Source organism: Pseudomonas sp. IT-P260 (genome assembly GCF_949768395.1).
GTDB classification, from domain to species: Bacteria; Pseudomonadota; Gammaproteobacteria; order Pseudomonadales; family Pseudomonadaceae; genus Aquipseudomonas; species Aquipseudomonas parakoreensis.
This window is the reverse complement of record NZ_CATKPO010000040.1, coordinates 171,319-226,914: the sequence shown is the minus strand read 5'-3', so window position 1 is coordinate 226,914 and position 55,596 is coordinate 171,319. Positions and strand designations below refer to the sequence as shown.

General features: G+C 59.5%; 53 protein-coding genes, 2 tRNA genes and 3 pseudogenes (2 of these 58 cut by a window edge). 25 read left to right on the top strand and 33 right to left on the bottom strand.

The window, feature by feature from the left end; translation table 11 throughout:
* The 8 genes and pseudogenes from ACM6HV_RS20045 to ACM6HV_RS20010 all read left to right on the top strand — a co-directional run.
* On the top strand, window positions 1-1,080 hold the 3' portion of the coding sequence (locus ACM6HV_RS20045; RefSeq protein WP_414905109.1) for a glycosyltransferase. The gene continues 57 nt to the left of window position 1, outside the view; 1,080 of the gene's 1,137 nt are visible here — the last part of the coding sequence; its start codon lies beyond the left edge, outside the window; it ends in the stop codon at window positions 1,078-1,080.
* A 13-nt stretch (window positions 1,081-1,093) separates the two neighbouring features.
* Window positions 1,094-2,095, top strand: coding sequence for a polysaccharide deacetylase family protein (locus ACM6HV_RS20040; protein WP_108183141.1), 1,002 nt, complete (start codon window positions 1,094-1,096; stop codon window positions 2,093-2,095).
* Window positions 2,092-3,396 (top strand): lipopolysaccharide biosynthesis protein, encoded by a 1,305-nt coding sequence (locus ACM6HV_RS20035; RefSeq protein ID WP_041066252.1) that lies wholly within the window; start codon window positions 2,092-2,094, stop codon window positions 3,394-3,396. The genes ACM6HV_RS20040 and ACM6HV_RS20035 overlap by 4 nt, the downstream gene beginning before the upstream one ends.
* Window positions 3,393-5,312 carry a hypothetical protein gene (locus tag ACM6HV_RS20030; protein ID WP_414905108.1) on the top strand — a complete coding sequence of 640 codons (1,920 nt, stop codon included), beginning with the start codon at window positions 3,393-3,395 and terminating at the stop codon, window positions 5,310-5,312. The genes ACM6HV_RS20035 and ACM6HV_RS20030 overlap by 4 nt, the downstream gene beginning before the upstream one ends.
* 67 nt (window positions 5,313-5,379) lie before the next feature.
* Complete coding sequence (locus tag ACM6HV_RS20025; RefSeq protein ID WP_047293345.1) at window positions 5,380-6,069, top strand: GNAT family N-acetyltransferase; 690 nt, start codon at window positions 5,380-5,382, stop codon at window positions 6,067-6,069.
* 4 nt (window positions 6,070-6,073) lie between these two features.
* On the top strand, window positions 6,074-7,258 hold the full coding sequence (locus ACM6HV_RS20020; protein WP_414905107.1) for a GNAT family N-acetyltransferase: 1,185 nt from the start codon (window positions 6,074-6,076) through the stop codon (window positions 7,256-7,258).
* The gene (locus tag ACM6HV_RS20015) at window positions 7,230-8,021 is read left to right on the top strand and encodes a ChbG/HpnK family deacetylase (protein WP_414905106.1); all 792 of its coding nucleotides are present in this window, start codon (window positions 7,230-7,232) and stop codon (window positions 8,019-8,021) included. Before ACM6HV_RS20020 ends, ACM6HV_RS20015 begins: the two co-directional genes overlap by 29 nt.
* A pseudogene (locus ACM6HV_RS20010) lies at window positions 8,021-8,278 on the top strand (GNAT family N-acetyltransferase); the annotation flags it as partial. The gene ACM6HV_RS20015 and the pseudogene ACM6HV_RS20010, both read left to right, overlap by 1 nt.
* A 307-nt stretch (window positions 8,279-8,585) precedes the next feature.
* On the opposite strand, the gene ACM6HV_RS20005 reads toward ACM6HV_RS20010, so the two are convergent.
* Window positions 8,586-9,392 carry a class I SAM-dependent methyltransferase gene (locus ACM6HV_RS20005; RefSeq protein ID WP_414905105.1) on the bottom strand — a complete coding sequence of 269 codons (807 nt, stop codon included), beginning with the start codon at window positions 9,390-9,392 and terminating at the stop codon, window positions 8,586-8,588.
* A gap of 200 nt (window positions 9,393-9,592) precedes the next feature.
* On the bottom strand, window positions 9,593-10,480 hold the full coding sequence (locus tag ACM6HV_RS20000) for a LysR family transcriptional regulator (RefSeq protein ID WP_007961294.1): 888 nt from the start codon (window positions 10,478-10,480) through the stop codon (window positions 9,593-9,595).
* 199 nt (window positions 10,481-10,679) lie between these two features.
* Here ACM6HV_RS20000 and ACM6HV_RS19995 point away from each other — a divergent pair, with 199 nt between their 5' ends.
* Window positions 10,680-11,696 carry an alpha/beta hydrolase gene (locus ACM6HV_RS19995; RefSeq protein WP_414905104.1) on the top strand — a complete coding sequence of 339 codons (1,017 nt, stop codon included), beginning with the start codon at window positions 10,680-10,682 and terminating at the stop codon, window positions 11,694-11,696.
* Between the two features lie 177 nt (window positions 11,697-11,873).
* Window positions 11,874-13,301, top strand: a complete 1,428-nt coding sequence (locus ACM6HV_RS19990) for a mechanosensitive ion channel domain-containing protein (protein WP_414905103.1) — start codon at window positions 11,874-11,876, stop codon at window positions 13,299-13,301.
* 87 nt (window positions 13,302-13,388) lie between these two features.
* Here ACM6HV_RS19990 and ycaC read toward each other — a convergent pair whose 3' ends face one another.
* The 6 genes from ycaC to ACM6HV_RS19960 all read right to left on the bottom strand — a co-directional run bounded on the left by ycaC (window position 13,389) and on the right by ACM6HV_RS19960 (window position 18,732).
* Window positions 13,389-14,012 carry an isochorismate family cysteine hydrolase YcaC gene (gene ycaC / locus ACM6HV_RS19985; RefSeq protein WP_041066222.1) on the bottom strand — a complete coding sequence of 208 codons (624 nt, stop codon included), beginning with the start codon at window positions 14,010-14,012 and terminating at the stop codon, window positions 13,389-13,391.
* Window positions 14,013-14,080: 68 nt separating this feature from the next.
* Window positions 14,081-15,919, bottom strand: a complete 1,839-nt coding sequence (locus ACM6HV_RS19980; protein ID WP_047293332.1) for an amidohydrolase — start codon at window positions 15,917-15,919, stop codon at window positions 14,081-14,083.
* Between the two features lie 45 nt (window positions 15,920-15,964).
* A complete protein-coding gene (locus ACM6HV_RS19975; RefSeq protein ID WP_145595157.1) occupies window positions 15,965-16,591 on the bottom strand; it encodes an antibiotic biosynthesis monooxygenase in 627 nt (208 codons plus the stop codon).
* Window positions 16,584-17,000: a DoxX family protein gene (locus ACM6HV_RS19970; RefSeq protein WP_414905102.1), complete on the bottom strand. Its 417-nt coding sequence runs from the start codon at window positions 16,998-17,000 to the stop codon at window positions 16,584-16,586. Before ACM6HV_RS19970 ends, ACM6HV_RS19975 begins: the two co-directional genes overlap by 8 nt.
* Window positions 17,001-17,186: 186 nt before the next feature.
* A complete protein-coding gene (locus ACM6HV_RS19965; protein ID WP_414905101.1) occupies window positions 17,187-17,675 on the bottom strand; it encodes a hypothetical protein in 489 nt (162 codons plus the stop codon).
* Between the two features lie 133 nt (window positions 17,676-17,808).
* The gene (locus ACM6HV_RS19960) at window positions 17,809-18,732 is read right to left on the bottom strand and encodes a LysR substrate-binding domain-containing protein (protein ID WP_414905100.1); all 924 of its coding nucleotides are present in this window, start codon (window positions 18,730-18,732) and stop codon (window positions 17,809-17,811) included.
* A gap of 182 nt (window positions 18,733-18,914) precedes the next feature.
* Between ACM6HV_RS19960 and ACM6HV_RS19955 the strand changes: the two genes are divergently transcribed.
* The gene (locus tag ACM6HV_RS19955) at window positions 18,915-19,346 is read left to right on the top strand and encodes a helix-turn-helix domain-containing protein (protein ID WP_041066207.1); all 432 of its coding nucleotides are present in this window, start codon (window positions 18,915-18,917) and stop codon (window positions 19,344-19,346) included.
* Window positions 19,347-19,480: 134 nt separating this feature from the next.
* Window positions 19,481-22,297: an ATP-binding protein gene (locus ACM6HV_RS19950; protein ID WP_414905099.1), complete on the top strand. Its 2,817-nt coding sequence runs from the start codon at window positions 19,481-19,483 to the stop codon at window positions 22,295-22,297.
* Here the strand turns inward: ACM6HV_RS19950 and ACM6HV_RS19945 are convergent.
* Window positions 22,253-23,710: an ATP-binding protein gene (locus tag ACM6HV_RS19945; protein WP_414905098.1), complete on the bottom strand. Its 1,458-nt coding sequence runs from the start codon at window positions 23,708-23,710 to the stop codon at window positions 22,253-22,255. The two genes, ACM6HV_RS19950 and ACM6HV_RS19945, sit on opposite strands and share 45 nt — an antisense overlap.
* A gap of 160 nt (window positions 23,711-23,870) precedes the next feature.
* Window positions 23,871-24,821, bottom strand: coding sequence for a GlxA family transcriptional regulator (locus ACM6HV_RS19940; RefSeq protein WP_041066198.1), 951 nt, complete (start codon window positions 24,819-24,821; stop codon window positions 23,871-23,873).
* A gap of 209 nt (window positions 24,822-25,030) precedes the next feature.
* On the opposite strand from ACM6HV_RS19940, the gene ACM6HV_RS19935 reads away from it, so the two are divergent.
* Window positions 25,031-25,753: a pirin family protein gene (locus ACM6HV_RS19935; protein ID WP_145595145.1), complete on the top strand. Its 723-nt coding sequence runs from the start codon at window positions 25,031-25,033 to the stop codon at window positions 25,751-25,753.
* Between the two features lie 50 nt (window positions 25,754-25,803).
* Here the strand turns inward: ACM6HV_RS19935 and ACM6HV_RS19930 are convergent, their stop codons facing one another.
* The gene (locus tag ACM6HV_RS19930) at window positions 25,804-26,292 is read right to left on the bottom strand and encodes a hypothetical protein (protein ID WP_414905097.1); all 489 of its coding nucleotides are present in this window, start codon (window positions 26,290-26,292) and stop codon (window positions 25,804-25,806) included.
* Window positions 26,293-26,471: 179 nt separating this feature from the next.
* On the bottom strand, window positions 26,472-27,347 hold the full coding sequence (locus tag ACM6HV_RS19925) for a LysR family transcriptional regulator (RefSeq protein WP_414905096.1): 876 nt from the start codon (window positions 27,345-27,347) through the stop codon (window positions 26,472-26,474).
* A 110-nt stretch (window positions 27,348-27,457) separates the two neighbouring features.
* Between ACM6HV_RS19925 and ACM6HV_RS19920 the strand changes: the two genes are divergently transcribed.
* From ACM6HV_RS19920 to ACM6HV_RS19910, 3 genes are all read left to right on the top strand, one after another.
* A complete protein-coding gene (locus tag ACM6HV_RS19920) occupies window positions 27,458-28,648 on the top strand; it encodes a YbfB/YjiJ family MFS transporter (RefSeq protein ID WP_414905095.1) in 1,191 nt (396 codons plus the stop codon).
* Window positions 28,649-28,709: 61 nt separating this feature from the next.
* Window positions 28,710-29,708 carry an NAD(P)H-quinone oxidoreductase gene (locus ACM6HV_RS19915; RefSeq protein ID WP_414905094.1) on the top strand — a complete coding sequence of 333 codons (999 nt, stop codon included), beginning with the start codon at window positions 28,710-28,712 and terminating at the stop codon, window positions 29,706-29,708.
* A gap of 109 nt (window positions 29,709-29,817) precedes the next feature.
* Complete coding sequence (locus tag ACM6HV_RS19910; RefSeq protein ID WP_414905093.1) at window positions 29,818-30,762, top strand: alpha/beta hydrolase; 945 nt, start codon at window positions 29,818-29,820, stop codon at window positions 30,760-30,762.
* Here the strand turns inward: ACM6HV_RS19910 and ACM6HV_RS19905 are convergent.
* Window positions 30,759-32,570: an ABC transporter ATP-binding protein gene (locus ACM6HV_RS19905; protein ID WP_414905092.1), complete on the bottom strand. Its 1,812-nt coding sequence runs from the start codon at window positions 32,568-32,570 to the stop codon at window positions 30,759-30,761. The genes ACM6HV_RS19910 and ACM6HV_RS19905 overlap by 4 nt on opposite strands.
* A gap of 203 nt (window positions 32,571-32,773) precedes the next feature.
* On the opposite strand from ACM6HV_RS19905, the gene ACM6HV_RS19900 reads away from it, so the two are divergent.
* A complete protein-coding gene (locus tag ACM6HV_RS19900) occupies window positions 32,774-33,187 on the top strand; it encodes a VOC family protein (RefSeq protein ID WP_414905091.1) in 414 nt (137 codons plus the stop codon).
* 57 nt (window positions 33,188-33,244) lie between these two features.
* Here ACM6HV_RS19900 and ACM6HV_RS19895 read toward each other — a convergent pair whose 3' ends face one another.
* The 5 genes from ACM6HV_RS19895 to ACM6HV_RS19875 all read right to left on the bottom strand — a co-directional run bounded on the left by ACM6HV_RS19895 (window position 33,245) and on the right by ACM6HV_RS19875 (window position 38,630).
* On the bottom strand, window positions 33,245-33,574 hold the full coding sequence (locus ACM6HV_RS19895; RefSeq protein WP_041066178.1) for a hypothetical protein: 330 nt from the start codon (window positions 33,572-33,574) through the stop codon (window positions 33,245-33,247).
* 106 nt (window positions 33,575-33,680) lie between these two features.
* A complete protein-coding gene (gene rtcA / locus ACM6HV_RS19890) occupies window positions 33,681-34,709 on the bottom strand; it encodes an RNA 3'-terminal phosphate cyclase (RefSeq protein WP_145595132.1) in 1,029 nt (342 codons plus the stop codon).
* Window positions 34,710-34,717: 8 nt separating this feature from the next.
* A complete protein-coding gene (locus tag ACM6HV_RS19885; RefSeq protein WP_414905090.1) occupies window positions 34,718-35,506 on the bottom strand; it encodes a nucleotidyltransferase domain-containing protein in 789 nt (262 codons plus the stop codon).
* A gap of 14 nt (window positions 35,507-35,520) precedes the next feature.
* Window positions 35,521-36,747: an RtcB family protein gene (locus ACM6HV_RS19880; RefSeq protein ID WP_095136698.1), complete on the bottom strand. Its 1,227-nt coding sequence runs from the start codon at window positions 36,745-36,747 to the stop codon at window positions 35,521-35,523.
* A 335-nt stretch (window positions 36,748-37,082) separates the two neighbouring features.
* On the bottom strand, window positions 37,083-38,630 hold the full coding sequence (locus ACM6HV_RS19875) for an RNA-binding protein (RefSeq protein WP_414905089.1): 1,548 nt from the start codon (window positions 38,628-38,630) through the stop codon (window positions 37,083-37,085).
* A 204-nt stretch (window positions 38,631-38,834) separates the two neighbouring features.
* Between ACM6HV_RS19875 and rtcR the strand changes: the two genes are divergently transcribed.
* Both rtcR and ACM6HV_RS19865 read left to right on the top strand, forming a co-directional pair.
* Window positions 38,835-40,442, top strand: a complete 1,608-nt coding sequence (gene rtcR / locus ACM6HV_RS19870) for an RNA repair transcriptional activator RtcR (RefSeq protein ID WP_414905088.1) — start codon at window positions 38,835-38,837, stop codon at window positions 40,440-40,442.
* Window positions 40,443-40,783: 341 nt separating this feature from the next.
* Window positions 40,784-41,044: a hypothetical protein gene (locus ACM6HV_RS19865; protein ID WP_027611570.1), complete on the top strand. Its 261-nt coding sequence runs from the start codon at window positions 40,784-40,786 to the stop codon at window positions 41,042-41,044.
* A 218-nt stretch (window positions 41,045-41,262) separates the two neighbouring features.
* Here ACM6HV_RS19865 and ACM6HV_RS19860 read toward each other — a convergent pair.
* Window positions 41,263-41,331 (bottom strand) — tRNA-Pro (locus tag ACM6HV_RS19860).
* Between the two features lie 255 nt (window positions 41,332-41,586).
* On the opposite strand from ACM6HV_RS19860, the gene ACM6HV_RS19855 reads away from it, so the two are divergent.
* Window positions 41,587-41,880 (top strand): hypothetical protein, encoded by a 294-nt coding sequence (locus ACM6HV_RS19855; RefSeq protein WP_414905087.1) that lies wholly within the window; start codon window positions 41,587-41,589, stop codon window positions 41,878-41,880.
* Here the strand turns inward: ACM6HV_RS19855 and ACM6HV_RS19850 are convergent.
* Together ACM6HV_RS19850 and ACM6HV_RS19845 are read right to left on the bottom strand one after the other, a co-directional pair.
* Entirely contained in the window at window positions 41,852-42,400 is a 549-nt protein-coding gene (locus ACM6HV_RS19850; RefSeq protein WP_414905086.1) for a lysis protein, read from the bottom strand. The genes ACM6HV_RS19855 and ACM6HV_RS19850 overlap by 29 nt on opposite strands.
* Window positions 42,400-42,821, bottom strand: a pseudogene (locus tag ACM6HV_RS19845) (cell wall hydrolase). The gene ACM6HV_RS19850 and the pseudogene ACM6HV_RS19845 overlap by 1 nt, the downstream one beginning before the upstream one ends.
* Window positions 42,822-42,862: 41 nt before the next feature.
* Here ACM6HV_RS19845 and ACM6HV_RS19840 point away from each other — a divergent pair.
* Both ACM6HV_RS19840 and ACM6HV_RS19835 read left to right on the top strand, forming a co-directional pair.
* Complete coding sequence (locus ACM6HV_RS19840; protein WP_414905085.1) at window positions 42,863-43,996, top strand: acyltransferase family protein; 1,134 nt, start codon at window positions 42,863-42,865, stop codon at window positions 43,994-43,996.
* A 141-nt stretch (window positions 43,997-44,137) separates the two neighbouring features.
* Window positions 44,138-45,247 carry an acyltransferase family protein gene (locus ACM6HV_RS19835; RefSeq protein WP_414905084.1) on the top strand — a complete coding sequence of 370 codons (1,110 nt, stop codon included), beginning with the start codon at window positions 44,138-44,140 and terminating at the stop codon, window positions 45,245-45,247.
* Between the two features lie 5 nt (window positions 45,248-45,252).
* Here ACM6HV_RS19835 and ACM6HV_RS19830 read toward each other — a convergent pair whose 3' ends face one another.
* Complete coding sequence (locus tag ACM6HV_RS19830; RefSeq protein WP_414905083.1) at window positions 45,253-45,603, bottom strand: tail fiber assembly protein; 351 nt, start codon at window positions 45,601-45,603, stop codon at window positions 45,253-45,255.
* Window positions 45,600-45,947, bottom strand: coding sequence for a hypothetical protein (locus ACM6HV_RS19825; RefSeq protein WP_414905082.1), 348 nt, complete (start codon window positions 45,945-45,947; stop codon window positions 45,600-45,602). Before ACM6HV_RS19825 ends, ACM6HV_RS19830 begins: the two co-directional genes overlap by 4 nt.
* A 431-nt stretch (window positions 45,948-46,378) precedes the next feature.
* On the opposite strand from ACM6HV_RS19825, the pseudogene ACM6HV_RS19820 reads away from it, so the two are divergent.
* Window positions 46,379-46,504 (top strand): annotated as a pseudogene (locus ACM6HV_RS19820) (site-specific integrase); the annotation flags it as partial.
* A gap of 81 nt (window positions 46,505-46,585) precedes the next feature.
* Here ACM6HV_RS19820 and ACM6HV_RS19815 read toward each other — a convergent pair.
* The 9 genes from ACM6HV_RS19815 to thrS all read right to left on the bottom strand — a co-directional run bounded on the left by ACM6HV_RS19815 (window position 46,586) and on the right by thrS (window position 54,038).
* Window positions 46,586-46,662: transfer RNA gene (locus ACM6HV_RS19815), tRNA-Pro, on the bottom strand.
* A gap of 88 nt (window positions 46,663-46,750) precedes the next feature.
* Window positions 46,751-47,107: a MerR family transcriptional regulator gene (locus tag ACM6HV_RS19810; protein WP_003179985.1), complete on the bottom strand. Its 357-nt coding sequence runs from the start codon at window positions 47,105-47,107 to the stop codon at window positions 46,751-46,753.
* Window positions 47,088-47,390, bottom strand: coding sequence for an integration host factor subunit alpha (gene ihfA / locus ACM6HV_RS19805; protein WP_002553164.1), 303 nt, complete (start codon window positions 47,388-47,390; stop codon window positions 47,088-47,090). The genes ACM6HV_RS19810 and ihfA overlap by 20 nt, the downstream gene beginning before the upstream one ends.
* 3 nt (window positions 47,391-47,393) lie before the next feature.
* Entirely contained in the window at window positions 47,394-49,772 is a 2,379-nt protein-coding gene (gene pheT / locus ACM6HV_RS19800) for a phenylalanine--tRNA ligase subunit beta (protein WP_414905081.1), read from the bottom strand.
* 26 nt (window positions 49,773-49,798) lie between these two features.
* The gene (gene pheS / locus ACM6HV_RS19795; protein ID WP_003226365.1) at window positions 49,799-50,815 is read right to left on the bottom strand and encodes a phenylalanine--tRNA ligase subunit alpha; all 1,017 of its coding nucleotides are present in this window, start codon (window positions 50,813-50,815) and stop codon (window positions 49,799-49,801) included.
* A 109-nt stretch (window positions 50,816-50,924) separates the two neighbouring features.
* Window positions 50,925-51,281, bottom strand: coding sequence for a 50S ribosomal protein L20 (gene rplT, locus ACM6HV_RS19790; RefSeq protein WP_002553161.1), 357 nt, complete (start codon window positions 51,279-51,281; stop codon window positions 50,925-50,927).
* A gap of 28 nt (window positions 51,282-51,309) precedes the next feature.
* Window positions 51,310-51,504, bottom strand: a complete 195-nt coding sequence (gene rpmI, locus ACM6HV_RS19785; protein WP_002553160.1) for a 50S ribosomal protein L35 — start codon at window positions 51,502-51,504, stop codon at window positions 51,310-51,312.
* Window positions 51,505-51,564: 60 nt separating this feature from the next.
* On the bottom strand, window positions 51,565-52,116 hold the full coding sequence (infC, locus tag ACM6HV_RS19780) for a translation initiation factor IF-3 (RefSeq protein WP_170929410.1): 552 nt from the start codon (window positions 52,114-52,116) through the stop codon (window positions 51,565-51,567).
* A complete protein-coding gene (gene thrS / locus ACM6HV_RS19775) occupies window positions 52,116-54,038 on the bottom strand; it encodes a threonine--tRNA ligase (RefSeq protein WP_414905080.1) in 1,923 nt (640 codons plus the stop codon). Before thrS ends, infC begins: the two co-directional genes overlap by 1 nt.
* 379 nt (window positions 54,039-54,417) lie before the next feature.
* On the opposite strand from thrS, the gene ACM6HV_RS19770 reads away from it, so the two are divergent.
* Both ACM6HV_RS19770 and ACM6HV_RS19765 read left to right on the top strand, forming a co-directional pair.
* Window positions 54,418-54,717 carry a hypothetical protein gene (locus ACM6HV_RS19770; RefSeq protein WP_041066136.1) on the top strand — a complete coding sequence of 100 codons (300 nt, stop codon included), beginning with the start codon at window positions 54,418-54,420 and terminating at the stop codon, window positions 54,715-54,717.
* Window positions 54,718-55,009: 292 nt separating this feature from the next.
* Entirely contained in the window at window positions 55,010-55,222 is a 213-nt protein-coding gene (locus ACM6HV_RS19765) for a cold-shock protein (RefSeq protein WP_003179963.1), read from the top strand.
* A 72-nt stretch (window positions 55,223-55,294) separates the two neighbouring features.
* Here ACM6HV_RS19765 and ACM6HV_RS19760 read toward each other — a convergent pair whose 3' ends face one another.
* Window positions 55,295-55,596, bottom strand: partial view of an I78 family peptidase inhibitor gene (locus ACM6HV_RS19760; RefSeq protein WP_145595109.1) — the 3' portion only. The gene runs 16 nt beyond the window's last position; 302 of the gene's 318 nt are visible here — the last part of the coding sequence; the start codon falls outside the window, past its right edge; the stop codon is at window positions 55,295-55,297.

Sequence of the window (55,596 nt, the reverse complement as noted above, 5' to 3'; positions counted from 1 at the left end):
TACCCGCTGCTGCTGACCGTGCTGGCACCGCTGTTCCCGGCCTGGCGCCACACCCCGGCGCCGCCGCTGAACATCAGCATCGTGATCGCCGCGCACAACGAGGCGCGGCACATCGAGCACAAATTGCGCACGTTGCTGGCGCAGGATTATCAGCCGGCCACGTTGCAGATCATCCTTGCCAGCGACGGCTCGACCGACGACACCGTGGCCTGTGCGCACAAGATCATCGATTCGCGCATCACCGTGCTCGATCTGCCGCGTCAGGGCAAAGCGGCAACGCTGAACGCCGGGGCGGCGCTGGCGACTGGCGATATTCTGGTGTTCACCGATGCCGACAACCAATGGTCGCGGGAAACCCTCGGCTACCTGCTCGCGCCGCTCAGTGATCCGAATGTCGGCGCCTGCGCCGGGCACATGGTGATTCCGGTGACAGGTGGCGGCCTGAGCATCGGCGACAGTCTGTACCGGCATTACGAGGGCTGGCTGCGCCGGGTGGAGAATCGCACCGGTTGCATGGTCTCGGCCGACGGCGCCCTGCTCGCCCTGCGCCGCGAGCTGTTCCAGAGCGTACCGGCGGAGGTCAATGACGACTTCTTTCTCAGCACCTGCGCGCCGGTCGCCTTCAAGCGCATTGTCTATGTGCCCGAGGCGCAGGTGATCGACCACGGTGTCGACGAAGCGGATAAACAATTCCGTCGCCGTCAACGCGTCACCGTCGGTGGCCTGCAAAGCCTCGCCCAGCGCCGTGAACTGCTCAACCCGCTCAAACATGGCTTGTATTCGATTGCGCTGATCAGCCACAAGCTGATCCGCCGCCTGGCACCGATCCTCCTGCTGCCATTGCTGCTGAGCAATTTCTGGCTGTGGGAGGACCACGGATTCTATCGACTGGCCCTGATCGCCCAACTGTTCGGTTACGCCGTGGCGATTGCCGGACTGCTGGATTCACAACACCGGTTACCCAAACCGTTTCGCCTTGCGGCATTTCTGCTGGTCACACTGGCAGGCATGAGCATCGGCCTGTGGCAGTTCTTGCGCGGCCAGCGTTACGCCCAGTGGAATCCTGAACAAAACCGTTGAAAGGAGCGAAGCCATGGCGATCAAACAATTAATAAAACGCACCAGTGGCTGGCTTTACCTCAATTCCCCGGTGGGACGTAATCAGCTGCACGGCGCCGGGGTGATCCTGATGTTGCACCGGGTGCTGGCCAACGACCGCGCCGCCGACCTGCCGCACCGCAATGAGCTGTGTGTCGGACCGAAAGCCTTCGAGCACCTGCTGGTGTGGCTGCGCCGACACTTCGATTGCGTACCGCTGATGGACATCCTTGCGCCCACCTCACTGCGCAGCGACCGTCCACGCGTGGCACTAACGTTCGACGACGGCTGGCGCGACAACGCGGTCAATGCGTTCCCGCTGCTGCAAAAACATCAGGTGCCGGCGAGCATCTTTCTCTCCACCGACTTCATCGGCAGCCGTCAGCGCTTCTGGTGGGAAAGCCTTGGCGAGACCCTGTGGGGCAGCCATGGCGAAAAGGCCCGCATGCACTTGATCGAATACCTGCACATGATCCACCACCCACTGCCGGTACTGGTCGATGACATCGATGTCGACCGCCGCAGCCTGTCGCTGCTGCACTACCTGCAAAGCCTCAAAGACCTTGAACCGGCGATGCTCGAACGCTTGACCGATGAATGCCCGCCCGAAGCGCAGCCGCAAGCGCTGGACTGGCACCAGGTGCGGGCGCTGGAAGCCTCGGGACTGGTGCGTTTCGGCCCGCACGGCGCCAGCCACGCGATCCTCACGGAACTGGACGATGTGCGCCTGAGCGAAGAAATCCGCCGCAGCCGCGACGCCTTGAACAACGGCTGCAACCGGCCGTTGCCGGTGTATTGCTACCCCAACGGCAACAACGACGAGCGAGTAAGAAAACAGATTGCCGCGCACGATTATCCGTTCGCCCTGGGCACCGGCACCGGCATCTATCGCGGCGAAGGCGATCCACTGAACCTGCCACGTTTCGGCGTCAGCCAACGCACCGCGCGCAATCCCGAGCTGCTGTCGTGGCGTATCTTTCGTGGAAACCGGCCATGAGCCGCAGCCATTACCTCAAGCATCTGGCGCTGAGCATGGGCACCAAACTGGCGATGATCGCCCTGCGTTTGCTGCGCAACGTGTTGCTGGCGCGGATCCTCGGCCCCAGTGAGCGCGGGCTGTTTGCGCTGCTCAGCACCTTGCCCGATCTGATCAGCGCTGCCACCAGTGGCGGGTTGAATTCAGCCGTCGGTTATCAGGCCGCCAAGCAACGGCCGATGGGGCTGCTGCTGAGTCAGGTGCTGGTGTTTGGTTGCTTGCTCGCCGGCCTGTTGACCTTGTTGGTGGTGGCGCTGGTGCGTGAGTTCGGCAGTGAACTGGATGTCACCGTGCAGCTCGGTCTGCTGGCCTGGCTGTTGCTGCTGGCGGTACCGCTGACCGTGCTGAAAAGCGGTCTGCTGACCCTGCACAACGCCTCCGGTGGTGTGGTCGCATTCAACGCCTTGCGCCTGACCGAATCGCTGGCGCCGCTGCTGCTGTTTCTCGCGCTGTTCTGGATGTGGAAAAGCGCGGCGCTGGAAGCGGCGCTGATCAGTTGGCTGGCCGGGATCAGCCTGGTGGTGCTGGCCGGTTGGGTCTGGCTCAAACGGGCGCAACCGCTGCACCTGCAATGGGATCGCGCCAGCCAGAACGAATTGCTGCGCTACAGTGCGCGCAGCCATCCGGATCTGCTGTTCCAACAGGTGATTCTGCGCTCGGATTACCTGTTCATCGGCGCCCTGCTCGGCAGCACCGCACTGGGGCATTACGCCATGGCCAGCGCCGCCGCCGAACTGCTGCTGATCGTGCCGGAAGCGGTGACCACGCCGCTGATGAAACGCCTGCTGCAACAGGACGAAGGCATGGACAAGGTCACCCCGCTGGCCCTGCGCCTGACCGCCACGGTGATGCTCGGCGCGTGCCTGAGCATGGCCGTGATCGGCAACTGGCTGATCGTCACCCTGTTCGGCATCGCTTACCAACCGGCGTATCCGGCGCTGCTCGCCTTGCTGCCGGGGCTGCTCGGCCTTTGCTACGCGAGCATCCTGCGGCTGGACCTGCTGGGGAAAAACCGCCCCGGCACGGTGTCGCTGCTGATGGGCCTCGGCGCCCTGCTCAACCTGGCGCTGAACCTGGTGTTGATTCCGGCCTACGGCATCGTTGGCGCGGCAGCGGCGTCGTCGATTGCCTACCTGGCCGTGACCGTGGCGATGCTGGTGTTGTACTGCCGTTTAAGCGGCGTGGCGTTTTGGCAAACCCTGATCATCCTGCCCAGCGACGTCGCGCCGATGTGGCAGATGCTGCACCGGAAGGCCGTATGAAAGGCCTGCTTCTGCTGCTCGGTCTCGGCCTGTCGCTGGACGCCTTTGCCGCGTCGATGCGCTGGGGCGAGATCCGCGACGGCAGCCTGTATCTGCAAGCCGATCGCCCGGACACCGTGACCGTGCGCTGGACCCCGGCGTGGCAGGCCGACGCCAACGAAGAGCATCTGTACCTGCTCGACGGCCAAGGCAAACTGCAGGGCGAACGCTTGATCAAGGCCAGCGAAACCCGCGGCACCCAGAGCTGGCCGTTGCTGCCCGGCGCTGCCAGTTATCGCCTGGAAATCCCTGGCTACAGCTTCCGCAATTATCGGGTCGAACACGATGAGCACACCGTGGCGCTGTTCGAGCCGGCCAAGGTGCATTTCAGCGCGCAGACACAGAACGGCGACGAGCTGTATTTCAAGGTAGCGCCGGGGGAACACGCGGTGCTGGCCGGCAAGTTTCATGGCGGGGTCAACGCGCTGCAGGCGCAACGGGTGGGCGATGATCAGCCACTGACGCTGGCGCTCAAACCCTATCGCGCCTACTGGCAGTTCGATCAACTGGCGTTGCCGGTCAGCGAACGCGAACAGGTCTGGCGCCTGCGTCTGCAAGGCAGCGGCAAAGCGGCGTTCTGGCTCGACGGCACGGCCAATCGGTTTGCGCAGACGCCGCAGCAACTCAAACCTGTGCGCGAAGAGACCGGCCAGATCCACCTGACCCTGCACGACAAAATCCTCGGACGCACGCCGGATCTGGGCATCGCCCTGCCCTACGTGATGCCGCCCGCCAGTAGCCATGCGGTGCTGGATGCGTTGAAAGCGACCGCCGCCAGTTACTACAGCTTTGTCGATGTCACGGCGAAGAATCCGCACTTCGAAGACGCATTCCGCAAGGTTTATCAGGAGCGTTTCGGCATCCGTCAGGACATTACCCTGCTCGCCGGCAGCCAGCGTCAGGCCGATCTGCGCGCCGATGTGCAAAGCAATGGCGGGCTCGACGCGTGGCTGGCCAGCACCCGCGCCTTGGGCGGCAAAGGTACGCACTACATCGGTTTTGCCGATGAGCCGAACCTCAACTATTCAAGCTTCGAGCAATACCGGGCGATTTTCGCCAGCATGGCCAGACAAGTGCGCAGCGATCCGGCGAATGCCAGGGCCGGCGTGCGCATCGCCATGCCGGCCAGTTCGCGGCTGGTCAACGGGCCGTTCGCCGATCACGCGGCAGACAAGCGTGGCATCGACTGGGCGCGGCGCTTGCTCGGTGAGTCTGCCGAGCAGATCGACGCACTGGCCTGGCACGAATGGATGATCCGCGATCTGCTCGCCACCCGGGTCTACCGCGACAGCGTGCGCCGCGCTGCCGAACTGGTTGGCCTCGACGCTCGCGGCCAACCGCGCAAGGCCTTGCTGCTGGATCAGACCAACCTGTCCAGCGGCTCCAGCCTCAGCCCCTACGATCAAGAAACCCGGTACGCCGCGCTGTGGTGGACGTCGGTGGTGATCAACGCTTCGCAGGACGGTTTGCTGAGCATGCTCAACTGGTTTCAGGCCGCCGACGAGCCGCAGTACCCCAAGGGCATGATTCGGCTCATGGGCGCTGAGGGTTTTGAGCTGAAACCGGTGGGGCTGGCCCAGCAATTCATTGCGCAGCACTGGCTGCATCAGGTGCTGTGGCTGGAGAACGACGGCTTTGAAGTCGATGCGCTGGCGATGGCCAGCGACGCCCAGCGCGGCCTGCTCGGCGTAAACAAGGGCACGCGTCTGCAGCAAATCGAATTGAACGGCGCCCGGTGCCCGCTGAATAACGGTGCATTGCATTACTTCGGCGCGGACAACCGCAGCCGCGACGCGCCGTTTCTCTGCCAGGACGGCCGCGTACGTTTCGAGCTGCCGGGGCAGACCTTGTTCGCCCTCAGCTGGACCCCTTCATGAACCGTCGATTCATGTTCTGCCACGCGGGCCGCACGCCACGCGTTGCATATCATCAGGAGCAAAAACCATGAGCATTGCGCAAAAAGTCAGCCAACAGATTAAACAAAAAGGCCTGCGCGTCACCCTCGCCAAGGCGTGGAAGCACTTCGTGTTTTCCCATCAGGAGCTGCTGTGGATGGAACGCGATCTGGTCAGCCCGGTGCCGCCGCACAACCTCAAGCCGTATCCACCGGTGAGGGCAGTGACGATCACTGCCGACAACGCCAGCGCCTTCGCGCGCTACTTCGGCGACCGTGTCGGGACCATGGCCGAGTTGGCCAACGAAGGTCATACCGGGCTCATGTATCTGGACGAACAAGGCGATGCCGTAGGCTTTATCTGGGGCAGCAAGCGGGACTATTTCGACCGGCACTACTACGGTTGCATGTTCCCGGTGAAGCCTGGCGAGTTTTTCGAATTCGGCGGCGAGTTGACCCGCGCCTTCTGGGGCACCGAGCTGTCGGTGGACGTGCAACTGGCACTGTGGAATGCCATGGCCGAGCAAGGCTGCGACAAGGTGGTGGACGTCTGCGAGTTCCACAATATCCCGGCGCTGAAACTGCACCTGCGCATGGGTTATACCGAGCAGGGCCGGATCATGAACATCTACACTCTGTTTGGTCGCTGGCGCTTCTATCGCGAAACCCGCTACAGCGGCTCGCGGCTGGATGCGCTGCGCAAACCGTCCCGTCCACCTGTCACAGCCACGGCGGCCTGAGCCCATGACGGCGCGATTCGAATGGCGCACTTCACTGTGCGCCGCCGACTTTCCGGCAGTCGCCTATGAGGCGCTGCGCTTGCGGGTGACCGATCACACCCCGTTCAACCACCTGGGCTGGTTGTGCGCGGCAGAGCAGGCACTGAGCGCGGGCGAGCGCCTGCACATCCTGCTCGGTTGGGAAGCGGACGAATTGCGCCTGTGCCTGCCGCTGGTGGCGGGCCGCGAGCGCTTTGCCGGCGTGCCGTTTCGCGTGTTGCATCACTTGGGCCATCCACTGGCGGACCGACTGGCGCTGCTGTCGTTGCTCAAGGGCGATGACATGCGCGAAGCCCTGCACCTGATCCGCCGACACCTGCCGCACGCGCTGCTGCAACTCAACGAGTTATCCGAGCCTGCGGGTGAAGAAAGCGCTCTCACCCCATGGATGGCCCACAGTTCGACGGGCGAACGCCGTCTCAGTTGTCGGGTGCCGGTGCATCTGATGAGCGAGGCGGATCATCAGGAGGTCTCCGGTGACCCGCGCTACAAGCTGCGCCGGGCGCGCAAACGGATTGCTGCGTGTGGCGCCCTGGTGCGGCGCATTACCCCCGACGCGCTGAGCATGGGTCCGCTGTTGCGGGCGATCAGCGAAGTCGAAGCGGTGAGCTGGAAAGGTGACGAAGGCGTGGGGATCTTCGCCAGCGAGCGCAGTCGGCAATGGATCGAACGCGCCTTCACCGCCCTCGCCGGCCAGGGCCTGGTGCGTTTGGTGACGCTGGAACTCAACGGGCGCTGCATCAGCTATCGCCTCGGCTTGATGGAACAGGGTCGACTCTACGATTACAACCTCGCGTTCCTGCCGCAATACGCCGATCTGGGCAGCGGTCGGGTGTTGCTGGAGGAATGGATTCGCTGGGGGCTGGATGAGCACTGGCGCTGGATCGATGCCTCGCGGGTCAGTCTGGAAAACTCCAGCCACCAGTTACACGAGCGCATGACCGGCCAACTGGAACACTGGCGCTGGAGTTTCTATTCCTGGCGCCCCAGCGGGATATTGCTGGGGCTGGGGTTGCGCCTCTGGCATCGCTTGAAACCGACGGTGCAGCAATGGCGCGCGCGACGTGCGGCCAGACCGGCACCGGCACCGGCACCTGTCGTCATCACCACGGAGGGCGATCATGCCTCGCCAAGTCATAGTCAACGCTGACGATTTCGGTTTGAGCCCAAACGAAAACGCGACGATCTTCGCCGCGTTTCAGGCCGGGGTCATCAGCTCGGCCACGGCCATGGCCAACATGCCGGCGTTTGAGGCGGCCTGTGCGATGGCCAGGCATGCATCGCTGCAAGGTCGGGTCGGGTTGCACTTCAATCTGACTTACGGTCGGCCGCTGAGTGCTTCGATTCTGCGCAGTCGAACCTTTTGCGATGGCCACGGCGTGTTCGATCTGAGCCTGCCACGGCATAGCCTGTGGCTCGGACGTGAGGATCGCGACGCGGTGCATGAAGAGTTGCAGGCGCAGTGGCAGCGTTGTGTTGAACATGGCGTTCGGCCGAGCCACATCGACTCACATCAGCACGTGCACAACATCTGGCCGATTGGTGAAATCGTCGCCCGTTTTGCTGCCCGGCAAGGCGTGCCGATTCGCCTGGCGCGCAACCTGGGGCAGAACCTCAGTCTGCCGAAACGTGTATTCAAAGGTCTGCTCAATTGGCGCTTGCAGAGTCTGGCCGGAGCGACGGCGGACTACGTGTGCACGCCAGTGGACCTGCGCAACGCCCCCGCACCGAGCGACGGCGTGCTGGAAATCGTCGCCCACCCCAATCAGCTCGACAGCGATTTCGGCGATGCCTATCTCAACCCCGGAGAATCCCTGAACCGCGTGCTGGAACAGCGGCTGACGGGAGTGCCGCGGGTGTCCTATGCCGATTTGAACAAGGATTTTTTACGGGGTGCCGCGGCACTCGATTGATGGACGTACAAGTCGCCCTCTGGGAAGCCATGGCGGCTCAAGGCTGCGTCAAAGTCGTCGACGTCTGCGAAACCCACAACATCCCGGCGCTGAAGCTGCACATCCGCATGGGCTACCAAGAACAGGGCCGCGTCACCCACGTCTACGGCCTGTTCGGCCGCTGGCGCTTCTACCGCGAAAGCCGCTATGGCGGCTCACGTCTGGACCCCCTGCGCAAACCTGGGCGGCCAGTGGTGAGTGCGGCGGCGCAGGCGTGATTCAATCGTAATAGCGCTGGCGGCCACTCGGCCGCCATCGCGAGCAGGCTCGCTCCCACAGTGGATTTGTGTACGACACCATCTTCGAGCCATCGCCTATGTGGCACAGGCTTGCTCGAACATTCAGAAGGGTCAAACGGTCGAAATCGACTTTCATTCTTTCAGCCAGACTTGAAACCTTATCGACGCCTTCGCTGGCAAGCCAGCTCCCACAGGTGTTCAGGTGTCCTCGCTATTTTCGTGCGAACCAAAAAACTGTGGGAGTCTGGCTTGCCAGCGATGAGGCCCGTTGGATCGATGGAAAACTTCAGGCCTTGCTGGCGACCAAGGTGAAGCACAGCGGCATCTGCGCTGGCTGATTCAGGTACTGGTCATACACCTCTTCGCGGTTCGAATGTGCATATTCCCTGAAATGCGCGATGTTCAGGCCGGCGGCGATGGCACCGCTGAAAATGGCGCCGAGGGTGTGCACGAACCAGTAGGACTTGGCAGCCTGCTGCTCGACCTTGCCGACGTAGACAATCGGTTCTTCCTGCACGAATGGCTCGGCGCGGAAGTAGGAGCTGGCGAGGCGGTACGGGTCTTCGCCTTCAGGATCAACCATTTCCAGAAACGGATGGGTTTCATAGATCACCAGTTTGCCGCCCGGTTTCAGGGTCAGCGCGACATGACGGAAGAACTCGCCGATGTCGGGCATCCAGTTCAGCACGCCGATGGTGATCAGCGCCACGTCGAAGCGGCTGTGCAGCGCAGCCGGCAGGTGATGGATATCGCTTTCGATGAATTCAGCGTTGTACGGCGAGCGCTGGTTCAACTCGCGAGCCTGTTCGAGAAACGCCTCCGATTGATCGACGCCGACCACACTGCGCGCGCCGAGGGCAAACAGCGACAGGCTTTCGCGACCGTTGTTGCAACCGAGTTGAATCAACTCTTTACCGTCCACGCCGACCTGTTCCAGCAGACCGCGCAAGGTGTCGTCGAGGCAGGAAAAATCTGCCTGCGAAACGTCGTTCAACAGCGCTTGCCATTCCGCCGATACACGGTGATGGCGAGCGGAATCGTTCCACGCCTGTCGATTGCTGTCGATGGCGGTTTTATTGTTGGGCACTTCCATGGCGCACTCCGGACGATGCTCGTGATTGAGCGGCCCCGAGTCTAGAACAGCCCAATCAATACGGTTGTTGCGACTTTGTAAGCCGCACCGCCGATCCACTGTGGGAGCGAGCTTGCTCGCGAAGGCGTCGGTCCAGCCAACATCTTCATTGCCTGAACCACCGCTTTCGCGAGCAGGCTCGCTCCTACAGTTCGGAACGCTTACATCTGATTCAGGCGTTCACGCAGGAATTCGACCAGTGCCTGCACCGGGCGCGACGCCTGGCGATGCTGCGGGTAGACCGCCGACAGGGTCAGCGGTTCGGGCCTGTAGTCGTCGAGTACCGGCACCAGTCGCCCGTCCTTCAGCGCCGCGCCGACGATGAACGTCGGCAGATAGGTAATCCCCATTCCCTGCACCGCTGCATCCCTCAGCAGCTCGCCGTTGTTCACCCGCATGCGCCCGGTGACGTTGACCAGCAGCGGCTTGCCCTGCCCCGCGTTGAAGCGCCACTGCACCGAACGACCGTGGCCGTAAGGCAGGCAGTCGTGGCTGTGCAGGTCTTCGGGGTTGAGCGGTGTGCCACGTTCGGCCAGATACGCCGGGCTGGCGCAGTACACCCGTTCGATGGCGGCGATACGCCGGGCGATCAGCGTCGAGTCTTCCAGCACACCGATACGCAACGCCAGGTCATAACCTTCGCCGAGCAGGTCCACCGGGCGATCACTCAAATCCACTTCCACGGTGACATCGCGATAGCGCTGCAAAAACAGCGGCAAAAGACAACCCAGATGCGCCACGGCAAACGACAGCGGCGCACTGACGCGAATCGTCCCGCGCGGCTCGGCGGTTTGCCCGGCAATGCCCTGTTCGACCTGTTCCACTTCGCCCAGCAGGCGCAGCGCCGATTCGTAGTAGCTCTGACCCAGTGGCGTGACGTCGAGCCGTCGGGTGGAACGGTTCAACAACCGCACACCGAGGCGCTCTTCGAGCTGCATCAAGCGGCGGCTGACGAACTGCTTGGACAGGCCCAATTGATCGGCGGCGGCGGTGAAGCTGCCGGAGTCCATGACCTGGCAAAAAATACGCATGTCTTCGAACGGGTTCATTGTCACTCTCTGGTGGACAGTTAAACGCTTTATAGCCGCTTTTTCACATTTCGACAGCTCATTAATCTGTGTTCACGGTGTTGAAACCAACCCCAAACCTGTAAGAGCTGCCGAAGGCTGCGATCTTTTAAAGATCAAAAGATCGCAGCCTTCGGCAGCTCCTACAGAGAACACGACCAATCAAAAAATGGAATTGAGCATGAACATCAAAAAAACCCTGACCGCATCCCTCCTCGCCCTCTCCATCGGCAACGCATTCGCCGCCGGCAGCCCGGGCGTCGAACACAACACCCAGGCCTTCCTCGAAGCCCTCGCCGCCGGCGGTGGCAAACCGCTGGAACAGCTGAGCCCGAAGGATGCCCGTGCGGTGCTGACTGGCGCTCAGGCGTCGGTGAAAGTCGACCTCTCCGGGGTTGAAGTCAGCGACAAGGCGATCAAGGTCGACGGCCAGACCATCAACCTGAAAGTGGTGCGCCCGGCCAAGGTCAAAGGCGAATTGCCGGTGTTCATGTTCTTCCACGGTGGCGGCTGGGTACTGGGCGATTTCCCGACCCACCAACGCCTGATTCGCGATCTGGTGGTCGGCTCTGGAGCGGTCGCGGTGTACGTCGATTACACGCCGTCGCCGGAAGCGCAGTACCCGACAGCGATCAACCAGGCCTATGCGGCGACAAAATGGGTCGCGGAAAACGGCAAGCAGATCGGGGTCGATGGCAAGCGTCTGGCGGTGGCCGGCAACAGCGTCGGCGGCAACATGGCAGCGGTCGTGGCGCTGTTGGCCAAGGAAAAGCAAACCCCGGCCCTGCGCTTCCAACTGTTGATGTGGCCGGTCACCAACGCCGGGTTCGATAACGGCTCGTACCAGCAATTCGCCGAGGGCCACTTCCTGACCAAGGGCATGATGCAGTGGTTCTGGGACAACTACACCACCAACCCGGCCGAACGCGCGCAGATCCACGCCTCGCCGCTCAACGCCAGCGCCGAACAGCTCAAGGGCCTGCCCGCCGCGCTGGTACAGACCGCCGAATTCGACGTGCTGCGTGACGAAGGCGAAGGCTACGCACGGCATCTGGATGCGGCCGGTGTGCCGGTGACCTCGGTGCGCTACAACGGGATGATTCATGACTTTGGCTTGCTCAATCCGCTGAGTCAGATTCCCGAAGTGAAAGCGGCCGTGCGCCAGGCCGCGGCTGAGCTGAAGACGCATCTGAACTGAGGCCCCCTCCCTCGCCACACCCAACGGTGTGGCGAGCTTTTTGCCTGACCACATTCTGTGGCGAGGGAGCTTGCTCCCGCTGGGCTGCGCAGCGGCCCCGAAATTGTGTGAGCGCTGCGCGCTCAAGCGGGAGCAAGCTCCCTCGCCACAACAGCGCTCATCATCGTGGAGCACATCATGCCCTTCTTCCTCACCCACCTGCTGTCCTGGAGCGCCGCCCTGCTGCTGCTCGACGCCCTGCTCTGGCACCTCGCCCCGTTCAAGCACCGCGCACCGCGGGTCGGTGTGCGGCTGGTGCTGTTTCTGGCATTCAGCGCGCTGGCCATCAATGCCGGCGTCAGCCCGTTGCAGGCTCCACTGTTTGCCGATGACCCGGTGGCGCAGCTCGGGGCGACGGCGCTGGGCATTCTCTGGTGGCTGTACGCTGCGCGGGTGCTGACCGAAGTGATCGGCCTGATTCTGATGCGACGCATCGGCCACAGCGGTCGGCTGTTGCAGGATGTGATTGGCGCGCTGGTGTTTCTGGCGGCAATCGTCGCGGCCGCCGGGTATGTGCTGGAGCTGCCGGTCAAAGGCTTGCTGGCGACGTCCGGGGTGGTGGCGATCGTCGTCGGTCTGGCGTTGCAAAGCACCTTGAGCGACGTGTTCTCGGGGATCGTGCTCAACACCACCAAGCCGTATCAGGTCGACGATTTCGTGGTGATCGACGGCGTCGAGGGCAAGGTCATCGACATCGACTGGCGCGCCACGCATTTGTTGACCAGCAGCGGCACCCTGGCGGTCGTACCGAACTCGGTGGCGGCCAAGGCGAAAATCGTCAATCTCAGCCGTCCGACCAACCTGCACGGGGTCTCGATCAGTATCAAGGTGCCGAATCACATTCGCCCACGGCGCGTGCTCGAAGCGCTCGACCGCACCCTGCAGGGCAGCAGCAGTCTGCTGCTCAATCCACCGCCCAAAGCCGTGTTGAAAGAGGCCGGTGAGGAGATGTCGGAGTATGTCGCCAGCGGTTTCATCAGTGAACTGGGCAAGAAAGGTGAAGTGCGCAATCAACTGTTCGACCTCGCCCACCGGCATCTCGAAGCTGCAGGTATTTCCCGGCATCCGGACGGTGTGATCGAACCCTCGACCCGCGCCCGGGCGTTGCTCGATGAAGTGAAAGTTTTCCGCTCGCTGAGCCATGAGGAACGTGATCGCCTCGCCGAATCGATGGTCGCGCAACAATACGCGGCCGGTCAGGTGGTGCTGGGTCTGGATGAAGTGCCCGACAGTCTGTTTGTCATCGCCACCGGCGTGGTCAGTGCGACCGTGCCCGACGGCGACGGCCAGACCGAGGCCGGACGCATGGGGCCAAGTGAGGTCATGGGCGAACAGAGCATCCTCGCCGATACGCCGTCGCAAGCGACGTTCACCGCACTGACGTCGAGCATCATCTACCGCCTCGACAAAGCCCTGACCCGTCAGTGCATGGAGCAGCGCAGCGAAGTCGGCCAGGCGTTGACCAAATTGCAGGCCGTGCGACAGCAGAACAGCCGGCTGGCGTTGATGGCCAAACCGGTGGCGGTGCGCAAAGGTGGTTTTTTGGGGTGGCTGCAGAAACGTTAAAAGCAAAAGATCGCAGCCTGCGGCAGCTCCTACATTGGAACGCGTTCCTCTGTAGGAGCTGCCGCAGGCTGCGATCTTTTGATCTTCTTACTTGGCAGTGAACTTGGTGTAGCTGTTGATCAGGTTGCGGTAGTTCGGCAGGCGTTCGGACAGCAGGTGCGCCAGGCCTTCCATGTCGTTGCGCCAGTCGCCTTGCAGCTCGCAGGCCACGGCAAACCAGTTCAGCAGATGTGCACCGGCCGCCGACATGCGCGCCCACGCCGCTTGTTGCACGGTGGTGTTGAAGGTGCCGGAAGAATCGGTCACCACGAACACTTCAAAACCTTCGGCGATGGCCGACAGGGTCGGGAACGCCACGCAGACGTCAGTCACCACACCGGCGATGATCAGTTGCTTGCGGCCGGTGGCTTTGATTGCCTTGACGAAGTCCTCGTTGTCCCAGGCATTGATCTGGCCAGGACGTTGAATGAACGGTGCATCCGGGAACTGCTCGCGCAGCTCAGGCACGATCGGGCCGTTCGGGCCGGCGTCGAAACTGGTGGTGAGGATGGTCGGCAGCTTGAAGAACTTGGCGATGTCGCCCAGTGCCAGCACGTTGTTTTTGAATTCGTTTGGCGAGAAATCCTGTACCAGCGAGATCAGACCGGTCTGGTGGTCGACCAGCAGCACGACCGCATCATCTTTGTTCAGACGCTTGTAGGGAACGCTCATGGGAAACTCCTCGGTGGATGGTTGTTGCATGAGGCGCCGACCGGGTGGCCGGCGCTTTTTTGTAGTAATCAGAACGCGAAGCAGGAACAGCCAAACGCGCCCCAGAAACCGGCGAAGTCACTGACCGGTGCGTTCGACAGTCGGGCTTTTTCATGGCTGTGCGCGTGCACCGCGCAGGCACCGACACACTGATGCACTTGCGCCTGCAAAGGCGAATTCGGGCGCCAGTGGCCCGGCACCTTGACCACCGGCGACCAGTCCGGCAGCACGGGGATCGAGCGTGGGCCGAGGTCTTCGAAATCGCCGGCGGCGTAAACGATCTTGCCGCCGACCACGGTCAGCACCGACTCGATCCACTTGATCGCTTCTTCTTCGACGTGGAAGAAGTCCGCGCTCAGCGCCGCCAGATCCGCCAGTTGCCCGACCTTGATCTGGCCCTTCTTGCCCTGCTCGGACGAGAACCAGGCGCTGCCGTGGGTGAACAATTCCAGCGCAGTGGTGCGCGGCAAACCTTCTTCGTACAAGGCCAGACCGCCAACGGTGCGGCCGCTGACCATCCAGTACAGCGACGTCCACGGGTTGTAGCTGGAAACCCGCGTGGCATCGGTGCCGGCGCCCACCGGCACGCCTTCGGCGAGCATGCGTTTGATCGGTGGCGTGGCTTCGGCGGCTTTCGCGCCGTAACGGTCTACGAAGTATTCGCCCTGGAACGCCATGCGATCCTGAATCGCGATGCCGCCGCCCAGTGCCCTCACCCGCTCAATGTTCTGCGGGGTGATGGTTTCGGCGTGGTCGAAGAACCACGGCAGGCCGTTGAACGGAATATCGCGATTGACCTTCTCGAACACGTCGAGCATGCGGCTGATCGATTCGTTGTAGGTGGCGTGCAAGCGGAATGGCCAGCGCTGCTCGACCAAGTGGCGCACCACCGGCTCCAGTTCCTGTTCCATGCTCTGCGGCAGGTCCGGACGCGGTTCGAGGAAGTCTTCGAAGTCCGCCGCTGAGAACACCAGCATTTCGCCAGCGCCGTTGTGGCGCAGGAAGTCATCGCCCTGATGCAACTTCACGCTGCCGGTCCAGTTCTGGAAATCGGTCAGCTCTTCTTTCGGTTTCTGGGTGAACAGGTTGTAGGCGATGCGCACGGTCAACTGGTCGTCTTTGGCCAGTTGCTCGATCACCTGATAGTCGTCGGGATAGTTCTGGAAACCACCACCGGCATCGATCGCGCTGGTCAGGCCGAGGCGATTGAGTTCGCGCATGAACTGCCGGGTCGAGTTGACCTGATAGTCCAGCGGCAGCTTCGGCCCCTTGGCCAGCGTCGAGTACAGAATCATCGCGTTCGGCCGCGCCACCAGCATCCCGGTCGGATTGCCATTGGCATCGCGCACGATCTCGCCGCCCGGCGGGTTCGGCGTGTCGCGGGTGTAACCGGCAACCCGCAGTGCGGCACGGTTGAGCAGCGCGCGGTCGTACAGGTGCAGGACGAACACTGGGGTATCCGGTGCGGCCTGGTTGAGTTCTTCGAGGGTCGGCATGCGTTTTTCGGCGAACTGGAATTCGTTCCAGCCACCGACCACGCGCACCCATTGCGGGGTCGGCGTGCGGTCGGCCTGTTCCTTGAGCATGCGCAGTGCATCGGCCAGCGACGGCACGCCTTCCCAGCGCAGTTCGAGGTTGTAGTTGAGGCCGCCACGGATCAGGTGCAGGTGCGAGTCGTTGAGGCCGGGGATCACGCAGCGCCCGTGCAGGTCGATCACTTGCGTGGCCGAACCACGCAGGGCCATGGCCTGGGTGTCGTTACCGACGACGACAAAGCGTCCGTCCTTGATCGCCACAGCACTGGCGAGGGGTTTTTCGCGGTCTACCGTATGAAATTGGCCATTGAACAGAATCAGATCGGCGTTCATCGCAGTTCCTTCGAGATAAGTGAAACGAAGTCCGTATCCGCCCCTTCAGCGCGGCGGATGGGCGTTGGATTCCAGGTGTTCATGGGGCTGACTGGCCGCCAGCCACGGTGCGAACAAGCGAGTGGCGGCCGGCATGCAGACGTACACCACCGACAGCACGATGGTCAGGGTGATCAGGAACGTGGCGACCACATAGTTGGACAGGAATGCATTGAGCTGCAGCAGCGGTCCCCAGATCAGCGGCACCAGCAAGGTGTGCGGCAGGATCACGAACAGCGTCACGACGGCCTGCTTCCAGCGTGGAGGTGGCGTGGCAGCGTCGACCAGTGGCGTGAACCAGAATTCGTTGGCCGCATTGACCTCGGTCTGGTCGCCGTCGGCGAGCATCGGCGCGGCTTCTTCGATCAGCGCCTGACGCTGTGGGGAGTCGAGCCAGCGCTGCATCGCCTCGGTCGAGCAATAACGCAACACGCAGGTGAACAGCGCGAGGCCACCCTGTTTGCTGCGCATTACGTCCACACCCAAGTGCCCTTCTTCACGCCCCGCCACGCTGACGATATTGCGTAGCCAGGCTTCGTAGGGCTGTTCGAAGCCGGCCTTGACCCGGTGCTTGACGATCAGCGTCACGGTTTCTTCGGTTCCCGGTTTTCTCAGGGACGGGGTATCAGGCATAGCGAAGCACTCCGGGCAAACGAGCATTGAGCGCCAGCCGTCCGGGCCCGGCGATCAGCACAGTGGTGAAGAGGATCAACAGCAACCAGCCGAACTGCCCTTCGGCCACACTCCATTGCGGATGCACGAGCAGCAGCGCTACCAGCAGCACAAAAAGAATAGGCAAGCAGGCCAATCGCGCCAGCACCCCGGCGACGATCAGCAGCGGACAGAGGACTTCGGCGACGATCGCCAGGATCAACGTGAGGTGAGCACCGAGATGGAACGGGTCTTCGATGAGTTGCAGTTGCGCGGTGAAGTCCAGCAGCTTGGGCAAGCCGTGGACGAACAGTAGAAACAACCCGCCGGTCACCCGCAGAAACAGCAGGCCGAGGTTTTGCGCCCGGTCATTGCGTTGTACAGCGTTCATGGGCCCACCCTTGATCAATCATTGCCGGTAATGGTGCAACGATTGATCCAGGGGAAATTGGATGGGTGTGCTCTCTTTGCCCGCCCGGTATTGCACCGGTCGGTCTACATCTCGGCGGCAGTAACAGAAAACGGCCCGCAGGCCGTTTTGCTGATGGACGCTTATTGCACGGATCTACTTACGGGATCAGCGCCCGAACACGAAGTCGTCCAACAACACGCTGTTATCATATTTATGTTTATTTTGACGAAACTCCACCCGAGTAATGCGGGTTGCTTTGGACTCATAGATGCCGACACCCTTACTTTGGAGCTCATGCTTATCTACGAGGTCATCCTCATCATAAACATAGACCGTCACAGGGAAATCCTGCGCATGTCTGAACCGCATGGAAGTCGCTGGAGTCTTGAGCTTAAGGCGGAAACGCTGTGTTTGATCGGGCCCCACCTGCCCCAACAACTGTTTTCCCTGGAAGCCGGGATTGTAGGGCCCACCGACCCAGATACCGCCACTCGGGGCCCCCGTCACGAAGCTGATCTCCATGACTGGCGTAGTAATGGTCCCGGTTCCAATAACCCCGGGAATGAACGAGTCGGGTAATTCGTCAAAATTCTCTGTGAAACTTTCGGTCGCAGTTTTCAGGTTCACCGTGTTGGTGCTGACTGGCATTTCCATAACAGATTCCTTTCGAGTTGAGCCGGTCCGAATGAGCCGGACGGCGAACTCAATGGAAACTGAAGTCTCCCGGAACAGGTACTGACAGATCTGACAGTCACGACGAACGGTACCGAAGCGACCACCGACAGTATCAGGTCACAGGAATATCCAGCGGCACCGACATGAACTGACTGATCCGCGACCGCAGCCAGCGCTCCGCCGGGTCGTTGTCATGCACTCCGCTCCACGCCATCGACAGTTGCGCCGCATCAATCGGAAATGGTGGATCCTCGGCCCGCAACGCACAACCTTCGACCAGCGCACACGCGGCATAATCCGGCACGGTGGCAATCATTTCAGTGCCGGCGAGCAAGGCGCGCAAACCGCTGAACTGCGGCACGCCGAGCACCACTCGGCGGCGCCGGCCGACCTTGGCCAGGTCCACGTCAATGTTGCCGCTCAGATCCCCCGAGAACGACACCATTGCGTGCGGGCGCTCGCAGTATTCGTCGAGGGTCAGCGGGCCCGGGCGATCATCACCACGCAGGACCTTGCAGGGAATGTCGCGCAGTTTCTTGCGCTTGGCGTTGGCCGGCAGATCAGTGGTGTAGCTGACCCCGACCGAGATTTCCCCGGAAGCCAGCAACGCCGGCATCAGCAGATAGTTGGCGCGGCGTACGACCACGACGATACCCGGTGCTTCTTGCTGAAGGTTGCGCAGCAGCGGTGGAAACAGACCGAACTCGGCGTCGTCCGACAGGCCGATGCGGAACACGTCGCAACTGCTGGCCGGGTCGAACTCTTTGGCCCGGCTGACCGCGCCGGAGATCACATCCATCGCCGGTTGCAGCTCCTGCAGAATCGCCAGCGCACGCGCCGTCGGCTCCATGCTGCGGCCGTTGCGCAATAGCAGCGGATCATCGAACAGGTCACGCAAACGCCCCAGCGCGGCACTGACTGCTGGCTGGCCCATGAACAGTTTTTCGGCGACACGGGTCAGGTTCTTTTCGAACATCAGCGCTTCGAAAATCACCAGCAGGTTCATGTCGACACGACGCAGATCGTTACGGTTCATGGGCTGCAATTCCTTCTAAGACCGTTCGCAAGTGCTGAGCACTTTACCCGATCAACGGTGGTTTGCATCCGTGTCAGGCCTGCGAATTAACAACGATTAACTCGTCAGCCGGCATGTCCCTTCTTAACAATGAAGGCCTCTGCGCAGCGTTGTTTTTCACCTCCACGACACGGACACCGGCCATGGCTCATCTACAGCAATCCGTCGCCCTCGCCCCTGCCAGCGAAACGCCCCGGCCGCTTATCGGCGGCCTCAGCCCGCAACGGGAGCGGCAGGTCAAACAACTGATCCTCGAACGCCTCGGAGAAAGCCTGGAAGTGGCCGAGCTGGCACGCGCCTGCTCATTGTCGCGCAGCCATTTCTCCCGGGCGTTCAAGGCCAGCACCGGCCTCGCGCCGCAGGACTGGATTCGCGAACAGCGCATTGCCCGCGCCAAGCTGCTGATCCGCCACACCGACCTGAGCCTGACGCAGATCAGCCTGGATTGCGGATTCTGTGATCAGGCACATTTCTGTCACATGTTCACCCGCAGCGAAGGGATCAATCCGTTTGCCTGGCGCTGTCAGGTCATGCGTGAAGACAAAGACACCCGGACACGGCATCTGAGCTTTTGAGCGTTGCGCAGGAGCCCGGCGTTGCACTGATGGCCAAACCTGAGGAATATGCTGCGATACCTTGTAGCCGACGATCTGCGTCTTCACGCAGCGTCCATCTGCCAGGATCGCCGCATCACCGCAGGAGTGCGCTGTTGAGTCTTTCCCCGAATCAGGCCATCGGCTTCGGCCCCTATCGGATTTACACCGAGCAACGATTGGTCATGGAAGGTGACCAGCCGTTGCGGCTGGGACGGCGCGCCATGGATATTCTGCTGATGCTGCTGGCGCATGCCGGGGAAGTGGTGAGCAAGCAGCAACTGCTCGCCGGCGTATGGGCGGACACCGTCGTCGAGGACATCAATCTGCGGGTGCACATGGCCGCCCTGCGCAAGGCACTGGGCGACGGTCAGGCCGGTCAGCGCTATATCGTGACCGTGGCCCAGCGCGGCTACAGTTTCGTAGCCCCACTGACGGTGCACGCCAACGGACAACGGCTACTGGAGGCGGCGCCCGGGCGTCACAACCTGCCGCTGCGCCGTACCCGGATGATCGGGCGCCAGTCATTGGTGGACAGCTTGATGCAGCAACTGCCGCGACAGCGCTGCATCACCCTCATCGGCCCCGGCGGCATCGGCAAGACCACCGTCGCCCTGCGCGTCGCCGAGCAGTTGCTCGGACGCTATCGCGATGGCATCCGCCTGCTGGATCTGGCGCCGCTCAACGACCCGGCGCTGATCGCCTCACAACTGGCGACCCTGCTCGATCTGGCAGTACACGACGGCGCGCCGCTGGCGAGTGTGATCAACGATTTGCGCGAGCGGCAGATGCTGCTGGTGATCGATAACTGCGAGCACCTCATCGATGCCGTGGCGCTGCTCGTCGAGAGCCTTCTGCGCGGCGCGCCGCAGGTCCATATTCTGGCCACCAGCCGCGAAAGTCTGCGCGCTGAGGGCGAGTTCGTGCAGCGTCTGGAATCCCTCGATTGCCCGCCTGCGACGAGCCGTCTCGATCGCGAGCAGGCGATGACTTTCGCCGCCCTGCAACTGTTCGTCGAACGAGCGATGGGCGCCCATGAACGCTTTGAACTGAGCGACGCCGAGTTACCCCTGGCGATGGAAATCTGCCGGCGTCTGGACGGTATTCCATTGGCTCTGGAACTGGCGGCAGCGCAGGTCGAAACCCTGGGCCTGAGCGGCCTGCTGGAGCAATGGCAGGATCACTTGCACCCACTGGCGGCGGGCAACCACCAGCGCCATGCGCGGCATCAAACGCTGCACGCCACGCTGGACTGGAGTTTCAATCTGCTCACCCCTTGCGAGCAGACTTGCCTGCGCCGCCTCGGGGTGTTTCGCGGCAGCTTCAGCCTGGCCTCGGCCGCGGCGGTAATCGTCGGTCAACACATCGATCCCACGCAGGTGCTCGCATCGGTCACGCAACTGGTGGGTAAATCGCTGCTGAACGTGGAAGTCGGTGATGAAGAAGTGTTTTATCGCCTGCTCGACACCACCCGCCATTACGCCCTGGAAAAACTCGAACTCAGCGGCGAACGCGAAATCCTGCGCGAACGCCACGCCGAACGCTATCTGACGCTGATGGAGCAAGCGCAGACCGAGTGGGAACACACTCCGACCACACAATGGATCGAGCGCTATGCCCGAGGTCTGGAAGACCTGCGCGCTGCACTCGACTGGAGTTTGCACGGCAACGGCTCGCGCCCTCTCGGCATCCGTTTGACCGCGACGTCGGCCGCGTTGTGGCAGGAGCTGTCATTGCTCAAGGAATATGGCGCGCATGTCCGTCAGGCGTTGACCCTGCTCGAAAGCGCGGCACAACCCTGTCCGCGCCTGCAAACAGCCTTGCAACTGGCACTCGGCAGCGCTTGTTATCACACCTGCGGCGGTTCGCCGGAAACCATTGAAGCGTTCACTCGGGCTCACGCGCTGGCGCAGCAGCACCACGACGTCGCCGCGCAATTACGCGCCATTTCCGGCCACTTGGCGGTCAATCTCAGCTGCGGGCATTACCAGGCGGCATTGCAGCAAAGCGAACAGTTCGACCGCCTCGGTGGCCACGACGACCCGCTGCTGTCATTGAGCATCCACCGCTTGCGCGTCCTGGCGCTGCACTTTGCCGGCGACCAGCCGCAGGCGCGGATCAATGCCGAGCAAGTGATTCAGCGTATGGCCCACAGTGGTTGTCGCAACCGCTTCACCCACGGCTTTGGCGTGCAGTACGACCAGAGCGTGGCTTCGTTGACCATTCTCGCCCGGGTGTTGTGGCTGCAGGGGTTTCCCGAACAGGCGTGGCGCACTGCTCGGCAGGCGTTGGATATCGCCGTGCAGATCAACCACGGTACGTCGATCTGCTACACCCTGGCATTGGCCAGCTGCCTGATTGCGCATTACAACGGCGACGCCAGGACTGCGCGCGAATTGTTGCAACTGTTGCTGGAGCAGGCGCAAAAGCACTCGGTGCTGCTGTTCTATCGCTGGGGACGGCACTATGCGCAGGTGATCGATGAACGCCTGGCCCCACCCGACGCGCCGGCGGATAACGGGCTGATCAAGGAGCTGATGGTCACACTCGATGCCCGCCATATCGATGAAGCGCTGCTGGAGCGGGCGCACAGTGGCGCGGCAGGCTGGAGCACGGCGGAGGTACTGCGGGCCGAGGCTGAGCGGTTATTGGCGGATGAGGCGGATTGTCCGCTGGGACGCCTTGGCGAGCAGGCAGAACACCTCCTGCAAAACGCCCTCGTCATCGCCCGTGCCCAAGGCGCGCTGGCCTGGGAACTGCGCAGCGCCACAACATTGGCCCAACTGTGGCAGCGCCAATCACGCCACCGCGAAGCACTGGCGCTGCTGACCCCGATCCATCAACGCTTCACCGAAGGCTATGCCACGCCGGACCTGCGCAAAGTGCGCTTACTGCTCGACGCGTTGCATGAACAGTTGCACACCCGCAGCTGATCGATTTGGCCTGCGGTACAGCGCACGATGGTACGCGATAGCACTCGGTTCAACGCAGGCTTCGGCCTGTTCACGGACGTAACAGCGAAGAAGATTGAGCATTCGGTAACGCACCGCATCTGCACCCCGCTCCACCGTCAGCCATGACTTGGCAGCCAGGCGTTCAATCACCGATCGCAGATGCCCACCGTCGATGACCCGCAGCGCAGCCTCTTCGGTGAAGGCCATCTTGAATACCGACAGGCGCTGCAAGACCCGACGTTCGCAGGGCCGCAGATCCTGATAGCTCCAGTCCAACGCTGCGCTCATGGATTGATGCCGTGGCTTCGCGGTGCGGCGGCCATGCCTGAGCAGGTGCAGGGCGTTGTCCAGTTGCGCTTGCAGCCCTACCAACGCCAGCGCATCGATCTGCGCGGCCGCCAGTTCAATGGCCAATGGCAAACCGTCGAGACGACGACAGAGACTGCACACGGTTTGCAGATCCTGCTCGCGCAGGCTGAAATCGTGCTGCCGGGCACGCGCGCGACTGACCAGCAATTGCACCGCCGAATAGCCCATGAGCTCATCGATACTGGCCGGTGTCGAGGCCTTGGGAAAGGTCAATGGCGCAATCGGTTGCAGGGTTTCCAGATTGGCCTGCAACGGTTCGCGACTGGTGACCAGCAGCGCCAGCCGCGGCGCCGCCAGTTGCAGTCGCTCCACCAATGCCCGGCATGAGTCACGACACCGCTCGCTGTTATCCAGCAGCAGCAAGGCATGACGCGACGCTAACGCATCGAACGAAAGGTCGAGGGTGCGCAACAGGTGTTCAAGCAGTGACGGCGCATCACCGAGCATGGACAGGTCGATGTACCAGACGCCGTCGCGGTAATGCTGCAACAGCAATTCGGCCACCCGCAGCGCCACCGTGGATTTGCCGATGCCGGCCGGGCCTGTCAGTGTCATCAAGCGGCATAGGGGCATTTGCCGGACCAGACGGCCCACCAGCGAATCGCGGCCGATGACCGGAGTCAGGCGAGCGGGCAGATTCTGTTGCGGCGTCTGCAAGGTGTCGAACACGACCTGCGCGACGCTGTCGCCGTGCACCGGCGCGATAAAGCTGTAACCACATTGCGGCACGTTGACGATGTAGCGCTGGCCCTTCTCGCCATCGCCCAGCGCCCGGCGCAACGCGGCGATGTGCACCCGCAGGTTGATCTCTTCGACCACACTGTCCGGCCACACGCGGGCGATCAACTGTTCCTTGCGGACGACGCGACCGGCGTGTTCGACCAGCACCTGCAAAATATCGAGGGCGCGGCCGCCCATGCGCAATGGTCGATCCCCGTCGAGGATCAGCCGTTGGCGCAGATGAAAGGCATATGGCCCGAAATACAACACCGATGCAGCGGATAAATCTTTGTGGCTGTTCATGCCGTTTTCCAGCGCCAGCGCGCGCGGGCAGCATGCCCTCGGCGCTCAGCGCTTCTCCCTTCCAAGCGTTACCGTTTATCTTGGCAGGCACAGGTGACGGTACAACCTCCATACAGGGCGCAACACGGACATCCGGATGCACCGGACGGACACAACCGCTCTAGCTGAACTGTTCGCGGTATTGCGCCGGGGTCAGGCCGAGCTTTTCCGCAAACAGAAAACGCATATGGCGCACACTGCCGAAGCCACTTTTGTAGGCCACGGTCTTCAACGGCAGCTCAGTGGTTTCCAGCAGATTACGCGCGCAATCGATCCGGGCGTTTTGCAAAAACTCCATCGGCGTCATGTTCACATCCCGCGCAAACAGCCGCGCAAAATGCCGGGTACTCATGTTCGCCAGCCCCGCCATGCGCTCGACGGTAAAGGCTTCGTCGAGATGCTCCAACACATGATTCTGCACCCGGGTGATCGCGGTTTCCTGTGGCGCCACTGCAGCCATCAACGGACTGAACTGCGCTTGCCCGCCCTGACGTTTCATCACCACCAGCAGCACCTTGGCCACGTCCTGAGCGAGCTTTTTCCCGTGATCCCGGGCGACTACGGCCAGTGCCAGATCGATGCCGGCGGTCACGCCTCCCGAAGTAATCAGATTGCGATCTTCGGTGTAAATCTGGTCGGTTTCCACCTGCGCCTTGGGGAACGCCTTGATCAGACGTTCAGTGTAGTTCCAGTGAGTGGTCACGCGATAACCGTCGAGCAGACCGGCATGCCCGAGCACAAACGCCCCGGTGCAGATCGAACCGTAGCAACCGGACTGCCCCACCGATCGTTGCAACCAGGCAAGCAACGCCGGATGTTTTTCGTTATAGGCACCCGGTCCACCCGGCACCAGCAGCAAGTCGAAGGCCTGGGCCGGGTCGTCAATATGGCGGTCAGTCTGCACCCGCACACCATTGGACGCCCGCAGCATCCCGTGCTCGGTGCCCAAGGTGATCAGTTGGTAATGATCTTCGGGTTTCAAGTAGCGATTGGCGACCGAAAACACCTCCATGGGGCCGGCCATGTCGAGCAGGAGAAAGTCGGGGAACAGCACCATTGCCACGGTTTTCATGGGTGAACATCACTGAAATCAAGGGAAGGAACAGACCCGCATTATGGCCAAGTGCGTGACATCCAGCGAAAAGAATGCGTGATCGACTCCGCAAAACTGTCAACCTGAGCGGGACAGTATTTCAATTTCGATCTACTTATTGCCTCATTCGATTAACAGTAACCTTCTCCTCACTCGGACGAATCAACGTCCTGCAAGGAGAATTCATCATGCTGACCCTTCGCAAAGCTTCCGACCGCGGCCTCGCCAATCATGGCTGGTTGAAGTCCTTCCACACCTTTTCCTTCGCCAGCTACCGCGACCCACGCGAACAGGGTTTTTCCGACCTGCTGGTGATCAACGATGACCGCGTGGCGGCCGGCAAGGGTTTCGGCCAGCACCCGCACCGCGACATGGAGATCTTTTCCTACGTGCTTGAAGGTGCGCTGGAGCATAAGGACACCTTGGGCACCGGCTCGGTGATCCGCCCCGGTGACGTGCAACTGATGAGCGCCGGCAGTGGCGTGGCCCACAGCGAATTCAACCATTCGGCCACCCGGCCGGTGCACTTTCTGCAGATCTGGATCGTGCCGGAAGTGGCCGGTGCCAAGCCGCGCTATCAGCAGGAACACTTCAGCACGCAGAAAAAACGCGGTCGCCTGCAACTGATCATCTCGCCGGACGGCAGCGATGGTTCGCTGACAGTGCGCCAGGATGCGCGGGTTTACGCCGGGTTGTTCGATGGCAAGGAAAGCGCGACGCTGGAACTGCCCGCCAACCGTTACGCCTACGTGCATGTGGCGCGTGGCAGCGTTGAACTCAACGGCCAGTCGCTGCAGGAAGGTGACGGCGTGCGGGTTCGTGAGGAACAGGCGTTGACCCTGAGCAATGGCGTGGATGCCGAAGTACTGGTGTTTGACTTGCGTCCGCAAGAGCTGCCACAAATGCCATGACGCAGGAGTTTCCAATGGCAACAAAACGGCCTTCGATTGAAGGCCGTTTTTTATTTTGGCAACACCGATGATGGCTGCTCGGCAGGCTTGGCTGCACCGACATCCTTACCCGCCTGAACCGCCGCCAACGTTGTTTGTACCGCTACATACAGGTTGGCCTGGCTGGCGAAATAACCACCCACGACAATGCTGACCACGCCAAACAAATGTACAGCCGTTGCCATCCAGACATTGGCATTCACGGTGCCGGCCTTTTTGAGTGCCTCTCTGGATTCGATGGCAATGCCTTGAATCATTGAGTCGTAACGTTTATCCCGCTCGAACTGGATGCGCTCAATCGCCTTGTCTCGCTCTGCCTGAGAGCAAAGGAACTCTCGAATATCTGCGTGCACTCGCTCTACCCGAGCATCCATTCTTGCCTCGATGGTCTCGATCCTCGCGTTGAATTCTTCACGGCTGATTGCGTTCATTGCTTGTGTGTTACGACCTCTGCTCAATGTGTCAGTGCTTTGATATTGCTCGAATTCCCTGGCTTTCAATCCGATCCCTTCCCTGGGTTACCGATACCTGTTCTGGCGCATCACTCACACCGATTTCCTGGCGCTGCAAGTTGCATCAACAGTAGGGCTGGCGCTCCAAGCCCACAAGCCGGCTGATTCCGCTTTGGATGTAGGGCGTTTCGTCAGTCGATGTGGCTTGTCCAAAGCGCTTTGAACCGTCACTCATTCTCCAGTGCAAACGCCTCGACAATTTGCTCAATCACCGCCCTGACACGTGCGGTGTGACGTAAGTCCGCGTGGGTCACCAGCCAGACCTCATACGGTTGCGGGCGATTGCGTTCCGGCCAAAGCCTGATCAGGCCATCGCGCTCGCCCATGTACACCGGAATTTCTCCTACGCCCAGGCCAGCCGCTATCGAGCGGCGTACCAACAGACTTGAACTCAGGCTGGCGACAATCCGCCCGCGCTGCAGCGGTTCGCAAACCAGCGTCATGTCCTTGTGCGTCTGCAAATACGGTTGGTAGACCACCAGGTCATGGCCTTCGAACGCCGTCCCCTGCGGCGGGATGCCATGGGCGTCGATATACGTCTGTGATGCGAACAATCCCACGGGCCACCGCGCAATCCGCCGCGCAATCAGATCGGGATTGTCAGGCCGGGTATTGCGCACGGCGATGTCGGCCTCGCGCTTGGCCAGGCTAAGGATCTGCGTGGAAGCATCCAGTTGCACGCGCACGTCCGGGTGCTGCGCGTGCAGGCGGCTAATGGCCGGGATCAGGAAGTCGATGGCCAGTGAATCAGTGGTGCTGACGCGTACGGTGCCGGTCAGACGATCATCCAGGCCCTGAATCTGCCGCTCAAGCTCCAGCGCCGACTGCTCCATTTTTTCCACGCTTTTGAGCGCGGCTTCGCCGACTGCGGTCAGTGCGTAGCCGTCGGACGTGCGCAGGAACAAGGTCGCGCTCAGGGACTTTTCCAGCGCTGTGAGCCGTCGCCCGACGGTCGCCTGATCCACCCCCAGAACCCGCGCTGCGCCGCGTAATGTCGACTCCCTGCATACCGCGAGAAATACCCGCGCATCATCCCAGTTCATGTTGTCCCACCCGATGCGAATTTGCATCACTATAAAGCCAAATCGCTGCATTACCGCAGCAAAGATAGCCGATATCCTGAGCGCCATGGAACTTCCTCAGGATGGCTGTCATGCGTACATCAACCTCAGCGTTACCGATTGTCTCGGGACTCTGCGCCAGCCTGGTCGGCATTGGTCTGGCGCGTTTTGCCTACACACCGCTCATTCCCTCGCTGATTCAGGCGCAGTGGTTTTCTGCCAACGACGTGGTCTACCTTGGCGCTGCCAATCTGGTCGGCTATCTGATCGGCGCCCTGCTCGGCCGGCCGCTCGCGCGGCAACTGGGCAATAAAAACGCCCTGCGACTGATGATGCTGCTGGTCACCGCGGCGTTTTTTGCCTGTGCATTTCCGTTGTCGGTGAGCTGGTTCTTTGGCTGGCGGTTGCTGTCGGGGATTACCGGCGGTGCAATTATGGTGCTGGTGGCGGCGACTGTACTGCCCCATGTGCCGGCATCCCGCAAAGGACTGGCCAGCGGCGCGATTTTTCTCGGCATCGGCCTGGGGATTGCCGCCTCGGGCACCATCGTCCCACCCTTATTGAATATGGGCCTGCACGCCACCTGGTTGGGTCTGGGCGGATTGTCGCTGTTGCTGACCGCAATAAGCTGGTTTGGCTGGCCTGCTGATCTCCCGCACCCGACCGCCACTCACGCAGGCGCGACGGTTGAGCCAACCCCCTCCGCCGTCTATTTGCTGTTCGGCCAATACGCATTCATGGCCGCAGGACTGGTGCCGGCCATGGTGTTTCTGGTGGATTACGTCGCTCGTGGGCTCGGTGCCGGGGCGCAAATTGGCGCACTGGTTTGGGTGATGTATGGCCTGGGCGCAATTGTCGGCCCGGTAAGTTATGGCTTTCTCGCGGATCGACTTGGCGCGCGGATGGGGATTCGGCTGGTATTGCTGGTACAGGCGATTACGCTGGGACTGCTGGCGGTTTCCCAGTCCTTCATGGCGTTGGCCGTGCTGGCAGTGATCATCGGTTCATTCCCGCCCGGGATCGTGCCTCTGGCCTTGGCTCGCGTGCATGAACTGGTGCCTGATCACCATCGCCAGCAAATCGCCTGGAGCCGCGCCACCGTTTCGTTTGCCACGTTTCAGGCGCTGGCCGGATTTGCCTATTCGGCACTGTTCAATGCCACAGGCGGTCATCACGCAATGCTCTTCTTGATCGCCGCAGGAGCGATTGCCGTGGCGATCTTGTTGGAGCATGCCCTGAAATGGCTGCCCTCATCGACTGAACCGCGCGTCTGTGAAAATTGAAGGGAATCATTGCCTGCGGGCTGTGCTCCCATCTTCAGAACCTCAAGCAACAGGAATCGACATGACTTTACCCAGCGAAATGACCCGTATCGAAATCACTCAACCTGGTGGCCCCGAAGTCTTGCAAGCCAAACGAGTGCCCCTGCCCGTCGCCGCAGCCGGCGAAGTACTGATTCGCGTGCATGCCGCCGGGATCAACCGCCCCGACGCCCTGCAACGGGCAGGCAAGTACCCGATGAAGCCGGGCATGAATCCGATCCCCGGTCTGGAAGTGGCCGGCGAAGTGGTGGCGCTGGGTGCGGGGGTCAGTCAGTTTGCCGTGGGGGACAAGGTTTGCGCGCTGACCAACGGCGGCGGTTACGCTGAATACTGCACGGTGCCGGCCGGGCAAACCTTGCCGATCCCCGAAGGCCTGGACTGGGTGCAGGCCGCCGCGATCCCGGAAACGTTCTTTACCGTGTGGGCCAACCTGTTCGGTCTCGGCAACGCTCAACGTGGTCAGCGCGTGCTGATCCACGGTGGCACCAGCGGCATCGGCACCACCGCGCTGATGCTGTGCCGTGAATTCGGCATCGAAGCCTTTGCCACAGCCGGCAGTGCCGATAAATGCGCGGCAATCAGCAAACTGGGTGGGCAGCCGATCAATTATCGCGAACAGGAATTCGCCACGGTCATCGCCGAAAAAACTGCAGGCCAAGGGGTGAACGCGATTCTCGACATCATGGGCGCCTCGTACCTCAACGCAAATGTCAGCGCGCTGGCGATGGATGGCCGGCTGGTGATGCTGGGCTTTCTTGGTGGTGGCAAGGCCAACGACATCGACCTGCTGGCGATCATGGCCAAGCGTGCGGTGATCACTGGCTCATTGCTGCGAGCGCGCACCGCAGAGGAAAAGGCCGAAATTGCCGAGCAACTGCGCGAACACGTGTGGCCGGCGCTGACCGCCGGACGCTGCTTGCCGATCATCGACAAGGTTTATTCGCTGAACGATGCGGCCCAGGCGCATGCGCGCATGGAAGGTGGCGACCACATCGGCAAAATCGTTCTGCGGGTGAATTGAGCCGCAGCATTTTGTAATCGTTAAGGGCGCACGGTGGTCGAAAAAGTCACGCGCAGACCGAGCCTTCTGGTAAAAAGCCTTCTTTGTCTGCGCCGTGGTGAACCGTTTAATGTTCCTGTCCTTCATGACCCGTTTGCGTCGTCACCGTCTGGCGTTCGCCTGCATGGCTGCGCTGATCATTGGCGTGCCGACGAGTTGTGCGGTGCTCGAACACACCGAGCGCAAACTGCTGTTTCGTATCGAACCGGGCACGGCCGGCTGGTATCACGGCTTGCCAGGCAGCGTGCAGGAACTCGACCTGCAGCCCAAGAGCTTCAGGGCCGGGGAGAATATTCATGCCTGGTGGTGGCCCGCAGAACGACCGAACGCTCCGGCGATTCTCTATCTGCATGGCGTGCGCTGGAACCTCACCGGACAGCTGTTCCGCATCGAGCAATTGCGCGCGGCCGGCTACTCGGTACTGGCCATCGACTACCGTGGTTTCGGCCAGAGTAAGGGTGATCTGCCTTCAGAAAGCAGCGTGTACGAAGATGCTCGTGTGGCGTGGGAACGTTTCAAACTGCTGCAGCCCGACCCGAGCAAACGCCTGATCTACGGCCACTCCCTGGGCGGTGCGGTGGCGATTGATCTGGCCGCCGAACTCGGCCAGGACGCGGCTCGGGGCCATACCCCGCTGCCGGTCAAAGGCCTGGTGATCGAGTCGACTTTCACCTCTCTCGCCGATGTGGCGGCGGCGGTGGCCAACACTTCGCTGCCGGTACGTTGGCTGCTGTCGCAGAAATTCGACTCCATCGACAAGATCGCCGAAATTCACATGCCGCTGCTGGTGGTGCACGGCATGGCCGACGCGTTCGTGCCGCCGCGCTTCAGCGAGCAGCTGTTCAACGCCGCCCAACAACCGAAACGATTGCTTCTGGTGCCGGGTGCCACCCACAACAACAGCATGGCGCTGGGCGGGCAGAATTATCGCAAGGCGATCGATGCGCTGATGCAGTCCAAACCCACGCCGCGCGTGGCCGGCCCAGCATTGGTGCGCAGCGCGCAGGACTCCTAGCGATAGCCGCGAGCCTGCAGATCAAACAGTTTGGCGTAGCGTCCATTGGCGGCAATCAGGCTGTCGTGACCGCCCTGCTCCAATATCCGTCCGGCCTCCAGCACAATGATCTGATCGGCGTTGCGCACACTGGAAAAACGATGGGAAATCAGCAAGGTCATGCGACCTTCGGTGTGCTGGCTGAAATGCTCGAACACTGCCGCTTCCGCTGCCGGATCCAGCGCCGAGGTCGGTTCGTCGAGAATCAGGATGTCGGCATCGCGGCGCATGTACGCCCGGGACAAGGCAATCTTCTGCCACTGCCCGCCCGACAACTCCTGACCGCCAGCAAACCAGCGGCCCAACTGTGTGGCGTAGCCGCGGTCGAGCCCTTCAATAAACGGTGCGGCCATGCCTTCGGTAGCCGCAGCCTTCCAGCGAGATTCTTCATTGAACGCCAGGGTATCGCCAACGCCAATGTTTTCACCCACGGTGAACTGATAGCGGATGTAGTCCTGGAAAATCACGCCGATGCGCCGGCGCAAAGTGGTCTCTTCCCAATCCAGCAAGTCACTGCCATCAAGCAGGATGCGCCCTTGATCCGGCCGATACAGGCGGGTCAGCAGTTTGATCAGGGTGGTCTTGCCTGAACCGTTCTCCCCCACCAGCGCTACGCTCCTGCCCGGCACCAGGTGCAGGTCGATGCCTTCCAGTGCCGCGCGATTGGCACCCGGATAACGAAAACCGACGTTTTCAAAGCGCAGGCCATCGCCCGGGTGCGCGCCGACGGTGAGATGACCGGAATCGGCCAGCACCGGTTCAGCCAGGTATTCGTAAAGGTTCGACAGGTACAAACCGTCTTCGTACAAGCCGCTGATTGCGCTCAGGCTGCTACTGACCGCGCCTTGCCCCTGCTTGAACAACACCAGGTACATGGTCATTTGGCCGAGACTGATATTGCCGTGCACGGCATCGATCACCACCCACGCATAGGCCAGGTAGAACGCCCCGGTGCCGAGCAAGCCGAGACCAAAACCCCAGCCATCGCGACGCAAGGTCAGGCGCCGATCCTCGGCATAGAGCTTGGCGAACGTGTCCCGATAACGCTGCAGCAGCAACGGCGCAAAGCCGAACAACTTGACCTCTTTGATATAGGCCTCGTGGGACAGCAAGGTTTCGATGTAATTTTGCTGCCGACTTTCCGGGGCCCGGCGGGTAAACAAGCGGAAAGCATCGCCTGAAAAATGTGCCTCGGCAAAGAACACCGGCAACGCGCCGATCACCAGCAACAACAGTGCCCACGGCGAAAAATGCACCAGCAGCGCACCAAAGCTGATCAGCATGATCAGGTTCTGGATCAGTCCCAGCGACTTCATCACCAACGCCAGTGGTCGAGTCGAGGCTTCGCGGCGTACGCGCACCAGCTTGTCGTAGAATTCGGAGTTCTCGAACTGCACCAGCGACAGGGTCTGGGCCTTTTCCAGAATCAGCGTGTTGACCTTCTGCCCCAACTGCACCCGCAGCAGCGACTGCTGGACCGACAATGCCCGTTGCGTGCCGGACAACAACGCCAACACCCCCGCCTCCAGCAGGACATAACGCAACACCGGCCACAGCGGGGCATCGCCCTGCTGCGCGTGCAACTGCATCGCCGTCACCACCGCATCGACAATACGCTGCCCCAGCCACGCGGCCAGCGCCGGCAGCACGCCGGCAATCAGGGTCGCCAGCACCAGCCCCAGAAACAACCCGCGTGATGTCGCCCAAACCAATAGCAAGGCGCGCCGGGCCTGATCGAACAGGGCGTTGAAGCGGGAAATCAAAGGCATGGCAGATCAAGCTCGACAGGTCGTACAGGGTGTCATGGTACTCCGCAGGGTTTATCCGTGCTGAAGCGCGGTGTTTTCAGAAGAAAAACATCTGGAAAAACTCCAGCCGTTGCGACGTCCAATGCTCTGCTATGTTTTTAACCGCCTGTCGCGGAACCTGGCGAAAATCGCCTCTCTCCGCGCCGACTGCCAGGAGCGCAACCATGCGAATCAATCCCTATCTGATCTTCAACGGCAACTGCCGCGAAGCCTTCACTTTTTACGAACAAGCCCTACAGGGCAAACTCGAAGCGATGATGACTTTCGGCGAAACACCCGCCGCCGAACATGTACCGAAAGAGCACCACAACCTGGTCATCCATACCTGCCTGAAAGTCGGCGACCAGATGATCATGGCCTCCGACACCACGCCCGACCGGCCAACCGGCGGCATGAGTGGTTGCTCGATCTCCCTCAACGTCGACAGCATCGCCGAAGCCGAGCGGGTGTTTGATGCGCTGGCCAAAGACGGTCGCGTCGACATGCCGCTGGAATCCACATTCTGGGCCGCCCGGTTCGGCATGCTGGTCGATCGGTTTGGCGTGTCGTGGATGGTCAATTGCGAGACTGACAAGTGACGCTGACGTTTCGTCAGGCATGAAAAAGCCCAACCGTTTCAGGTTGGGTTTTGGGGTTTATCGCTGGGCCAGCTCATGCCGCACGCATTGTTCGTAATAGGTTTGCTTGACTGCCGCCGGCTTGAGCTTCGAGGTGCTGTTGTAGGTCTGCTCGGTAATGCCCATCGCCGTCATGCGCATCCACGGTTGCTGGAACTTGCGCACCTGCAACTGCTTGCGCGCGCCATACAACGAGATCCCCGAGAGCTTCGACTGTTGCGCCCCGGCAGCGATGTCCGAGCCCCAGGTACAGGCAAAACGATGACTCTTGCTCAACTCTTTCGCTTCAATGGCCGAAGCGAAAGCAGCCAGGGAAAGCGTTGCAACGGTTATGACAATCGTCCGCATATAGCCAACCTAACCTTTTGAAAAAAGGCGATTTTGCCGGGGACGTCCAAGCCTGGGGGCCAGCAAATTGCCGCATCTGCGAGATTGATCCGGGCCTGCGACGTGATCAGCGACTGCTGCGGACCTCAACCCGCAGACGCTCGGCGCCCTCTTCCGAACATTTGATCGTGACCGGCAAGAAGCGCTCGATCACCGCGATATTGCTGTGCAGATGCTCGGTCATTCTTGGTGTGGTAAATGATCCGCCGCCCGCCAGCGCCATCGGCAGCAGCAACTGGTCGGCGAGGTGTTCCGCCACCGCTGCGTCACTGCGCAACCAGTCTGCCGCCTGATTGATTGCGCTATCAGCGACCTTCTCCGCCCGTAACGACACCTGGCCAAAGGCACTGAAGACTTCGGTGACCTGCTCGAACACATACTCCAGCAACAACACATTACCGGGGCCACGCGCCGGATCGAGCGTGATCGGATGCAACGTTTCCGCTGCCCAGCTCAAGCGTTTCGCCACCTGACTCAGCTCACGCTCGGCGACGCTCGGTGCGAGACCGGCCGTCAGCGCCATGGCTTGATGGGACAGCAGCGCCCCGCGCTCACACAGGTCCAGCGGCGCCAATTGCGAAGGCTGCACCCTGACGTCGATCTCACCACCACCGGCCGGAACAAAGCCGTGACGCAACAGGTCCAGCTCAATGCCGGCCCCCATGCGCCGCATCAACGGCAGCCAACTGCGGATAAGGAAATCAGCCGGCGGTGCCAATGGGTTATGCGTACCGCCGCTGATCCTTACGCGACTTGTGTCCGGCGCCTGCAACAGCGCAGGCAACAGTGTCTGCAACACCAACGTGCAACTACCGGCCGTTCCGATCGCAAACCGGTAATCCCCCGAACGAATCGCTCCCGGCTCGAAGCGCAGCTCCTGCGAGCCCAGTTCTGCTCCCGCGATCCGCGCGCCGCAGACTTCGGCAGCCGCCATCACTGCCGTCAAATGCTGACGCAACAATCCCGGTCGACTGCGGCGGGCACGAATCTGTTTAATGCGAAATGCCTGGCCCGTCACCATCGACAGGCTCAGCGCGCTGCGCAATACCTGACCACCGCCAATCGCGCCGTCCAGTTCAATCACTTGCTGTTCCATTTCAATCCTTACGCATACAACTCGACGGTGTCCCTGAGGTAGTTATCCAGTCGTCGCGAGTCTTCCTGAGTTCTGAGTAATGTGGGTGCATCGCGTTCGAGTTCGGCAGCGATGAACCTGTGCAGCGCCGGACGACGCGAACCGCAGGCGCGCTCGTCGGCATTGCGTTTAAGTGCCAGCAGTTCGTCGACTTCAGCCAGCAGTGCGCGGTCTTCGACCGTGGTCAGCAGGTCGGCGAAGGTCATCGGTGGACGCCCACGCCCCTGATCGATCCAGCGCACCGCCAGCAACGGCCGCAGCACGTAGAAGTACTTCTTGAACCGCACGCTGTCGCCTTGCAGGTACTGGCGAAAGTTGTTTTTCGCCATCGACAGATAGTGGTTGCGGGCTGCCGGCGGGCTGTAGAACGCCTCGGCCAGCTCCCGCAGTTGCGCAACCTGTGCGCTTTCGCTGCGGTACACCAATGGCGAGTCGAGCCACTCCAGCAGCGTCGGGTTGGACTTGCGCAACAACCCGAGGGTCTTGCGCAGTTCCCAGCCGCTGACGTCCAGCTCGTCGTCCAATGGCCGCTCGATCACAGCGCGCGGCGTGTCGACCTGAACGAACCACTGCGGTTTTTCCACGTACACGAACCGTACGTCGTAGTCGCTGTCGGTCGAGGCAAAGCCCCAGGCCCGACTGCCGGACTCACAGGCGTACAACACCGTGACATTGCGCTCGCGCTCTATACGCGCCAACTCTTCCAGTACCCGCGCACGCATCGTGGCGCACAGCGGGTGGCGTTCTGCAAATTCCATGACTGCTGATCCTTTTATCCTTTGACGCACACCACTTGCCGCAGGGTGTGCAGCACTTCCACCAACTCGCGCTGGGCGTGCATGACTTTGTCGATGTCCTTGTAGGCCATCGGAATTTCGTCGATCACCGCTTCATCCTTGCGGCACTCCACATGCGCCGTGGCGCGGATCTGGTCTTCGACGGTGAAAGTGTTCTTTGCCTTCGTTCGGCTCATGGTGCGGCCGGCGCCGTGGCTGCAGGAGCTGAACGACTCTTCGTTGCCCAGGCCGCGCACAATGAAGCTCTTGGCGCCCATCGAACCCGGAATGATCCCCAACTCACCCTTCTTCGCCGACACCGCGCCTTTGCGGGTGACCAGGATTTCTTCGCCGAAATGCCGCTCTTTCTGCACGTAGTTGTGGTGGCAGTTGACCGCTTCCAGCGCCACCTCGAACGGCTTGCGAATGATCTGGCGCGTGGCCTGAATCACCGCGCGCATCATCAATTCGCGGTTCTGTCTGGCGAAGTCCTGCGCCCAGCTCACCGCTTCCACGTAATCATCGAAGTGCTGGCTACCTTCTTCGAAATACGCCAGGTCACGATCCGGCAAGTTGGCAATGTGTTGCCGCATATCCGCCTGAGCCATCTGAATGAACAGGTTGCCAATGGCGTTGCCGACACCGCGAGAGCCACTGTGCAACATGAACCACACCCGGTTGGCTTCATCCAGGCAGACTTCAATGAAGTGGTTGCCGCTGCCGAGCGTGCCCAGATGCCCACGGTTGTTGGTGTTGGCCAGTTTCGGGTACTTGTCGGTGATCAGTTTGAAACGTGGCTGAAGCCCCGCCCAAGCCTGATCGGCTTGCTGCGGAATCTCATCCCACGCGCCCTTGTCGCGCCGCGAACGGGTCGAACTGCGGCCATGGGGCACCGCTTGCTCGATGGCGCTGCGCAGGCCTTGCAGATTGTCCGGCAGGTCGGCTGCGGTCAGCGACGTGCGTGCGGCGATCATGCCGCAACCGATGTCCACACCGACGGCCGCCGGGATGATCGCGCCCACCGTCGGAATCACGCTGCCAATAGTCGAGCCCTTGCCCAGATGCACATCCGGCATCACCGCCAGATGCTTGAAGATGAATGGCATCTTTGCCGTGTTCATCAGCTGCTCGCGGGCCTCGTTTTCCACCGGGACGCCTTCGGTCCAGAGTTTGATCGGCTTGCCGTTGGCGACTTCGAGCAGTTGGTAAGTGTGTGCTTTCATTTCTCTATTCTTTATTCGTTGGCCGATGATTCGGCGTTGTTCCGTCATGTGCAGCGACAAAAAAACAGACACTGTGGCTCTGCCAGTCGAGCCCCCGTTGCCGGGGCGGGATTCGAACCCGCGTTCCGATGGAGTACCTGTTGCATTCGCTGCCTTCTTTTTCAATAAGGTGGCACGACAAAAGTTGATGACTGTTGCGCGTCGCCGCGCACCGGGGTTAACCGGCCTCAGATGTACAGCCATCAGGCATTCGTGCCGTCACACACGCTGACAAGGGTTTGATGAGACGTCTTGGATGTAGTCCCACCGGCATTCAGCGCCTGTGACAAATCAATTCATTGCATCTTCTCGATCGCTTCGACCCAGTGCTGCGCGCCGTAACGACCGCTGGTGAACTGCTCGACCACATCGAACACCGCATCGCTGAAACCGCCGACATTCAGGATGTCATCGCGGTCCGCTGCCTGCGTTGCATAACCCGGCTGGATATCGATGCACACCAGCCGCGCCTGCGGGTTGATCCGCTTGATGCGCTCCCACTGGCGCATCGTCTCACTGGCACCACGGCGCCGCGTGTCGATCCAGGACTCGTTGTCCGATACCAGAATCAACGTATCGACCCTGGCCTTGCTGTCCGCCAGTTTCTTCAATGGCGCCGAGCAGTTGGTGCCGCCGCCAAAGGCCTTGGCCAGTTTCTCCGCATTGCTGATCACGCTGTCCCGTGGGTTGAGCTTGATATCCACCACCTTCACTTCGAACGGCATCACCCGCGCCGCCGGCTGTTTGCGCAACACCGCTGCCGCGACCAGTGCCGCCACATCAATGCAACGCACTGCGGTGGTTGCACCCTGACGATAACCGGTCGCCGGGCTGCTCATTGAACCCGATACGTCCGGGCAAACCACCACCGCGCCTTCCAGCTTCGGCACGTTGGCCAGCGACAACTCAAGTGCATCCTGCAATGCCTCGCGGATCTGCAGCGGTACGTTATCGCCAACCATCCGGTAGGCCGCCAGCAACTGGTATGGATAAACCCGCGCCTTGGCCACTTCTTGCGCATCTGCAAGTCGTGCTGCCACATACTCGACGCAACCCGGAACCTCAAACGCGCCATGCCGCGCCAGGGTGTTGAGGTTGATGCGCAACCCCTGCCAGCCCATGTTGCAAGCCTGCGCCGCCCATTGTTCTTTGCTCAGGGTTTCGTTGCCGAGCAGTTGAAACGGTACTGCGGGGACTGCGTGACTCGCACCGCTGCGAAATGCCAGCAAATCGCGGGTCAACTCAGGCAATGCCTGCACATCCACCGGTTTGCCAATCAGCCAGGCGAAGAACGCTTCGCGCCAAGCCTCAGCCGGTTTCGGGTGAACCATCTTCACCACATCAGCCAGCGATGGCTGGTTGCCAATCGACGCTTGCAGCAGTTGACGTTCGGTCGCGCGGTTCAACCAGTTCTGCACCAGACGTTTGGGCTGCGAACCAAGGGATTTGCGCCCGGTGGCGCCACTGCGCAGGATCTGCACGTAGTTGCGCAACATCTTGCCGCTGTCGATCACTTGTTCAAACACCTCAGGTACCAACGTCGAACGGTTCGCCGTCAACGCCGCCAGCAGCAATGCCGGCATGTCTTTCATGTGACCCTTTTGGCGAGCGTAGACGGCAGCCTTCGCCACGAAACGGCTGTCGAGTTCAGCCACCAGCTTCAACACTTGATCCAGCTGACTTTCAGCGCTGGCGTAAAACGTCTGATTCAGACAACCGGTGACCGCCAGTTGAGCCAGTTGATGCTTCGGGGTGTAGGCATATGCCAAGGCTCCGGAGGCATTCAAAGTGTCGCAGGCTGGCAGCTGTTTCGATTGCGTGTTGAAGAGTCTGAAGTTGGCCATCGTGGCGTCTCGCTGTGTTGTCCTGTTCGTTGCGATAGGTATTGCAGCGCCTGTGCCAGTTTTTGAGAGGCGCCAAATTTAATTTTTATCTTATTGATTTATATAGCTTTTTTATTTTTTATCGGTTTCTTTGAACTGAACCGAAGACAAACCCAGCATGAGAAATCTATCATTTCATATCGTCATTTATCTTTTGAGATAGCCATGCCCAACAAACGTACCGTCGCCATCGGTTTTATCGGCGCCACGCTGGATCGCGTGGGCAAGGGCGCCAATCGCTGGAGCCACTGGCGACCGAGCGTTGGCCTGTGCCAGCAACCGGACGTGCTGATCCATCGCCTGGAACTGATTCACGGTATCGACGCGCGCGACATCAGCCTCGCCGAGCGGGTTCGCGCCGATATCCAGCAGGTCTCGCCGGAAACCGAGGTCCACCTGCACCCCATGGCACTGCGCAATCCGTGGGATTTCGAAGAGGTCTACGGCGCGCTGCATGACTTCACGACGGCCTACAGCTTCGATACCGAGCACGAGGACTATCTGGTTCACATCACCACCGGCACCCACGTCGCGCAGATTTGCTGGTTTCTGCTGACCGAAGCACGCTATCTGCCGGCGCGCCTAATCCAGACCTCCCCCGCCCGACGCAAAAGCGAAGATGAACAAGCCACCGGCACCCACGCCCTGATCGACCTCGACCTGTCGCGCTATGACCGCATCGCCTCACGTTTCGCCAACAAACGCCTCGAAGGCCTGGAATTCTTGAAGTCCGGTATCGCCACCCGTAACGCAGCGTTCAACCGCTCCATCGAACAGATTGAACGCGTGGCTGTGCGCTCCAAGGCGCCCATGCTGCTGATCGGCCCGACCGGGGCCGGCAAATCGTTCCTCGCCCGACGCATCTACGAACTCAAACGCAGTCGCCATCAAATGCAGGGCCGGTTTGTTGAAGTCAACTGCGCCACCCTGCGGGGCGACGGCGCGATGTCGGCTTTGTTTGGTCACGTCAAAGGCGCCTTCACCGGCGCGCAGAACGCCCGCGACGGTCTGCTGCGCGCTGCGGACGGCGGCATGTTGTTTCTCGATGAAATCGGTGAACTGGGCGCAGACGAACAAGCGATGCTGCTCAAGGCGATCGAAGAAAAACGCTTCTTTCCGCTCGGTTCCGACAAGGAGGTCGATAGCGACTTCCTGATCATCGCCGGCACTCACCGCGACCTGCGCAGCCGCGTCGCCGAAGGCTTGTTCCGCGAAGATCTGTACGCGCGCATCAACCTCTGGACATTTGATTTGCCCGGCCTGGCCGGCCGCCGCGAAGACATCGAGCCCAACATCGATTTCGAGCTTGAACGTCACGCTCGCGAACACGGCCAGCTGGTGCGCTTCAACCTCGAAGCGCGACGGCGCTACCTCGCCTTCGCCAGCTCTCGCGAAGCGGCATGGCTGGGCAACTTTCGCGAACTGTCGGCGTCGATTACCCGGATGGCCACATTGGCGGACAGCGGGCGAATTGATGAAGCGCAAGTGCGGGAAGAAATTGATCGGCTGCGTTATGCGTGGGGTCTGGCGCAAGCGGATGGCGTGTCGGATGACCTCCCGGGAGACGCCGATAGCCTCGACCTGTTTGATCGACTGCAATTGAAGGCGGTAATTGAAGTATGTCGGCAAGCGGACAGCCTGTCGGATGCCGGACGCAGACTGTTCGGCGTATCGCGCCAGGCCAAGGCGCAGCCGAATGATGCAGATCGCTTGAGAAAATACCTGAGTCGTTTCGGGATTGAATGGGCCGACTTGCAATCCCGCAAAATATAATGCCCTCCCACGGCTTGCACGAAAGCAGATGCGTTCATAAGCTCGAACGCATTGCCTGCGACCAGTAAGACACTAACCCATGAGAGTCACTACAACTTGAGCGAGCTTTTGGATTTCCTGGCAGCACTCTTCGCTTACGATGACTTCAGATCAAGGCGGCGCAGCAATCGTGTGTTCTCGCGTCGCTTTGTCGCGGTAATGTTTACGGTCGGTTTTGTAGAAATCCTTCTACTTTTACATTGGGCCGGGTATCTGTGACTTTACCGCTCGTCCAACGGCCAGCACCTTAGGCCTGCTCATGCCTCCAATGGGTTACCCCCATCACGCGGATGCCTCAGATAATGAACAAGTCGATTGCGACCCTGACGCTTGCAAGCCTGCTGTTGACTGGCTCGCTCTTCACGCAGACAAGTTCGGCAGCAACGCCGACAGCCTCATCCGGAACAAATCAGGCGCAAAGCTCAGAGTCCAATGAGGAAAAAGCCAATAAAAAAGGCGAAGAAGCGTCAGGCTCAAACTCCGGCGCCGAACCGCAAGAAACGCAGAAGGACGCCGCAACCTCCAGTGACTCGGAGGACATTCAGCAAGATTCGAAACCTTAATACCTGGGCGACTGCCGCCGGCTCATTTGACTCACCTGACACGAATCACAATTGTCGAGGCAAACATGTCGCCCAGGCGTTTGCGCGAGCCAAAGAAGATGAAAATCCAGTCGAGAATAACAGTGAGTCTTCCGGGGCGCTGTGCGCAGTTTTTTGCACAGGCACAAAAAAGCCGATCTAAATGATCGGCTTAAGTGTCTGACTTTACTCAGGAATAATGGTCGGGACGGAGTGATTCGAACACTCGCCCCCTAGCACCCCATGCAAGCGGACTGGTCTACAGCCCGCCAAACCAGAGGCTACGCGCCAGGCGCTCGCTGCAACGATGCCCAACCGTGCGCAACTGTGTTTTACAAAGTCACTCGAAAAGTCACTGAGCCTTTTTGGCACCATCCCCGGCGTCCCGCCGACCGTCACCAATCCAAAACCCTACAGCTCGTCGCCTCACCCTCGCCCGACCGACTCGCCTCGATGACTGTGTATCCAAACAGTACACGGCAAGGCGCCTTCGTGGATCCCTTCTATATAGAAGAAACCGACGATTGCTCGGCACCCCGAGTTCGCTCGAAACCTGCCGTCACCAGCTCAGGATGTACGAAAACGAATTTGAAGCGCTCACCCTCAAGCTCGATCGGGTGCTTGAAAATATTGCAGGCTTGGTTCGTGACAATGACGCGCTCACCCAGGAGCGAAATTCTCTCAGGGCAAAGCTTCAGTACGCCGAGGGGGATTTACTTAGCGAAAGTGGCAGATTTGCGGACGTGGCGCACCAGAGAGACCATCTCTTCCATGAAAACCAGCGACTGCTCAGGGAGTTGCGTGAGCTGGAGAGCTGACCCCCTTCACATACGCCTGACACGCCTGGAGGGCAATCAGTCCCCGGTCGCCGGTGTCGGTGTCGGTGTCGGTGTCGGTGTCGGTGATGGCGATAATTCTTTGAGCATGCGTTGGGTCAAGTCGGGCTCGTACGGCTGCATGATCCACGCCGCCGGCGCCGGTGGTGGTTGGCACCTCACAGCCTTTGGCAGCATCGGTTGCGTCGAGGAGGACTGACAGCCGGAGATCAGAAGTAGCAAGGCGATCGCGCAGGCGATCTTGGTCACGTTGGGCATCGGTCATTTTCCTGAAATGGGTTTGCTCGCTGGCCGCCAGCCGCTGCTCGAGCGCCAGACGCTTGTCCTGCTCGGCCTGCTGTGCGGTCGCCGCGGCCTGAGTCAGCTGATTGAGGGTTTCCGCGTGCTGCTGGGCTTGCTCGGCCAACTGCTGACGGTAGCGCCAGTCCTGAAACTGCCAGGCGCTCCCGGCGCCGATCAGCACCAGCGCCAGCGCGCCCACCGCTTTCCACGGAACGAGCATCACGGCACATCCTTGAAGAAGACGTGCCCGCCCAACTTGAGCATCTGCTTGGCCTTCGCCGCCCAGGCCGGGCCTTGATGCTGGTGGCGTAGTAATGCGTGGCGCCGCCGGTAGGGTCAGGCACCTTGCCGTCGATCACCTGGTCAGCAGCGATCAGGCATTGAGCCAGCTCGCGGAACGGGATTTCCTTCACGTCGATCAGGAACTGATCGTTCGGGTCGGTCTTGTTCCAGCAACTGAACTGGTACGGCTTCTGGCATACGCCAGCGTAGCTCTCGCCCCACCATGACTTCTCTTTTCCATCAAACGCACGGTTGCGGATCGTCCAGGCCACGGCGATCTGGCCAGCTGTTCCTTCGCCGCGAGCCTCACCCCACAGCGTGCGGGCGAGGATGTCGCGGTTTTTTTCGGTTACAGGCAGCACTTTTCTCCGGGCAAAAAATACCCGCTCAACGGCGGGTAATGAATGCGGCTTTTGGCCATTGTTTTTTATGGCTGAGGCGCAAACCTGACGATACAATTCGCCGATTAAAATACGGCTTGGATGCAAAAATGCTTGGGATCTACCGATTTGGACTAGCCGCGCTAGTAGTTGTCGCGCACCTGACTGAAGGTCGCCTATTCTTCGAACATTGGGGTATTTTTGCGGTATTCGGATTCTATTTGATCTCCGGATACCTAATGACCGTCGTCCTTAATGAAGCGTACTCTTTCAACTTACCATCTTTTGCGAAAAATCGGTTCCTCCGACTTTTCCCCATATATTACGTTGCAGCGCTAATAACGATTATTGCAATAGTCGTGATTCCTGGGGCTAAGGAATATCATAACGCTTGGACATATACCGGCAGAGCCATAGACGTAGTAGGCAACCTATTCATTTTCCCATTCGAGTTTTATGACGCCTCCTTCAGGCTGATCCCGCCTGCTTGGTCGGTAGGCGTGGAACTAATAAACTATTTCGTACTGTGGCTATTTGTTGCCAGAAGCAAAAAACTGGCAGTCATCACGGTTGGAGCGACGCTGATCTATCATGCTGCTACTTTTGCCATGGATATGGATTGGACCAAACGCTATTTCCCGTTCTATGCGGCGCTTTTGCCTTTCTCAATGGGAGCTTGCATTTATTTCTTCAAAGACTTCGCAAAAAAAATGACTCCCACCCTGCTCCACACAATTGCTGGCGCATCTGTTCTGATCGGGGTAGCAAACCTTCTTGCCTGCGGCTTATTCTCTGGTCTCGCCTTCAAGAGCTTCAACCTGTTTTTTTATATAAACCTAATTTGCATGACAAGTTTTATTTACTGCGTCGCGAACTCCAGTCTACAAAAGACTTTCAAGCATTCAGGAAAGTTGCTTGGTGACCTTGCCTACCCGATGTTCCTACTGCACCGAGTCGTCGGTTTCATAATGAGCTATCTGGTGTTGGATGGGCAGCGTCGAGGACTGAGCCTCGTTGCTGTATCCATCATCCCAATACTGCTTCTTTCCTACGGCTTGGCTTGGTCAGCAAACAAATGGTTGGAGCCGGTGAGGAATGTCATCAGGCGCCAAGCAAAAACAGCCAATCCAGCCTCCTCCGCTGAGGCGGTATAGCCCTTCTCTAGGTTAAACCAACCTCTGGTAGCGGTGGCCAGTCAGGCGTAACAGGCCACCCTGCGCGCTCAGGGCATTCACTGATACAATCCCGCGCTTATTTTTACTTTTTTAACGCTTGTTTATTTTGCGAATCCCGAAATGAAAAAAAATAACGAATTAGAAGTATTAAGGGCTATAGGAATACTTTTTGTAATCATCGCCCATCTACCATTTCTACTTCCAGCAATGCCAAACTCATTAAAAATTTTGAATACCTACGTGAGCTTCTGGCCAGGCGTTGACATATTTTTCGCCGTTTCTGGATTCGTGATAACAAAAAGCATCCGAGACCAGCTTTCAACTTCCAACAATAATGAGTATTGGTCAGGAATTAAAGCCTTTTGGGTAAGAAGATTTTTCAGACTAATACCAGCCTCATGGTTCTGGCTTTTCACCAGTATATTTCTTGCTGCCACACTTTACCAATTTGGTTATTTCAAAACAGTTTCCGCGAACACCAAAGAGACTATCGCACAAATATTCTACGTGCAAAATTGGTTTGCCTATTATTGCTCTCATGGATTTTCAGAATGCGGAATAAATGGAAAATATTGGTCTCTATCTCTTGAAGAACAATTCTACATTGCGCTACCGATTGTTTTCTTCTTTATAAAACGCCACCGCATTGCCTTCTGCTTGGCGGCCATCGCCCTACAGTTTCCGCTACAGCGTGAAATTGGCTCAGCTCTTTGGTATGTCAGGACTGACGCAATTCTCTGGGGGGTCATAGTTGCGCTGGCCTACGACGCCCCAGTTATGAAAAAGCTCGCACCAACTTTCATGAAATTTGCTCCCGCAAGAATAATCATCGCCTCTGCACTGGTCGCATCAATACCTGCAATGGGGCTTGGTACAATTGCCTCATTTCACACCGGCCTCATCGCAGTCGTCTGCGGTGTAATCGTCTGGCTAGCGTCCTACGACAAGGGATTTTTTTCCTCATCTATTAAGAACAATCCAGTTGTTCTTTGGATTGCCTCACGCTCTTATTCCCTTTATCTCATTCATGGAATAGGTTTCAGGCTCGTTTCGCACTCCCTACAGTCGATCTACGACCGAGAGCTTAATGGTGGGGATATCATCATGGTTGCCGTTCTATCATCGATCCTTTGCGCGCTCCTAGCGGATCTATCCTATAGATTACTTGAAAAACGCTTCATTGCTCGCGGCAGGACAGCATCCGATAAAATTATGGGAGCAACCGCATAACTTTATTAATCCACCGGAGTTAATGGCCAGTCTGGCTGTTCTGGCCAGCCCATTCGCTCCGGAGTTTTACCAAGTGCACTACGGTACTTCTTCCAAACCTTAAGTTTAACCAAGTTCTCATCGGTTATCTCTTCGATATCAAAATCGTCCTGCAAAGGCTGAATGACACTGCTGGCGGCTTCCATGCGCGCAGAGAGTTCACTTCTGTTTTCTCGATCTTTTTCGATCTTTACTAGGTTATCAATCAACCACCTAGGAATTTGCTCAACAAATGTTTCCCCCTGCAGCACTCCACGACCTTCGGTGTAAGGCGCCCAGAAGCTTTCGGTAATTACAAAACCTTCCATATCAGTCATCGCTCCGCGCTGTAGCCGACAATGTCAAAGTTCGCGCTGCCCCCGGCAGCCGCGAAGAAAAACACAAAGCTCAGGTTCACCAACGGGAGCCTGAGCAGTTGCCGCATTGAACTGTCGATCCCTCTTACCAGCATGTACTGGAATTCGTAGTCGGTGATCCAGAGCGTCGGCCCGCCAGTGCCAGCCGTGACATTGTGGCAACTGACCAAGGCACTCTTGGCGATCGGCGGGACGATGGAGATCAGGTAGACCGTGTACGGGGTGACCGAGCCGTTGCCCGCGACGATCCGGTAAGGGGAGGCGTTGGTGGTATTCCGGTACTCCAGCAAATCGCCGTTCTGCACGGTCTTCAGGATGTTGCCGCCCGGGCCGCTTCGAACTGAAAAGAGGAATCGCCGGGTTGGATCTCCTGACTTTTGCCGCGCGGTTCCCCCGTTGTAGGGATCGGCAATCGTTGAGCTGAGTTCGAGAGCCGGCGTTCCGGCATTGTTATAGAGGTAAAGGTAGTAAAAGGTGTCCGCCGCCAGGCTCCCGCTGGCGATGCTGATATTAAGTGTGTTTGCGACTTCAAGCGGCCGACCAAGCGCCGGGATGTAGGCGGCTCCCGGCGAAATGCCGAGCTGGGTGCCGGAAACCCAAGTGAAATTCAGCCCCTCATGTAGCCTTTCGACACGCCCCCCTGTGCGACCGTGAGAGCCTTGGTTACGGCATTGAGTTCGGTGATGTCGTTGTTGACGCCACTCTTCGCCGCTCGCAGCCCAGTGCGCGCTGTGGAAACGGGAGCATCACCAGCCACTACTCAGCAGCGGAGTTGGATCAGCTCATTGCGGCGGCAAATAAGGTATCAGCAACCGACTCGCGCGCACCAGCGCTGACGATTCTGAAAAGGAGGGAAGCGTGAAGAAAAGGCCAAGGTCACTCGGAAAGTCACTATGGCAGAAACAACAAAGCCGCTCGAAAGCGGCTAAGTCATTGAATTATATGGTCGGGACGGAGTGATTCGAACACTCGACCCCTAGCACCCCATGCTAGTGCGCTACCGGACTGCGCTACGCCCCGACTGGTTTGAAACCTGCCCTTCGTCTCGAAGAGCGCTCAAGAATATAGCGCAAGCTTTTGAAAACTGGAAGTATTCAAACGCAGCTTTTTATTTCTTGAGTACCACCAGCACATCTTCAAGCTCAGCGATCATCTGGCGGATCATTTGCTTGTATTGGGTGGTGTCGTCTTTGGCTTCATCGCCGGACAAACGCAGGCGCGCGCCGCCGATGGTGAACCCCTGATCGTAAAGGAGCGCTCGGATCTGCCGGATCATCAGCACGTCCTGGCGCTGATAATACCGGCGGTTTCCGCGGCGTTTGACGGGGTTGAGCTGAGGAAACTCCTGCTCCCAGTAGCGCAGCACGTGTGGTTTTACCGCACACAGCTCGCTTACTTCACCAATGGTGAAGTAGCGTTTGCCCGGGATGACGGGTAGTTCGTCGTTATGACTTGGTTCCAGCATAAGCCTCAACTCGGGCCTTCAACTTCTGCCCTGGACGAAAGGTGACCACACGGCGAGCCGTGATCGGGATTTCTTCCCCCGTTTTCGGGTTGCGGCCAGGCCGCTGGCGTTTGTCCCGAAGGTCGAAATTGCCGAAACCGGACAATTTGACCTGCTCGTTGTCTTCAAGAGCGTGCCTGATTTCCTCGAAAAACAGTTCGACCAATTCCTTGGCTTCCCGCTTGTTCAGGCCCAGCTCTTCATACAGACGTTCCGCCATCTCAGCTTTCGTCAAAGCCCCCATACGTCACTTCCTTAACGTGGCGTTCAACCTTTGTTCGAGCGAGGTGAGGATATTTTGCGTCGTCGAATTCACCTCATCGTCATTAAGAGTGCGCGATGGATGCTGCCAGGTCAAGCCAACTGCAAGGCTTTTTCTATCAGGATCAATGCCTTTACCCTGATACACGTCAAACAGCCTGAGATCCGTGAGCCATTCGCCTGCATTTTCACGGATTACGTCGAGTACAGCCGAGGCCGCGACGTCTTTGTGCGCGATCAGTGCAAGGTCACGACGCACTTCAGGAAAGCGCGACAACTCGTGGAATTGCGGCATTTTTCCGGAAGCGACTTCAGCCAAAACCAGCTCGAAGACGAATACCGGACGATCCAGGCCCAAGGCTTTGGACAGTTCGGGGTGAATCGCACCGATGAAGCCGACTTCACGCCCATCACGTTCAATGCGCGCGGTTTGACCCGGGTGCAGCGCCGGATGTTTGCCCGGAGTGAAAGTGAAGGCATCCAGCGCACCGGCATAACCCAGCACCGCCTCAACGTCAGCTTTCACATCGAAGAAATCGATGCTGTCGCGACCTTGCGCCCAGCCTTCCGGCAGACGGCTGCCGCAAACAACACCCGACAGCATCGGCTCTTGCTTCAGACCTTCCAGCTGACCGACGAAGCGCAGACCGCTTTCGAACAGACGCACGCGATCCTGTTGACGATTCAGGTTGTGCTGCAACGCCTTGACCAGGCCCGGCCACAGCGACGAGCGCATGGCAGCCATGTCATTGGAAATCGGATTGGCCAGCAGCAACGGCTCAACGCCCGGGTTGAACAGTTCGAACTGCTTGGGATCGATGAAGCTGTAAGTGATCGCTTCCTGATAACCACGGGCAACCAGCAGACGACGCAACTCAGGCAACTCGCTGCGTGCTTCAGCCTTGGCTTGCGGCGCCAGACGCGCTTGAGGGTAACGAACCGGCAGACGGTTGTAGCCGTACAGACGCGCCAGCTCTTCGATCAGATCGACTTCCAGACTGATGTCGAAGCGGTGACTTGGCACTTCTACGCACCACTGCCCTGCACCGTCAGCGGAAATCTTCAGACCCAAGGCGCTGAGCAGACGCTCCACCTGAGCCGAATCCATTTCCATCCCCAGCATCTGGGTGATGCGCTGCGCACGCAGGGTGATCGGCGCGATCGACGGCAGGTGCTGTTCGCTGACGGTCTCGATGATCGGGCCGGCTTCACCACCGGTGATTTCCAGCAGCAGGCCAGTGGCGCGCTCCATGGCTTCACGGGCCAGTTGCCAGTCCACACCACGCTCATAACGATGCGAAGCGTCGGTGTGCAGGCCGTAGGAGCGAGCCTTGCCAGCCACAGCAATCTGGTCGAAGAACGCACTTTCCAGGAAAACGTCGCGCGTAGTCGCGGACACACCGCTGTGTTCGCCCCCCATTACGCCGGCAATCGCCAGAGCGCGGGTATGGTCGGCAATCACCAGCGTATCGCTACGCAGACTGACTTCCTGACCGTCGAGCAGCACCAACTTCTCACCCTCTTCCGCCATACGCACGCGGATGCCGCCATTGATTTCGGCGAGATCGAACGCGTGCAGCGGCTGACCCAGCTCGAGCATCACGTAATTGGTGATGTCGACGGCAGCGTCGATACTGCGCACTTCGGCGCGACGCAGTCGTTCAACCATCCACAACGGGGTCGGCCTGGACAGGTCAACGTTACGGATGACACGCCCCAGGTAACGCGGGCAAGCGGCAGGCGCCAGCACGTCTACCGGACGCACTTCGTCGTGCACAGCCGGAATCGCCATGACCACCGGACGGGTAACCGGAGCGGCGTACAGCGCGCCGACTTCACGGGCCAGGCCGGCCAGCGACAGGCAGTCGCCACGGTTCGGGGTCAGGTCGACCTCGATGCTGGCGTCTTCCAGATCCAGATACACACGGAAATCTTCGCCCACCGGCGCATCGGCCGGCAGTTCCATCAGCCCGTCGTTGCCTTCACCAATCTGCAGCTCGGCTTGCGAACACAACATGCCGTTGGACTCGACGCCGCGCAGCTTGGCCTTCTTGATCTTGAAGTCGCCTGGCAGCTCGGCGCCGATCATGGCGAACGGAATCTTCAGGCCCGGACGCACGTTCGGCGCACCGCACACGACCTGGAAGGTCTCCGCGCCATTGCTGACCTGGCATACACGCAGCTTATCGGCGTCTGGGTGTTGCTCGGTGCTCAGCACCTCGCCCACGACCACGCCGCTGAATACACCGGCGGCCGGGGTCACGCTATCGACCTCCAGACCCGCCATCGACAGACGAGCAACCAGCTCGTCGCGACCTACCTGCGGGCTAACCCAGCCACGCAGCCATTGTTCACTGAATTTCATCCTGCTCTCCTAAGAATTCGTTACGACTAGCGAAATTGCGCGAGGAACCGCAAGTCGTTGTCGAAGAACAGACGTAAGTCGTTCACGCCGTAACGGAGCATGGCCAGACGTTCGACACCCATACCGAAAGCGAAACCGGAGAACTCTTCCGGATCGATGCCGGACATGCGCAGCACGTTCGGGTGGACCATGCCGCAGCCCATGACTTCCAGCCAGCCGGTCTGCTTGCAGACGCGGCAGCCTTTACCGCTGCACATCACGCATTCCATATCGACTTCAGCGGATGGCTCGGTGAACGGGAAGTAAGAAGGACGGAAACGTACGGCCAGCTCTTTCTCGAAGAACACCCGCAGGAATTCTTCGATGGTGCCTTTGAGATCGGCGAAATTGATATCGCGATCGACCAGCAGGCCTTCGACCTGGTGGAACATCGGCGAGTGGGTGATATCGGAGTCGCTGCGATACACACGGCCTGGGCAGACGATGCGGATCGGCGGTTGCTTGGACTCCATGGTGCGGACCTGTACCGGCGAGGTATGGGTGCGCAGCAACATGTTCGCATTGAAATAGAAAGTGTCATGCATCGACCGGGCCGGGTGGTGGCCTGGGATGTTGAGCGCTTCGAAGTTGTGATAGTCGTCTTCGACCTCAGGGCCTTCGGCGATGCCGTAGCCGATGCGGGTGAAGAACTGCTCGACTCGTTCCAGAGTCCGGGTCACCGGATGCAGACCGCCGGAGGTCTGGCCACGGCCCGGCAACGTCACGTCAATGGATTCGGCAGACAGTTTGGCAGCCAGTTCGGCTTCTTCAAACAGAGCCATGCGCGCATTGAGAACGCCTGTGACACGTTCCTTGGCAACATTGATCAGGGCGCCGACTTGCGGACGCTCTTCTGCCGGCAAATTCCCCAGGGTCTTCATCACCTGAGTCAATTCACCTTTTTTGCCAAGGTATTGAACCCGGATTTGCTCCAGGGCATTGATATCTTCAGCGCTTTGCACAGCCTCTAGTGCTTGAGAGACCAGCGCATCCAGGTTTTCCATGTACAGACTCCAGATACAAAATAGGGGAAGAGCTTGAAGGCTCTTCCCCTATTTATGACGTTTAACACCTGACCCCACAGAGGTGAGGCCGGGTGACTGTCGGGGGTACTTAAGCCAAGGTGGCTTTAGCTTTCTCGACAATCGCAGCAAACGCCGCTTTTTCGTTCACTGCCAGATCAGCCAGAACCTTACGGTCGATCTCGATGGACGCTTTTTTCAGGCCAGCAATGAAACGGCTGTAGGACAGACCGTTAACACGAGCACCAGCGTTGATACGAGCGATCCACAGAGCGCGGAACTGACGTTTTTTCTGACGACGGTCACGGTAGGCGTATTGGCCTGCCTTGATTACCGCTTGCTTGGCAACACGGAATACGCGGGAGCGTGCGCCGTAGTAGCCTTTAGCAAGTTTCAGAATTTTTTTGTGACGCTTACGGGCAATGACGCCACGCTTTACACGAGCCATGAGTTACTTCCTCTATTCTTGACTAAAATTAACGAAGGCGCAGCATGCGCTCGACTTTTGCCACGTCAGACGGATGCAGCAAGCTGCTACCGCGCAGTTGACGCTTACGCTTGGTCGACATTTTGGTCAGGATGTGGCTCTTGAAAGCGTGCTTGTGCTTGATACCGTTAGCAGTTTTCAGAAACCGCTTAGCAGCACCACTTTTGGTTTTCATTTTTGGCATGTTCGGATACTCCGCATTCAGTTGATAAACATAATCAGAAGGCCTGCCGTGCCCTGTTGATTACTTCTTCTTTTTCGGGGCGATGACCATGATCAGCTGGCGTCCTTCCATCTTAGGATGCTGTTCGACCGAACCGTACTCGAGCAGGTCAGCTTCAACCCGCTTGAGGAGTTCCATCCCCAGCTCCTGGTGGGCCATCTCACGGCCGCGGAATCGCAAGGATACCTTGGCCCTGTCCCCGTCACTCAGGAAACGTACCAGGTTGCGCAGTTTTACCTGGTAATCCCCTTCCTCCGTCCCTGGACGAAACTTGATTTCTTTTACCTGAATCTGCTTCTGGTTTTTCTTCGCTGCTGCAATCTGCTTCTTCTTTTCGAAGATCGATTTGCCGTAGTCCATCACCCGGCAAACCGGTGGGACTGCGTCAGCAGAGATTTCTACCAGATCAAGCTTTGCTTCTTCAGCAATACGAAGCGCTTCATCAATCGAGACGATGCCAATCTGCTCGCCATCAGCGCCAATTAACCGAACCTCGCGTGCCGAGATATTCTCGTTGATCGGGGCTTTCGGTGCAGCTCGTTTATCTTGTCTCATTTCACGCTTAATAATAATTACTCCGAATCTGGGCGACCACGCCGGGAAACCGCTTGCGCGAGAAACTCAGCGAACTGGGCGACGGGCATCGAGCCCAGGTCAGCACCTTCACGAGTACGCACAGCGACAGTCTGCATCTCGACTTCCTTATCTCCGATAACCAAAAGATAGGGAACCTTGAGCAAAGTATGCTCGCGGATTTTAAAGCCGATCTTTTCATTTCTCAAGTCGGACTTGGCACGAAATCCGCTTTCGTTGAGAGTTTTTTCAACCTGAGCGACGAAATCTGCCTGTTTATCAGTGATATTCATGATCACTGCCTGGGTTGGCGCGAGCCACGCAGGGAATGCACCTTCGTAATGCTCGATCAGAATCCCGACGAAACGCTCGAACGAACCGAGGATCGCCCGGTGCAGCATCACTGGGTGTTTGCGGCTGTTGTCTTCGGAGACGTATTCGGCGCCGAGACGGACAGGCAGGTTGAAATCGAGCTGCAAGGTACCACACTGCCAGACGCGACCGAGGCAATCTTTCAGCGAGAACTCGATTTTCGGACCGTAGAACGCACCTTCACCCGGCTGCAGATCATACGGCAGACCCGCGGAATCAAGGGCTGCAGCCAGTGCTGCTTCGGCGCGATCCCACAGTTCGTCGGAACCCACGCGTTTTTCCGGACGAGTGGACAGTTTCATTTCGACGTCGGTGAAGCCGAAGTCGCGGTAAACATCCATAGTCAATTTGATGAACGCTGCGGATTCAGCCTGCATCTGCTCTTCGGTGCAGAAAATGTGGGCGTCGTCCTGAGTAAACGCACGTACACGCATGATACCGTGCAAGGCACCCGACGGCTCGTTACGGTGGCACGCACCGAACTCGGCCAGACGCATCGGCAGCTCGCGGTAGCTCTTCAGACCCTGATTGAACACCTGCACATGGCATGGGCAGTTCATCGGCTTGATGGCGTAGTCGCGGCTTTCCGACTCGGTAGTGAACATGTTGTCGGCGTAGTTGGCCCAGTGCCCGGATTTCTCCCACAGGCTGCGGTCAACGACTTGCGGCGTCTTGATCTCGAGATAGCCGTTGTCACGCTGCACCTTGCGCATGTACTGCTCGAGCACTTGATACAGGGTCCAGCCGTTCGGGTGCCAGAACACCATGCCCGGCGCTTCTTCCTGGGTGTGGAACAGGCCCAGGCGCTTGCCGATCTTGCGGTGATCGCGCTTTTCCGCTTCTTCGATGCGCTGGATGTAAGCCGCCAGCTGCTTCTTGTCTGCCCAGGCAGTACCGTAAACGCGCTGCAGCTGCTCGTTCTTGGCATCACCGCGCCAGTAGGCACCGGACAACTTGGTCAGCTTGAAAGATTTCAGGAAGCGAGTGTTCGGCACGTGCGGGCCGCGGCACATGTCGACGTATTCTTCGTGGTAGTACAGGCCCATGGCCTGCTCGTTCGGCATGTCTTCGACCAGACGCAGCTTGTAGTCTTCGCCGCGAGCCTTGAACACTTCGATCACTTCGGCGCGCGGAGTGACTTTCTTGATGACGTCGTAATCCTTGTCGATCAGCTGATGCATGCGCTGTTCGATGGCGGCCATGTCGTCCGGAGTAAAAGGACGCTCGAAGGCGATGTCGTAATAGAAGCCTTCGTCGATAACCGGGCCGATGACCATTTTCGCAGTCGGATACAGCTGCTTGACCGCATGGCCAACCAGGTGTGCGCAAGAGTGGCGAATGATCTCCAGCCCCTCTTCATCCTTTGGCGTGATGATTTGCAGCGTTGCGTCGCTCTCGATGATGTCGCAGGCGTCGACCAGCTTGCCGTTGACCTTGCCGGCCACGGTGGCCTTGGCCAGGCCGGCACCAATGGATGCGGCGACCTCGGCTACGGAAACCGGGTGATCGAATGAACGTTGACTGCCGTCGGGAAGAGTAATAGTTGGCATGGCGCCTCCTCTCCTAGTGGTGACCCCTACCAAAGGTCACGTGGGTTGGGATGAGCCAGTACAAGATCCGATCCAGGCCATTCAATGACGAACGCCTGCCTTACAGCGGCAGGAGCCTTGCGGCCAACCGGAAAACCGAACCAGAGTGACTGGGATTCAAATCAGGGTTTCGCACGCTGACCGCTTCGGGGCTGAAGGCCATCCGGAGCCTGAGAACGCTTGAGCCCGGCATGCTAGCACAGATGAGCGGTCATCGAGTCGAAGGATTTTCAGTGCTGAAGATTTGTGCATTTTTGCGGCGCAAAGTGAACTTGGGATATACGCTTTGCCTCAAATAAGCTGAGAATCGTCGCCGATATCAACCCAAGGAGTTTCCGACATGCGCCTTATCCGACTTTTTGCTTACGCGGCCCCGCTGGCCCTGCTACTGCCGCTGAGCGCCAACGCGGCCTGGCCTGCCGGTGTCAAAGCCCAGTACATGAACGACTGCACCGCCGCCGCCAGCAAGAGCGTCAATCCAGCCGAAGCCAATAAACACTGTGCTTGCGGTGCCGATGTGCTGGAAAAGAAATTCACCACGCAAGAGATCGCGCAACTGATGGACAAGAACACCCCGCCAAGTGGTGAACTGGGTCAGCGCGCACTGAAAGAAATCTCGGTTTGCCGAGTGCAGAAATAAGCGCTGACGAATGTTTTTTCGGGCATCCGGCAGACCAAAAAACGCCAAAAAGACCCCGAAATCGATAATTTACGCAGGTTTTATAGCTTTTTTTACACCCTCTTCTTTCGGCCACAAGCCACTGAAACCGGGGCTTGCAGACATTTCAGAGGTTGAAATCGATGCAATATGAAAGCAAACAGCACGTCCGGGGGGCTACCAAAGCGAACATTTCGACTATGATACCCGGGTGTGCCCAGTTGGCCTGAGCAGCACAGTACTACTGAAAATATATGTTTCTTGGAGATACACCATGTCTAATCGCCAAACCGGCACCGTTAAATGGTTCAACGATGAAAAAGGCTTCGGCTTCATCACTCCTCAAGGTGGCGGTGACGACCTGTTCGTACACTTCAAAGCTATCGAATCCGACGGTTTCAAAAGCCTGAAAGAAGGCCAGACCGTCTCTTTCGTGGCTGAGAAAGGCCAAAAGGGTATGCAAGCTGCACAAGTTCGCCCAGAGTAATTTCCCGGCGCACTAAAAAAACCCCGTCCATGTGACGGGGTTTTTTATGCCTGCAACAAAAGCGCTCTGCGATCAACCGCAGCTGACGCGAGTGACCACCAGGTTGTTGTCGGTGTTCAGATTCAAGCGATCGGAGCGGTATTCCAACGTGATCATGTCGGTTGGCTTGAGGAAACGGGCGTTTTGCGCGCCAGCCTTGGCACGCGCCTGATCGAGCAGCTCCGGCGAAGCCTTTTTACCGATGGCAAATTCCGCTGCCTTTGCTTCACAGCGGCTGTGACCGGCATCGGTCGCCACAGGATCCTTTGCCGACTCGCTGGAGGTCGTGCTGCAACCGGCCAACATGGCAACGGCCATAAGTGCACCCAGAGACG

Bases quoted from the DNA above. Each gene is read 5' to 3' on its own strand.
- ACM6HV_RS20040 (WP_108183141.1), top strand. From the start codon at position 1,094: ATGGCGATCAAACAATTAATAAAACGCACCAGTGGCTGGCTTTACCTC.
- ACM6HV_RS20035 (WP_041066252.1), top strand. From the start codon at position 2,092: ATGAGCCGCAGCCATTACCTCAAGCATCTGGCGCTGAGCATGGGCACC.
- ACM6HV_RS20030 (WP_414905108.1), top strand. From the start codon at position 3,393: ATGAAAGGCCTGCTTCTGCTGCTCGGTCTCGGCCTGTCGCTGGACGCC.
- ACM6HV_RS20025 (WP_047293345.1), top strand. From the start codon at position 5,380: ATGAGCATTGCGCAAAAAGTCAGCCAACAGATTAAACAAAAAGGCCTG.
- ACM6HV_RS20020 (WP_414905107.1), top strand. From the start codon at position 6,074: ATGACGGCGCGATTCGAATGGCGCACTTCACTGTGCGCCGCCGACTTT.
- ACM6HV_RS20015 (WP_414905106.1), top strand. From the start codon at position 7,230: ATGCCTCGCCAAGTCATAGTCAACGCTGACGATTTCGGTTTGAGCCCA.
- ACM6HV_RS20005 (WP_414905105.1), bottom strand. From the start codon at position 9,392: ATGGAAGTGCCCAACAATAAAACCGCCATCGACAGCAATCGACAGGCG.
- ACM6HV_RS20000 (WP_007961294.1), bottom strand. From the start codon at position 10,480: ATGAACCCGTTCGAAGACATGCGTATTTTTTGCCAGGTCATGGACTCC.
- ACM6HV_RS19995 (WP_414905104.1), top strand. From the start codon at position 10,680: ATGAACATCAAAAAAACCCTGACCGCATCCCTCCTCGCCCTCTCCATC.
- ACM6HV_RS19990 (WP_414905103.1), top strand. From the start codon at position 11,874: ATGCCCTTCTTCCTCACCCACCTGCTGTCCTGGAGCGCCGCCCTGCTG.
- ycaC (WP_041066222.1), bottom strand. From the start codon at position 14,012: ATGAGCGTTCCCTACAAGCGTCTGAACAAAGATGATGCGGTCGTGCTG.
- ACM6HV_RS19980 (WP_047293332.1), bottom strand. From the start codon at position 15,919: ATGAACGCCGATCTGATTCTGTTCAATGGCCAATTTCATACGGTAGAC.
- ACM6HV_RS19975 (WP_145595157.1), bottom strand. From the start codon at position 16,591: ATGCCTGATACCCCGTCCCTGAGAAAACCGGGAACCGAAGAAACCGTG.
- ACM6HV_RS19970 (WP_414905102.1), bottom strand. From the start codon at position 17,000: ATGAACGCTGTACAACGCAATGACCGGGCGCAAAACCTCGGCCTGCTG.
- ACM6HV_RS19965 (WP_414905101.1), bottom strand. From the start codon at position 17,675: ATGGAAATGCCAGTCAGCACCAACACGGTGAACCTGAAAACTGCGACC.
- ACM6HV_RS19960 (WP_414905100.1), bottom strand. From the start codon at position 18,732: ATGAACCGTAACGATCTGCGTCGTGTCGACATGAACCTGCTGGTGATT.
- ACM6HV_RS19955 (WP_041066207.1), top strand. From the start codon at position 18,915: ATGGCTCATCTACAGCAATCCGTCGCCCTCGCCCCTGCCAGCGAAACG.
- ACM6HV_RS19945 (WP_414905098.1), bottom strand. From the start codon at position 23,710: ATGAACAGCCACAAAGATTTATCCGCTGCATCGGTGTTGTATTTCGGG.
- ACM6HV_RS19940 (WP_041066198.1), bottom strand. From the start codon at position 24,821: ATGAAAACCGTGGCAATGGTGCTGTTCCCCGACTTTCTCCTGCTCGAC.
- ACM6HV_RS19935 (WP_145595145.1), top strand. From the start codon at position 25,031: ATGCTGACCCTTCGCAAAGCTTCCGACCGCGGCCTCGCCAATCATGGC.
- ACM6HV_RS19925 (WP_414905096.1), bottom strand. From the start codon at position 27,347: ATGAACTGGGATGATGCGCGGGTATTTCTCGCGGTATGCAGGGAGTCG.
- ACM6HV_RS19920 (WP_414905095.1), top strand. From the start codon at position 27,458: ATGCGTACATCAACCTCAGCGTTACCGATTGTCTCGGGACTCTGCGCC.
- ACM6HV_RS19915 (WP_414905094.1), top strand. From the start codon at position 28,710: ATGACTTTACCCAGCGAAATGACCCGTATCGAAATCACTCAACCTGGT.
- ACM6HV_RS19910 (WP_414905093.1), top strand. From the start codon at position 29,818: ATGTTCCTGTCCTTCATGACCCGTTTGCGTCGTCACCGTCTGGCGTTC.
- ACM6HV_RS19905 (WP_414905092.1), bottom strand. From the start codon at position 32,570: ATGCCTTTGATTTCCCGCTTCAACGCCCTGTTCGATCAGGCCCGGCGC.
- ACM6HV_RS19900 (WP_414905091.1), top strand. From the start codon at position 32,774: ATGCGAATCAATCCCTATCTGATCTTCAACGGCAACTGCCGCGAAGCC.
- ACM6HV_RS19895 (WP_041066178.1), bottom strand. From the start codon at position 33,574: ATGCGGACGATTGTCATAACCGTTGCAACGCTTTCCCTGGCTGCTTTC.
- rtcA (WP_145595132.1), bottom strand. From the start codon at position 34,709: ATGGAACAGCAAGTGATTGAACTGGACGGCGCGATTGGCGGTGGTCAG.
- ACM6HV_RS19885 (WP_414905090.1), bottom strand. From the start codon at position 35,506: ATGGAATTTGCAGAACGCCACCCGCTGTGCGCCACGATGCGTGCGCGG.
- ACM6HV_RS19880 (WP_095136698.1), bottom strand. From the start codon at position 36,747: ATGAAAGCACACACTTACCAACTGCTCGAAGTCGCCAACGGCAAGCCG.
- ACM6HV_RS19875 (WP_414905089.1), bottom strand. From the start codon at position 38,630: ATGGCCAACTTCAGACTCTTCAACACGCAATCGAAACAGCTGCCAGCC.
- rtcR (WP_414905088.1), top strand. From the start codon at position 38,835: ATGCCCAACAAACGTACCGTCGCCATCGGTTTTATCGGCGCCACGCTG.
- ACM6HV_RS19865 (WP_027611570.1), top strand. From the start codon at position 40,784: ATGAACAAGTCGATTGCGACCCTGACGCTTGCAAGCCTGCTGTTGACT.
- ACM6HV_RS19850 (WP_414905086.1), bottom strand. From the start codon at position 42,400: ATGCTCGTTCCGTGGAAAGCGGTGGGCGCGCTGGCGCTGGTGCTGATC.
- ACM6HV_RS19840 (WP_414905085.1), top strand. From the start codon at position 42,863: ATGAATGCGGCTTTTGGCCATTGTTTTTTATGGCTGAGGCGCAAACCT.
- ACM6HV_RS19835 (WP_414905084.1), top strand. From the start codon at position 44,138: ATGAAAAAAAATAACGAATTAGAAGTATTAAGGGCTATAGGAATACTT.
- ACM6HV_RS19830 (WP_414905083.1), bottom strand. From the start codon at position 45,603: ATGACTGATATGGAAGGTTTTGTAATTACCGAAAGCTTCTGGGCGCCT.
- ACM6HV_RS19810 (WP_003179985.1), bottom strand. From the start codon at position 47,107: ATGCTGGAACCAAGTCATAACGACGAACTACCCGTCATCCCGGGCAAA.
- ihfA (WP_002553164.1), bottom strand. From the start codon at position 47,390: ATGGGGGCTTTGACGAAAGCTGAGATGGCGGAACGTCTGTATGAAGAG.
- pheT (WP_414905081.1), bottom strand. From the start codon at position 49,772: ATGAAATTCAGTGAACAATGGCTGCGTGGCTGGGTTAGCCCGCAGGTA.
- pheS (WP_003226365.1), bottom strand. From the start codon at position 50,815: ATGGAAAACCTGGATGCGCTGGTCTCTCAAGCACTAGAGGCTGTGCAA.
- rplT (WP_002553161.1), bottom strand. From the start codon at position 51,281: ATGGCTCGTGTAAAGCGTGGCGTCATTGCCCGTAAGCGTCACAAAAAA.
- rpmI (WP_002553160.1), bottom strand. From the start codon at position 51,504: ATGCCAAAAATGAAAACCAAAAGTGGTGCTGCTAAGCGGTTTCTGAAA.
- thrS (WP_414905080.1), bottom strand. From the start codon at position 54,038: ATGCCAACTATTACTCTTCCCGACGGCAGTCAACGTTCATTCGATCAC.
- ACM6HV_RS19770 (WP_041066136.1), top strand. From the start codon at position 54,418: ATGCGCCTTATCCGACTTTTTGCTTACGCGGCCCCGCTGGCCCTGCTA.
- ACM6HV_RS19765 (WP_003179963.1), top strand. From the start codon at position 55,010: ATGTCTAATCGCCAAACCGGCACCGTTAAATGGTTCAACGATGAAAAA.